The organism is Sinobaca sp. H24 (genome assembly GCF_023845525.1).
The window spans coordinates 228,591-284,081 of the sequence record NZ_JALBWT010000001.1 but is presented as its reverse complement, the minus strand read 5'-3'; the positions used below and the strand labels follow the sequence as shown (position 1 = coordinate 284,081).

Genomic DNA, 55,491 nt, shown 5'->3' with positions numbered 1-55,491 from the left:
GATCTGCGGCTGATAGGCAAGAAAAAACTCATTGTTTGAAATGCCGTGCTTCAGCTCCTGCTCCCGTTCAAGCATGGTTTCCGTTTTTAAAGAAGGCTGGCATGGTAATACGCATAGTTGCTTTTACTTCTCGATTTGGCTGCGTACATAGCAATATCTGCATGCTTCATTAATTCATCTGATGTTTGTCCATCTTCGGGTGCTGCGGCAATTCCTATGCTTAGAGAGGTATACAGGCTGTGGCCGAGAACCTGGATCGGCTGCTCGAATGCTTTTATGATGCACTCCGCCACTTCAGTCGGATAATTATCATGCTCTATCATGGGCAGAAGGATCGTGAATTCATCACCACCAAGCCGGGCTAGAACAGCTGTGTCATCAATACAGTCCTGAAGTCTCGCTGATGCTCCTTTCAGCAGCAGATCTCCTACAGAATGACCGAGCGAATCATTGATCATCTTGAACCGGTTGAGATCAAGAAAGAATAAAACGGTTTTCTCGTTAGATGCAGCCAGCGTCTGTTCAATCTTGTTGACGAAAAAGCGCCGATTCGGCAGGCCGGTCAGCTGATCGGTATAAGCAATAGCGTGAATTTCCTCTTCGGCCTCCACCTGGGCAGAGATATCCCTTACTATTCCGTGAATGCCTTCTAGTTCACTGCCCAGATACATAGGAATTAAGGTTGTGTTCAAATGAACGGGTTGATCGTTGGATTGAATAATAGAATCAAAGCTGGCAGGTTTTTCTTCTGAAACTACTTTTCGAAACTGATAGGAGACATGATCTATTTCTTCTCCGGAAAACACGGAGGACAGGTTAACATATTTCCACTTATGTTCAGGAATGCCTATCAACCGGGAGCCGATTTATTCATTTTCGTAAATCTGCCTTGAAGGTCAGTCGTGAAGATAGCGTCGATACTATGATCGAGCAGCGACTGATAACGGTGCTCGTTATCAGAGAGCATGGCAGTCTTGTAAGCAAGGCGCTTGTCAGTAAAAGCACCAACGACAAAAAACACTGAATCATCACAATAAAGATACTTACGATAATAGCAGTGGTCATTAAATCAATGCCGCCGGTATGAACGTGGTTCATTTCGCCTGTAAAGGAGGCAGCGTTCATTCCAATATAGTGCATGCCGCTTATCGCAATACCCATTACCAACGCACTTAATAATTTATATAAAAATAAGGTGAATGAAGTATCTTTCATAGCGAGTTCATAGAACATTTTCATAGCAGTCATAGAAGCAAGAACAGCTACGAGAATAGATAAAGCGAAAAGGAAATGATCATATGAGATCGTAACGCCTTCCATTGCGGCCATTCCAATGTAATGCATGGCGGAAATGGAAGCTCCCATAAATAAACCAGCAACAAAAGGCGTCGGATATTCAATCTGGATTTCAGGTTAATAGTAAAAAGGCGATAAATGACCCGACATAGGCTGCAGCAAAAGACAAAAGCATCATCCATGGATTGTACATCATAGGCATGTCCATTTCGAACGCCACATGCCGACAAAATGCATAGACCAAATGCCAAGACTCATGACAAAAGAGCCCACGTACAGCCAAATTCTTCGCTTCCATCCGCTTGAATGAATGACCCGTGAAGTTAAATCCAAAGCGGAATAAGCCGCAAAAGAAGCAATAAATATAGATAAAAGGACAATCCAATAGTTGTATGAGCCAGTGAATGCTTCCATAATCCCCCGTACATAATGAAGAATAGCTGTTTTTTATTATATCGACATTTTTTGGAAATTTTCAATTTTTTTAGGTAAAAAGTATTGATACTAAAGTTTTAACTTTTTTAATAATACTGCTGCCAAACATGAACTGCAAGTCATTTGCTTTCAGTAAAAGCAGGATGCTGTCTAAAAGCTGTTTTTCTTTTTATACTTAACAGAATAATAAAGAAATGAGTGACTGCCTCTATGGAACCAAAACTGTTAAAAATGAAATGGAAAAAAGCATTTTTTGCCCACTGGGACTGGGACCCGTCGGATGTCGAAGCACGTCTGCCCAAAGGACTTCAGCTGGATACATTTAACGGAAGGGCATATTTGGGAGTAGTGCCTTTTCTTATGGAGGATATTCGATTAGCCGTAATGCCCTCTGGAACGGGGCTTGCTTTTCCTGAGCTCAACCTGCGCACGTATGTCACGTTAAATGGAGAGAAAGGTGTTTATTTCTTTAATTTGGATGCTTCATCGGCCCTGGGCGTCTACCTTGCGAGAAAATTATTTGCGATTCCTTATTATCAGGCGGACTTTTCTGTGTCCACTGCGCAGGAATCGATCCAGTTTGCCCACAAACGAAAAATACGTCTACAAGATTTGATGCTGTCTACAAAGGAGATAAACAGATTTTTTATGCGGAAAAGGAAGCCTGGAACATTGGCTGACAGAACGATATATTTTCTATACGAGCCGGGGCAGAAACGGCTTATTTGAAGGCCGGATTGCCCATAAGCCCTGGCCGTTGCAGAGAGGAAGCTGGAAAGCCGTGCAAAATGATTTGTTTCGGGCCAACCGTTTCGCAGAGCCCTCGTCTGTTCCTCATCTTCTGTACAGTGGAGGCATCGACGTCACGGCTTCACGGTTAATAAAATTAAACAAAAAATGAGTGTCCAATAATGGGCACTTATTTTTTTGTCATATTATCTGCCATAAGAATAAGAACGAAAAGACGATACTTTCGCCTTTCCAGCCTATGGGAAACGAATATTCTTTTTTCACTGGATTTAATAACTAATAAAACATAATTTTTTTGGATAATATAAACAATGATTGTCTGAAAAATTCGACTTATACTTACGTCAACTAATGAAAGACGGGAGTGAAGTCGATGCTTGCAACATGTCAGGTAGATGAAAAACAGCTCTGGGATGAATTAATGGCCTTCCGGCAGATAGGACGGGCAAAGGCGGAATTACAAGACTGGCGCTGTCAAACGAAGATATGGAAGCGAGAGGCCGCCTGATTGAATATATGAAAAGCGGGGCTGCAGGTCCGGGTTGATGAAGTAGGCAATATTATCGGAAGACTTGAAGGAAAGGTCCCGGTGCTCCGGCAGTTATTGCCGGTTCTCATATTGATACAGTTATAAATGGCGGGCCCTTTGATGGGAGCCTTGGAGTCATAGGTGCTGTGGAAGCGGTAAGAGCTTTAATAAAAGCGGGAATTTCAATGAGTCATCCAATAGAGGTAATTTCTTTTCAAGATGAAGAAGGCGTTCGTTTTGGGGCCGGATACACTGGCAGCAGAGGAATGTTTGGAAAGATCAGCGAGGATACATTGAATCTTAAAGATGACCTGGGAAGACATATAAAGAAGCATATGAGCAGGCAGGTTTTAATCCTGCTGAATTTCATAAAGCTGTCCGGGCTCCGGAAGAGGTCAAGGCGTATATAGAAATGCACATCGAACAAAGCCGGCAGCTGGAAGAAAAAAACCTTTCAGTAGGCGTTGTAAAAGATATTCAAGGGCCATTATGGCTTTCAGGTAAAAGTAAAAGGAATGGCTGATCATGCAGAGCTACGCCAATGGATATCCGCTCAGATGCAGCTCTTGCTATGGCTGAAGTGATGATGGAGGTGGAACAGGCTGCTGTAGATGAAGGCGGTGTCGGTACAGTAGGGAAACTGAAAGTATATCCGGACGGGATTAATATTATTCCGGCGAAGCAGCTTTTTCCATTGATTTCCGTCATACAGATACAGCTAAAGAGAGCGTATGCTCTCGCGTGTAAAGCAGTGCTTTCAAGCACAAGAGAAAAAGCGGAGCGTACATATAGAACACCACATAACGAAACAGGTGGAGCCTGCTTCCTGCACCGGAGAGATAGAAGAGCGATTGCAGAAAGCTGCGTGTCTGCTGGCCTTCCGGTATATGAAATGAACGGTGCCGGCCATGATGCATTAATACTTGGAGAGCACGTACCTTTTGGAATGATTTTTGTCCGGTCCAGGCAGGGGATCAGCCACCATCCCGATGAATGGAGCGACGAGGCAGACTGTATTGACGGCGCAAATGTGCTTCTGGAAACGATGCGCAGGCTCGCAGAATAAGAGGAGGAATGAAGATGATGCAAGGATTACACATACCACAGCGCACAATCATGACACCAGGACCTGTTGAGGTTCATCCCCGGGTAAGACAGGCGATGTCCAACCGCATGCTCGGCAGTTTGATCCGGCGTTCACTTCCATTATGGACGAGACAATGGGAAGGCTGCGGAGGCTTTCCAACGAAAAATAAATGGGCTTTTCCAGTAGACGGGACATCAAGAGCAGGGAAGCGGTTATGTGCAGCTTAATTGAGCCGGACGATAAAGTATTGATTCCCATCTTTGGACGGTTTGGCTATTTGATGGCAGAAATCGCAGAGCGCTGCGGAGCTGAAGTGTTCCGCATGTATGCGAATGGGGCACAATCTTTGACCCTGACGATGTCATTGCGAAATAAAAAAGGTTCAGCCTAAAGTAGTCGGTATGATTCACGGCGATACATCCACTGACGGGTACAGCCTTTGGAAGAAATCGGTAAAGCCTGCCGCGCCGAGGATGTGCTGCTTGTAGTAGATGCTGTAGCAACTGTAACAGGAATGGACGTAAAAACAGATGACTGGTGCATTGACGCAGTTATCGGCGGCACACAAAATGTCTCTCTGTGCCATCCGGGCTTGCTCCATTAACGTATAACGATCGAGTGGAAAAAGTAATAGCAGAACGAAAAAACATTGAGCAGGGTCTGGTACAAAAAAGAAGAACGCCGAATCCGAGAAGAATTCACAGCAATTATTTTGACCTGACCCAGCTTCAGGATTATTGGAGTGAAAGCAGGCTGAATCACCATACCGAAGCAACACATATGATTTACGGTCTTCATGAAGGACTGCAGGTAGTACTGGAGGAAGGCCTCGAAGAAAGGTTCAACAGACACCGTTATCACGAACAGGCGTGACAGCCGGACTGAAAAGCGATGGGACTCACGTTATTTGGAGACCCGGCAGCGAAATTGACAAACTGTAACGTGCATTAATATTCCTGAAGAATAGATGGAGATAGTGTAAGGGATTTTCTGCTGCAGCAGTTTGGTATTGAAATTGCTTCTTCTTTTGGCCCGCTGCAGGGAAAAATATGGCGGATCGGCACGATGGGCTACAGCTGTCGTCAGGAAATGTGCTTCAAGTGCTGATGGGACTGGAGGCTTCTCTTATTTATGCAGGAGCGTCTGTTAACAAAGGTGAAGCAGCAAAGGCAGCGCTGGATATTTATACAAAACAAAAACAGCCGTCATTGGCTTAAACCAAGGAGGATTTATTTATATGCAGTCAGCTAAAAAGCCAGGACCCTCTTCTGAAAAAGATATAGAAACGTCCGGTTCTCCGAAAAAAGGAAGCCGGTTCTCCTTCCCGCATATATACGTTATCCTTATTTTGTTTATCGCATTATGAGTTTAGCTTCTACATTGTTCCCGCGGGGGAGTATGAAACGATAGAAGGTCCAGGCGGTCGCGGAAATGATAAATGCAGAGGAATTTTCCTATATTGATGCGCCGCTATCGGCATCATGGATTTTCTGACTGCCATCCCGCAGGGGCTGATTGATGCAGCACCAGTCGTCTTTTTTCACCTTTATGATTGGTGGAGCGTTCTATGTTTTTAAAGAGACCGGCCTGATCCAATTTGGCGTGCAGTATTTAACTACTACATTCGAGCACAGAAGAAAATTAATTATTCCTATTCTAATGGTAGTCTTCTCCATGATAGCGGCGTTTGTAGGGACGCCCGACTAAGTTTGGTATACATACCGATTCTTATTCCGCTGATGATTAAACGGGGCTACGATAAAATGATGGCAGCCGGTGTAGCGCTGATTGCTACATCTGGAGGATTCCTGGGCGCTATTACCACCCGGGAACAGTTGGACTCTCCATCAGATTGCGGATCTGCCTATGTATTCGGGGGCGGCATACCGCTTCCTCGTGCTTTCCTTCATTATTCTGGCCGGTGTTTTATTTCTGCTCCGCTATGCAAAGAAATTGGAGAAAAATCCAGAAATAGCGGCGGCAGAAGCAGAAGAGTTTCGGAAGCACAATGATATGCAGGAAGAAAAAATAACCATGAACACTTAGACAAAAAATTGCCGGTATACAGCCCTGGTGATGTTTGCTGGGATGGTCTTTGCAGTGCTGCAGTCAGTGGGATTTCGTGGCGCTTGCCGGATACTTTCTGGCCATGGGAATTCTGGTTGGAATCATTGCCGGAATGTCCGGTAATGAATCAGCGACAGTTTTAACAACGGGTTCCGGAAGTGGTTGATGGGGGCGATGATTATTGGTATTGCCGCGGTGTAGCGGTAGTAATGGAAGAAAGCCAGATCATAGATACGATTATTTTTGCGCTGGCTTCCGAGTCAGTACTATGCCTTCATCTGTAACTGTGGCTCGGGATGCTTGGTACACAGGGATTATTCAATTTCTTTGTACCATCCGGAAGCGGACAGGCACTGATTACGATGGCCTATTATGATCCCGCTTGCTGATATTGTTGGCACTACCCGGCAGACAGCCATTCTTGCTTTCCAGCTTGGGGATGGAATTTTCCAATATTATTTTTTCCTACTTCAGGGTATTTCATGGCGGTGCTTGCTACCGCAGGCATTTCCTGGTGGAAATGGGCAAAGTTTATCATGCCGCTCATTATCGCCTGGTTTTTAATAGGTGCGGTGTTCCTTCTGATCGCTCATGGTATTGAATGGGGTCCTTTTTAAAAGTAAAAAAAAGCGCCTTTCTCCAACAAAAGGGAGAAAAGCGCTTTTTGTCTGTTTATTTGCTGAAAAGGAAAGAAGTTCCTGGTGAATTTTTCTTTCTCTTCGAAAAAAGAGACCATGGCCGCTGTTTTCAAAAGGAACTAAAGTGAAGTCGCTGATGCTCTTTTCGAGCTCCAGTGAAAAATCAAATGGACATATCTCGTCCTTGCGGCCATGCAGGCTTAAGGTTGGAACGTTAATGGATGAAAGGTCGCCGCGTACGTCTTCATCGCGGAGCGCCTTGGCAGAATGAATGGTGGCGTATGAGGAAGCCTCCATGCCAAGGCTGTGGAAATGATGGGCGTAGGCATCGGATACTTCACTTGCAAAGAACATTTTGCGACGAAGTCTTCGAGCATAGCCGGACGATCGGACTGCAGATTGCTGATAATGTCATCTACTCCTGTTTTTCCAGTCCGTGCGGGTAATCGTCGCGCTGGGTAAATACAGGGGCTGCCGGAGCCATGAGGACAAGCTTAGATACTTTTATGGCTGTTGGTCTTGCCATATAACGAATGGCGATCGGACCGCCCATGCTGAAGCCGCCCAAAATAACGTTATCAAGTCCGAGCGCGTCAATGACCTTTTTTACATCATCGGCTTTTGTGTTGTAATCGTACGGGCCAAACGGCTTGTCGGATTTTCCATAACCGCGCAGGTCAATTCCGATAAAGCGGTATCCTTTTTTAGGAAGCTCATTCATTTGGTATTCAAACATCTTGTGATTCACAGGCCACCCGTGAATAAAAACAACCGGCTGTCCTTCTCCGAGGTCTTCAACAAACAGCTGCACATTTTTTTCTACATCTACATAATGTCCCATTTTAAAAACTCCTTCATTTAAATGATTATCATCTCGTATAATATTGCTTACTTACTCATAGTACCCGGCTTACCTATGCATAAAACACTTTTTTATAACCTGGTTGTTGAAATACAGCTGAAGCTCCCTTTAGATAGTATACCGGCGCAGTAAGGCCGGATGCTAAGGAGGATATTACATGAAACATGTTCATTTGATCCCATTCAGACACGAACAGCATGTTCAAGTATCATCGACCATTCCAACCGGTATCGAGCTCGTAGAGGCACCGGTATTGTGGAGCGAAGCAGATCAGGGAAAGCGGCAATGTGATTGCTGTCATCGATACAGGATGCCAGGCACATCCGGATTTGAAGAAGCCGTATTATCGGAGGTCGGAATTTCACGGATGATTTTAGAGGAGATCCGGGAAATTATAACGATAATAACGGACACGGAACACATGTGGCCGGGACCATCGCAGCATCGGAAAATGGCAGAGGAGTTGTCGGCGCGGCCCCGAAAGCTGATCTTCTTGTACTAAAAGCCCTCAAAGGAAATGGCAGCGGCCAGATGGACTGGATTATATGGGCAGTTGACTATGCAAGGACATGGAGAGGAAGCCAGGGCGAAAAAGTGAGAATTATATCCATGTCCCTTGGCGGTCCGGAAGACATTCCTGATCTGTACCGAGCCGTAGTAGATGCAGTGAATGCCGGTATTTCTGTTGTATGTGCTGCCGGAAATGAAGGAGACGGAAAATATTGATACAGATGAGTTTGCCTACCCGGGAGCCTATAATGAAGTCATTCAGGTAGGAGCTGTTACCTTTCAAAAGAAGCTTTCGGATTTTACAAATACGAATGATGAAATTGATTTAGTGGCGCCTGGTGTTGATATTTTATCCACTTATCTAAATGGAGGCTATGCACGGCCTGTCCGGCACGTCGATGGCTGCTCCCCATGTAGCCGGGGACTCGCGTTATTGATAATATTGCCGAAAAAGGATTCGAACGTACGATTACAGAGCCGGAGCTTTATGCCCAGCTGATCCGCCGCACGCTTCCAATTGGTTACCCGATGACTGCAGAGGGAAACGGCCTGATGTCTCTTGGTCTTGTAAAAGACCTGGGCTAGAAAAACGCCAGTAATACAAAAACAGCCGCAGAGCATATGCTCTGCGGCTGTTTGTTAATTATTATCCAATTTTTTCAAAGGAGTGACTGCGGGTCCTTCCAATATGCTTCCATCATAAGAAAAGCGTGAACCGTGACACGGACAGTCCCAAGACCGTTCCGCATTGTTCCATTCTACGTCACAGCCCATATGCGTACAGGTCGTTGACACCATGTGGGTCCGCCCGTCCTCGTCTTTATAGGCGCCGATTTTTTCCCTTTGGGTAACTAGTGCCCCTTCATCATTTTCCAGTTCCTCAAGCTTTCGATCTTTACGGTGAAGCTGCCGGCTACGAGTTTTCCTACGTCCATATTTTCTTTGAAAAAGGGATAGCGCATCTGCTTTTTTATCTTCGTGCGCCTTGGATCAAACAGATCCGCAAAACCGGTTGTCTTTCCTGCACGAGATCACTCAGCAGTAAAGCGGCGGCAACGCCGTTGCTCATCCATTTGGCATAGCCTGTTGCGACAAAAAACATTCGGCTTTCCGGTAACCGCCGGACCGATATAAGGTACCTTATCCAGCGTGATAAGATCCTGCCGACCAGCGGTATGGAATAGACGTAATACCGAAATGCTTTCCCCGTATTCCCGCAGACGCTCATAGTTGTTAAACGTATTTTCTTTGTTTTTCCCCGCCGTATGGCCTTCCCCGCCAAGAATCATCAGATCGCTTCCATCAGCTGATTTGGCATAGCGAAGCGATTTACCCGGGGAGTCCACACTAAGATACATTCCTTTAGGAGGCTTTTTCTCGGTAGTTACGGCGAGTGTATAAGACCGTTCGGCATGAAGCCTGGAAAAATAAAGCCCCTCTTCGTCATTAAAGGGAAAATGAGAGCTTACGATAACATGCCGGCTGTTGATCGTATGCCCATCCGTTGTTTCAATGGAAGGATTTTTAGATCCCTTCACTTTGGCTGCTCTCGTCTGTTCAAAGATGCGGCCCCCATTTTCTTCGATACTTGGAATCAGGCCGGCAAAAAACTTAACGGGATGAAACTGGGCCTGGTTTCGTATCACTAAAGCGGCTTCTACTGAATAAGGCAGCTCTATTTCATTAAGCGCTTCGCCTCCGTTAATGCCGATATCCTGATATGCTTTTAATTCTTTTTCGAACGTGGAAACATTTTTATTCTCTGTGGTGTATGCATAAGCGTCCTCTGTCGTCAGGTCGCAGTCAATGTCCAGGTCCTCCGCTGTTTTTCGTATGAATGCTAAAGCTTCTTCATTCGCCTCGTAATAAAGACGTGCTTTTTCCAGGCCGAAATTAGTAATCAGGTCATCGTATATAGCACCGTGCTGGGAAGAAATTTTAGCTGTCGTGTACCCGGTCGTGCCATCAAGAATTCGGCCCGCTTCGATTAAGGCTACCTTGACCCCCTGCTTAGACAATAAGTAAGCAGCGGTTAAACCGGTTGTACCGGCTCCGACAATTGTAACGTCGGCTTCGAAATCTTCTGTGAGGACAGGAAATTCAGGAAGCCCCTGAATATCGCGCCAAAGTGATTTAGGGTAACGGGGAACGTGATGTAATGAATCTGCCAAATAAATCCCTCCTGCGTTTTGTATTAGAAAACTGTACCCGATATAGAGAAGTATCACTCCTCTTTCCTTAAAAAGAGTCATGAAAATGGAAGGATTTTGAAAGCGGTTATGCTATAATCGAGGCACATTTACTTAGAAAATGAGGGTCCTATATGAAAAAAACTAGCGGGAATTATTGGTCTCGGCCTGCTGCTTTCGGCCTGCAGCAATAACTCAACAGCAGAAGACGCCATGCAGACATATACAGAGCATTGGAACGAGCAGGGAGTATGCGGAGATGTATACGATGCTGTCTTCAGAAGCGCAGGAAGCCGTAACGGAAGAAGAGTTTACGGCTCAGCATAGAGAGGTGTACGAGACGGCGGGCGTATCGGAACCGGGTATCACCATGCCGGAGTATTCCGAAGAACAGCAGGAGCAATTTGAAGAACAGGCGGAACCGTCTCTTCCGTTTGAAGCAGCGGTAGAAACAAATACCGGCACGGTAGAGTTCGAAGAAGAAGCGTCCTGGCAGCAGGAAGAAATAGAAGGAAACGAAGAGTGGAAAGTAAACTGGGAACCATCTTTTATTCTGCCGGAACTTGAGGCTGGTGAAAGAGTAAGAGAGGAAATAATAGAACCGGTAAGAGGAGATATTCTGGACAGAAATGATAACAGCCTTGCGGTAAACACGACTATTGATCAGGTTGGTATCGTTCCAGGAGAAACGGAAAACGAAGAAGCCGCTGCAGAAGAGCTTGCTGCTCTTCTTGATATGGAGGAATCTGATATTACAGAAGCTTTGGCGGAAGAGTGGGTATCGGAGGAAGCGTTTGTGCCCATTAAAAAACTAACCCCGGAAGAGTCCGAATCGCTTGGTGAAATTCAAGAAGTAGAAGGAGTGCAGTCGCGCGAGACGACAAGCCGCTACTATCCACTCGAGGAGCAGGCAGCCCATTTAACAGGGTATATTGGCAGAATCAGTGAAGAAGAACTTGAAGAACGCGGAGAAGGCTACACCGAAGGAACAACCCTTGGTAAAGCAGGAGCAGAATATATTTATGAAGAGCGTCTGCGCGGTACACCGGGCCGGGCTCTCGTCACAACGGAAAGCGGCGAAGTGATCGCTGAACAGCAGGCGGAAGATGGAGAAACCGTTCATTTATCTATTGATACAAACGTACAGGAAAATCTGTTCGGAGAACTGGACGGTGACTCCGGTACAGCGGCAGCCCTCGATCCTAAAACGGGGGAAACCCTTGGTCTGGTGAGCACGCCGGCCTACAACCCTAACAATTATCTATTTGGATGGCCGGAAGGGGAATACGCGGAACTAAGTGAAGACGAAGGACGTCCTTTTTCAGCTAAATTTAACAGCCTTTATGCGCCGGGATCTACGATTAAGCCAATAACGGCAGCGGTTGGCATGAATCAGGGAAGTTTAGATCCGCAGGAAGAAAAAACAATTACCGGTGAGCAATGGCAGCCGGACAGCAGCTGGGGAGGCTATTCGGTTACACGGGTTTCAGACAGACTGGAACAAGTAAACTTGGAAAATGCCTTAATCACGTCGGATAATATCTTTTTTGCGCAAACCGCGCTGGATACAGGCGAAGAAGCTTTTGCAGAGGGTCTTAGGAACTTTGGATTTGATGAGGAGCTTCCCTATGACTTTCCTGTGCAGCCATCTGCGATTTCCAATGGAGGTCTGGATTCAGATATTCTGCTTGCTGATACTGGTTACGGCCAGGGCCAGATGCTGATGTCCCCACTGCACTTAGCTGCAGCCTATACCCCTTTTGTAAATGAAGGAGATATGCTGACACCACAGCTGGAGCGGCAGGAAGAAGGTTCTGAAGTCTGGAAAGAAAGCATTCTTCCTGAGGAAGGAGCCGATGTGATTACAGAAGGACTCCGCGGCATTGTCGAGAATGAAAATGGCTCTGCCTATGAACCGGTTCGGGAAGATCTTACTATCGCAGGGAAAACCGGTACGGCTGAACTAAAAACAGAGCAGGGAGAAGATGGAACAGAAAACGGCTGGTTTGTTGCGTACGATTACGAACAGGAAGATCTGCTGATCACTATGATGATTGAAAACGTAGAAGATGAAGGCGGAAGCGGATACGTAGTGGAAAAAGTGAAAAATGTATTTGAGGAAAGAGAAGAATAATCTTTTTGTCCATAAAAGAAGGGACTGTCCCAAAAAATATTTTTATTATTTCAAAAGAAAATAAATGAAGAACCTCGCATCCTTGTTACAAGGGACGTGAGGTTCTCTTCACATAGTGGAAATGTGTTTTTTTTAGCTGATTCTTATAAATCATCATGAAAATAACCAGGAGCCGACTCAGGCAGACCAGCCATAGGTGAAGATAAAGAAAGGGTTTCTCTTTAGCTGAGGCATGGCCTGCCGAAAGCGCGCGCCTGGTTGAATTGGCTGCATTTTGTTGGTCACAGGTATTCTTTTGGGACAGTCCCTTTTAAAATCTTTATTGAATAATGTTCTTAACCCGTCCGACGCTTCCGTCTTCAAGACGCACTTTAATGCCATGAGGATGCTGAGGGGACTTTGTTAAAATATCTTTTACAATGCCGTTTGTTGTTTTACCAGTCCGCTGATCCTGCTTCAAAACGATATCCACTTCGATACCAGGAGTAATGTCTTTTCTGGATTGTCCATTTGCCATTCGTATTCCTGCTTTCTATAGTATGCTTCTTCTTATTGTACGGCAGTCAGGCTCTTTTGATAAGGGGAAACAAAAAAGACTCTAATGGGCAGACTGCACGCGAAGCTGGTTTCGATAAAGAAGCATATAGATGCCAAGCGTCGCAAGCACAAGCGTGCCGCATATAATATATACGTAGGAATACGTTACCAGCGAAGCAATTGTTCCAAGTACAAATGAACCGACGGCAATTCCTGAATCAAACAGCATGAAAAAAGTAGCGGTGGCATGGCTTGTACGCTCGGGAGGCGAAGCCTGGATCGCCATTGTCTGAAGGCTTGGCAGAATCGATCCATAGCCCAGGCCGATCAACCCGCCGGCGATAAGCAGCACAGCTGTTGTTGTCACGGTGCTGAGCAGAAACAATCCTGCAGAAAATACGAGAAGGGATGGAACAATAACGTAAGCCGGCCCCGCCCGGTCAAATAATCTTCCTGTAAAAGGACGGGATAAAAGCATAACGGCTGCAAAACAAACGAAGAACAGGTTAACTGCATGAAATAGGTTAATGGCCTCGGCATAGACTGAAATAAAGGAAATAACACTGGCATAGGAAAAGGCTGCTAAAAATCCAATACTGGAAGGAAGAACCGCTCGTTTTTCGATCAGGTCATTTACAGCCAGCTGTTTAAAAACAGGCTGCCGTGAAGGCGTTTCTGCTGGTAGACGAATAAGAAACGTTAATAGAAATCCAAGAATAGAAACGGCTGCCAGACCGCCGAATAAAACAGCATAGGGCACAAAACGGACGGCGGTCAGGGCAATAAACGGACCGGCAACGACCGCTAAATTCATAGACATAATAAAATAGCCCAGGCCTTCTCCTTTTCTGGCAGCAGGAACAAGATCCGCAGCTGCAGCTAATAATACAGTTGTAGCAATGCTGAACCAGATGCCATGAAAGAAACGAAGGGCAAGCAGAAACATCAGATCGTGAGCAAGCAGATACAAAAGCATGGAAAAGGCAAATAACAGAACGCTTACCATCAGCATTTTTTTCTTTCCAAAGCTCTCAATAATTCTACCGGCAAAGGCCCGCGTAATAATGGCAGAAACTAAAAATATAGTCGTAGCAAGACCCGCCTGTCCTTCTGTTCCGCCCAGTTCCTGAAGCACAAAAATAGGCAGAATCGTCAGCAGGGCATAAAAGGCGAGAAATACAAAAAAGTTATTAATCAGGGCAATCCAGAAAGGCTTTGTCCAGATTTTTTCGGACGCGGTGGAGGACACAGGAGCTACCTTCTTTCTTCTACGTATTCGATTTTTTCCAGAAGTGCGGCAAGCTGCTGCTTTTCGTTGACGGACAGCCGGCAGAGCATGTTTCTTTCGTGACGTCTGACGCTTTCGTCCACAGATGGAAAACATGTCAGCGCTTTTTCTGTCAGACTGACGACACGTTCGCGCTTATCAATGCCGGACTGACGCTTTATATGACCGCTTTCTTCGAGCTTCAGAAGCGTGCGGGTGATAGTTGGGGACTCTACGTGCAGGTATTCTGCCATTTCTTTCTGCGTCATGCTTCCATTTTTCTTCAGGCAGTAAAGAAGGCTCCACTGGGAGCTGAACAGGGAGTGTTCCTGAAGCTCAAAATTAATGGATTTCATGGAGAGGCGAACTTTTTGATGCATCAGGGTAAAAATATCGCGGTCGAGCGTAATAATAATCCCATCCTTCCATATAGTTACTTAAGTAACTAATCATTTATCGAGTATAGCTTAAAGAATGGAGGAAAGCAAAAATAGATTCCCACGATAAAAATTGCCCGCGACTGCATTATTCGTAAAAGGTTTATGATAAAATACAAGAGTGAAAACAGCCAAAATACATACAAGGGAGAGATAGAATGAGTAAATTGCTAGTATTCGGCCACAAGAGCCCTGATACAGATACAATATGTTCAGCGATCGCACACGCTGCTTTAAAAAACAAAACAGGAGACGAGGCAGAAGCGGTTAGACTGGGTGAAATAAATGGAGAACACAATACGCACTGGATTATTTCAAAATCGAGGCCCGCGTCTTGTAGAATCGGTTTCCAGTGAAACAGACCGCGTCAGTCTGGTAGACCATAATGAAGCGCAGCAAAGCGTGGATGACCTGGCGGAAGTAAGTATTAAAGAAGTCATTGACCACCACCGCATTGCTAATTTCCAGACATCGGAACCGCTTTACTATCGCGCAGAGCCGGTAGGCTGCACAGCTACTATTTTAAATAAAATGTATAAAGAGTATGGTGTGGAAATCGATAAAAGCACAGCCGGTTTGATGCTGTCTGCTATTATTTCTGATTCCCTGCTTTTTAAATCACCGACATGCACACACGAAGATGTTGCTGCGGCTGAAGAACTTGCTGCTATTGCAGGTGTTGATACGGACAGCTATGGTTTGGAAATGCTTAAGGCCGGCGCCGATATCAGCGGCAAGACCGAGGAAGAATTAATCTCTTTAGACGCTAAAGAATTTTCCATGGGAAATGCAAAAGTGCAAATCGCCCAGGTGAATGCCATCGATCCAAACGAAGTGCTCGAGCGCCAGGCGGAAATTGAGAAAGTGATGAACGAGGCTGTTCAAAGTAACGGACTGGATCTGTTTGTCTTTGTCGTTACCGACATTTTAAACAGCGACTCTACTGCCGTAGCGGTAGGCAGCAAGACCGACGCTGTAGAAAAAGCATTTAACGTTACGCTGTCCAACAACAAAGCGGTATTAGAGGGAGTAGTCTCGCGTAAAAAGCAGATTGTTCCTGTTCTGACGGATGCGCTGAAATAAAATCAAAGCTGTCCGGATCTTATTCCGGGCAGGCTTTTTTTTAAGCGGAAAAAGGATTGGAATGAAGTATCAAGAGGAGGAGAGTGGTTGTGGAATCAAGTATTATATCGTTAAATGTTGGCAGAGCAGAGGTCATTTCCCAGAAAAAGGATAGGGAAATTCTTTCCGGCATTAACAAACAAAGTGTAGGCGGAAAATCTGTCTTTCTTTCCTTTAACGGCCTTTCAGGAGATACACAGGCTGATTTGAAAAATCACGGCGGTCCTGATAAAGCGGTATGCGTTTATCCGGCAGAGCACTATGAACACTGGAAAAGCCACCACGGCATGAATATGAAAGAAGGGGCTTTCGGCGAAAATCTGCTTATCCTCGGGATGCCTGAAACAACAGTCTGCATTGGAGATATTTATGAATGGGGCGAAGCTGTTGTGCAGGTCAGCCAGCCAAGACAGCCTTGCTATAAGCTCGCCGAAAAGCATGGTCTTCCGAGCCTTCCCTTATTTGTTAGAGAAAATGGCTTCTCCGGCTATTATTTTAGAGTTTTGAAAGAAGGTATGGTATCTATGGACAGTGTATTAAAGAAACAGGAAAGCGGTCCAGGCTTTTCAATTGCTGAAATTAATACATTGACATACCAGCCGATCAACGATCATGAACCTATTCTTGCTCTTCTAAGAAGTCCGTTTCTTGCCGAAAGCTGGAAGAAAACACTGCGGAAAAAGTATGGAATTACAGAAACGGCAGGAGGAGAGAAATGAAAAGAAAGTGGAGCTTTGCCGCTATGGCAGGAAGTGCGATTCTGCTCGTCTGCCTTCTTTTCATATTTTTTCTATGGGATAATGATCCTTATGACTATCACAGCGGGGTGAACAGCGACCTGGATTTATCCAAAGATGATGAAGTGTTTGCCTTCTCTTATTTTCAGCAAGGAGAACGCTCTATATATACACTTCCGGTGAGCGGCGGTACGCCGGAACCAATTCCCAATGAATCAGGGGAGGATCAGCATCAGCCCGCCTTTAACGAAAACGGAACCGAGCTTCTCTATTTATCAGACAGCGCCGAAGGAATAAGCTATTTAAATAAAATCAATCTGCTTACCCGGGAAACGGCTGAGTTAACATCAGAAGACTTACATATAAGAGATGCGGTTTTCTCATCGGATGATGAAAAAGTGTATTTTGCTGGAATTGAAACAGAGGACTGGTTCTCTGAAGATATGGAAACTGCCGGCGGATTTGATGTGTATGAAATGCCCAGCAGCGGAGGAGATCCGGTAAAGCTGACGGAAGAAGACAGCTATGTCATAAGCTCCCTTTCTATCTCTGATGATGGTTCAGCCCTGTTTTACAGCGGACGGGGATGAAGGAGAAATGGTGAAACTTATTCACTGGACAACTCGAATTCACACGAGGCGCTGATCAACAGGCTGCCTTCAGGGGTATATTCCCCAACGCTTTCTCCAGACGAGGAGAGTTTGCTTATACAACAGCCTCCGGTCGGGGAGAAGGAGAGATATACCAGTATGAACTTTTGTTCTTAATATTGAAAGCGGTGAAGTGAACGCCTTACGGAAGGGTCTATGAATGTCGATTCTCCGGTGTTTTTCCATCACTCTGATTATATTGCCTACATGGAACAGCAGAACTGGCCGGAAGACCCTCCCGTCTTCCAATTAAAAAGTATGGATCTGGAGTCGTCGGAAGCTCACGAAATTCCTATGAACACATCAAATATCGAAGGAACAGCATTTCATCCTGCCACAGCTGCTGGATGCTGTGCTCGATCCGAACGTGTTTGGAACGCTTTATACGATTCTGCTCGCAAGCGCCGTAGTGTTTACCGGCCTGGGCGGGGGAAATGTTTACCTCCCTCCGCCTTATAGGGACAGTTATTTCCGGAATAAGTGCGGCAGCAGCTTTCTATATTGTGGATGCGAGGCCCTGGCTTATGATAGCACCTGTACCATTTAGTATTGGTATATTGATCTGCACTGCTGCAGGGTTTGCGGCTGCATTTATTTGGAAAAAGAATACATCAAAAAGAGAAGCCGGTTAGGGCTCTCTTTTGTGTATATTTCTATCATTCAGCGGCCTGGAAATCACCGCTTTTGCCCCCGGTTTTCCGCAGCAGCTTCGTTTCTTTAATAATCATGCCTTTATCGACAGCTTTGCACATGTCGTAAAAAGTAAGCGCGGCAGTAGTCGCGGCGGTGAGTGCTTCCATTTCTACGCCTGTATTGCCTTTACATTTCACTGTAGCCAGGATATGCAGCTCCCACCCTTCTTCCACCTGATGATAAGCAAACGTAAGGTCTGTCCCCTGCAGGGCAATGGGTGGCACATTGGAATAAGTTCAGCTGTTTTTTTGGCTCCCATAATGCCGGCCAGCTGAGCAGTGTGAAGAGGATCTCCTTTTTTCAGCTGCTGTTTTTCAATCGCTTCATACAATTCATTGCTTAAGTGAACGATACTTTGGGCAACGGCAGTCCGGCTGGTTTCATTTTTTTCGGAAATATCGACCATGCGGGCGCGTCCTGATTCATTATAATGCGTAAATTCATCCATTGTTATGATGGCTCCTTTTATTTAGCCTGTCTTTTCTTAAGGGCGTTTCCAGTCTTCGGGCCGGTTAATATTAACAAAATCTTTCTGACCCTCGGATAGTCTACGTAAAGAACGCTGACCTCGTCAAGAAGAGCTTTCATGCTGCTTTTCCTGTCCGGCCCTGTCAGCGGCAGGCAGGCAGGAAGAATGATAAAGACCGTGCAGCGGCTGGAGCCGGCCTCCGGAAACAGGAATAACCGCCTGTTTATCCATAGCGGCCTCTGCTTTTTCAAGCAGGAAGCGACAAATTCCGGGGTCACAAACGGAATGTCGGCAGCTAAAAGAAACAGCCAGCTATCCGGTTCCACCTGGCGTAAGGCTTCTTTCAGCCCGAACAGCGGCCCGGAAAAAGGGGCCGGTTCTATAACAATCGAAGCCAGGCGGCTGTCAAACCGATCCGCCAGCTGGTTATTTGTAATAATATATCTCTCTTGAATACCTGCCTCTTTAAAAGCGTCAAGGCTGTACTGATAAAGAGGTTTTCCGTGGTAAAGCTCAAACATTTTCGGCAGGCCGTACCGGGAAGATCGTCCTCCAGCAAGTACAGCACCGGCTGTGTTAATGGTCATTTGGTTAATTCTCCGATTAAATGGGGAAGAGAAGGAATAATAAGCTTTTCCATCCCAAGCTGAACGGCATTGCTTGAGCCCGGCAGCGCAAACACAGCTGTACTGCCAATACTTCCGCCAATCGCTCGGCTGAACAATGCTTTAGCTCCAATTTCTTCGTAGCTGAGCATGCGGAACAGCTCTCCGTATCCATGGAGCTCTTTATCAAGTAAAGAGGCAACAGCTTCGTATGTTACATCTTTCGGAGAGACGCCGGTGCCGCCATTCATAATGACCGCCTGAATCATTGGGTTCTCTGCCCATTTGTTAAGCTGCTGTTCAATAAGTCGGCGGTCATCTTTAATAATGCTGTATGCTTCAACGCTAAATCCAGCTTCTTCAAGAAAAGAATGAATCAGCTTTCCACTTTTATCTTCTGCTTTTCCTCTTGTATCGGACATCGTTAGAACGGCTGCCCTCAAAGTGCGTACATCGTTTTCGTGGTGCATTCTTTTAATTCTCCTCTCCATATGTGTTAGAATAAGTCTCTAAAGAAGGTGCAGACCGTTTGCTGTTTTTATTCTATCAGCTTTTTTCCAAATAAGGATACTAAAAACAAATGAAGGTACTGCTGCTTCTCGTCGACCGAATCTAATACAGGCAGCTTTATATCCTCACAGATCATGACACAATGCAGATAACGAACGGAAGTATACAGGATTGGAAACCTTTCCAATTCTGGATGTTCTCCTATATATACACTCCATCAGGCGTTGAAGCCGTGGAGGAATCACACGCCGGCCTTTCTCTAATAAACCAGCGGCGGGCCGGATTTTTTTATCTATTCGCAGGGGGGATTAAGATGTTGAAGCAAAGCCCGACGCTCGATCAATATAAAAGGCCTCTGCAGGACCTGCGCATTTCAATTATGGACCGCTGTAATTTTAGATGCTCTTACTGCATGCCAAAAGAAATCTTCGGGGATGATTATGTTTTTATGCCGGAAGAAGAACTGCTGTCTTTTTCAGAAATTACGATGCTGGCAGAAGAATTTGCCGCACTCGGTGTAAAAAAACTAAGGCTTACAGGCGGCGAGCCGCTGCTTAGAAAAAATGTGCCTGAACTGATAGAAAAGCTCGTGAAAATAGAGGGAATCGAAGATATTGCTCTTACAACAAACGGTGTTCATTTAGTAAAGCAGGCAAAAGCATTGAAAGAAGCCGGCCTGATGCGGATTAATCTCAGCCTGGATGCAATCGATCCGCAGGTTTTTCAGGAAATGAACGGCCGCAAAGTAAAGCCGGATATTGTATTGAAAGGAATGCAGGCTGCGGTAGATGCCGGCCTGCATGTGAAAGTAAACATGGTCGTTCGAAAAGGAGTCAATGATCAGGAAGTGATTCCTATGGCGAAATACTGTAAAGACATAGGGGTAACGCTCCGGTTTATTGAATTTATGGATGTTGGCCAGACGAACGGCTGGGACTACTCTCAGGTCGTAACCAAAAAAGAGCTGCTGGACATGGTATCCACGATTGCTCCATTGCAGCCGCTGGAGCGCGATTATCTAGGAGAAGTCGCTAACCGCTATGGATATGCAGACTCCAATGTAGAGGTAGGTTTTATCTCTTCTGTATCGGATGCATTCTGCGGAACGTGTACGAGAGCAAGAATATCTGCAGACGGTAAACTCTTTACCTGTTTGTTCGCCGAAAGCGGTACGGATCTGAAGACGCTTGTTCGAAGCGGGGCTTCGCCGGATGAAGTCAGACATTTCATTGAAAATGTATGGAACGGCCGGACAGATCGTTATTCAGAAGAGCGGACCGAAGAAACGGTGAAAAACCGCAAAAAAATTGAGATGTCCTATATCGGGGGATAGAACAGCATGAATGATAGATACTCAAGGCAGATACTTTTTCCCGGCATAGGGACAGACGGACAGGCCAATCTGCAGAAAAAGCATGCGCTTATATTAGGTGCAGGAGCGCTTGGCAGTGCAGCGGCCGAAACGCTTGTAAGAGCCGGAGTTGGAGAACTAACCATTATCGACAGGGATTATGTGGAATGGAGCAACCTCCCAAGGCAGCAGCTGTATGGAGAAAAAGAAGCAGAAGCTAAAATGCCGAAAGCCATCGCAGCCAAAGAGCGCCTGCTGGCGATTCGCAGCGACGCGGTAATCCACAGTTTAGTTATGGATGCGACGGCTGAAAAGCTGGAGGACATTGCTCCCGGACTGGATATTATTATTGACGGCTCGGATAATTTCGATATTCGTTTTATTTTAAATGATCTTTCCCAGAAATACGAAATTCCCTGGGTGTTCGGTGCCTGTGCAGGCAGCTACGGTATGAGTTTTACTATTTTACCAGGGCAGACTCCCTGCCTGCAGTGTATTCTGCCGGCGATTCCGGCATTCAGCGTAACGTGTGAAACTGATGGGGTTATTGCCCCGGCGGTGCAGATGACGTCCGCGTATCAAACAGCTGAAGCTTTGAAAATACTTTCCGGGCGAACAGAGGCGGTACAGACAAAGCTGACGCTGTTTGATATTTGGAAAAATCAGCATCATGCGATTCAAGTAGGAAAAACGAAAAAAGATACGTGTCCTTCCTGCGGTACAACGCCGGCATACGCTCATTTAGCCGGCGCAGATGATACGAAAATGGCGGTGCTCTGCGGAAGGGATACGGTACAGATTCGTCCCGAAACCTCCCGTTCATATGATTTTACGTATTTGGAAACCAAGCTTGGCCGGCACGGCAGGGTACAGAAAAATCCTTATCTGCTTTCCTGCGTTCTTCCGGACTATCGTCTCGTCGTATTCCGGGACGGGCGGGTGCTTGTTCACGGCACGAAGAGAGTAGAGCAGGCCAAAGCAATTTATGAAAAATACTTTTTATCGTAAGGAAGATGCTGAATGGTAGAAAAAAGAAAACCGATGCCCGTAGAAGAAGCGGTACGGTCTGTCATGAAACAGACGCTGGCCTCCGAAACGGAAATGCTTCCGCTCGCAGAAGCCCATGGACGAATTCTAGCGGAAGACTTAACGGCTGATCATGATGTGCCGCCTTTTAACAAATCTCCATACGATGGATTTGCCGTTCGATCAGAAGATACGGCAGGAGCCGGAAGAGAACATCCGGTGACATTATCCGTAGCTGGTGAAATCGGAGCAGGGTCTGTATTTTCACGTCATGTGAAAAAAGGGGAAGTAGTGCGGATCATGACCGGTGCCCAAATTCCTGATGGCTGTGATGCCGTCGTCATGCTCGAACTAGTCAATGAACTAGGGTCTGACGCTATAGAACTGAAGCGCGAAATTAAACCGAACGATAATATTTCGTTTCAGGGAGAAGACGCCAAAAAAGGCACGACGCTTGTAGAAAAAGGAACCTTTATCAATCCTGGTATTTCTGCTCTATTGGCAACATTTGGTTTTGCGCAGGTTTCTGTTGCGAAAAAACCACGGATCGGTATTATAGCAACAGGCAGTGAACTGCTTGAAGCAGGAGAGCCGCTTGAGCCGGGGAAAATCCGGAACAGCAATGCATATATGGCTATCGCACAGGTAGAAAGAGCCGGCGGCGAAGCTGTTTATTTCGGAAAATTTAACGATGATTTTGATGATTGCCTGCAGGCGACAACGGAAGCTCTTCAGGTCGTGGACGCTTTAATTACAACAGGCGGCGTGTCCGTAGGAGACTACGATTATATGCCGGCTATTTTTGAAAGACTTGGGGCGGAAGTGCTGTTTAATAAAGTAGCGATGAGACCAGGAAGTGTGACAACAGTTGCTGCTGCAGGCAGCAAGGTATTGTTTGGCCTTTCCGGCAATCCTTCTGCCTGCTACGTTGGATTCGAACTGTTTGTCCGTCCGTTAATGAGAACGGCTATGCAGAGCAGCCGGCCGCATTTGAAAAAACAGTCTGCCTTCCTTGCGATGGATTTTCCAAAAGCAAATCCTTTTACTCGTTTTGTACGTGCGTCTTCGTATGTAGAAGACGGAAAGGTATACGTGAAGCCGGCAGGACTTGATAAATCAGGATCGGTCACATCGATTGCCGGAGCAGATGTATTTATTGTTCTGCCCGGCGGCACGAGAGGCTATGAAAAAGGAATGAAAGTAGATACCCTTCTGCTTGAAGATACAGAGGGAAGTGAATGGCCGTGGAGCAGTATCGTCCCGTCTTACAGATAACCGGGTTTCAAAACAGCGGCAAGACCACTCTTACAGAAAAGCTGATTCATGCTTTTTCAGATAGGGGCTGGAGTACGGGAACGATTAAACATCACGGACACGGCGGTACGCCGGACAGTCCCGAAGACAAAGACAGCGGAAGGCACCTGGCAGCAGGTGCTTCTGCTGCATTTGTAGAGGGGGCGGCATGCTTCACATCCAATCACCGAGTGCCGGGTGGTCCCTCGAGCGCTTAATTGAAGCGCAGGATTTATTCGCTCCGGATATTGTGCTGGTCGAAGTCTACAAGAAAGCATCCTATCCAAAAGTCGTGATGATCCGTACAAAAACAGATATGGATCTGTTAAAAGAAAGTGAACAGGTGCTTTGTTTCATTTCCTGGGATGAAACCCTGGCCGACAAAGAGATTCCTGTGTTTTCTATAGAGGAAAGCCCGCAGTATATAGAATTTATTATAAATCGAATGAGGGACGCTTTATGACAGATGACACGTTATTTTCCATTTCCAGCCGTCCGCTTGATCCGGCAGAGCTTATAAAAAAAGTAGAGCACCGTAACTGCGGAGCTATTACAACTTTTATAGGAACTGTCCGGGAAATGACGCACGGAAAAAAAACACTGCGGCTGGAATACCAGGCGTACGAAAAAATGGCCGTAAAAAAGCTCGAAGAGATCGGCAGTGAAATTGAAGAAAGGTGGCCGGGGGCCATTACAGCCATTACCCACCGCACCGGAATGCTTGATATCTCGGATATTGCTGTAGTAATTGCGGTATCTTCGCCTCATCGGAAAGCCGCTTACGAAGCAAATGAATATGCAATCGAGAGAATTAAAGAAATCGTGCCGATCTGGAAGAAAGAATATTGGGAAGATGGGACGAAATGGATAGGAGACCAATTGGAGAATACGTCCTATGAAAAAGGTTTCCCGGAAAAAGGAGAGAAATCAAATGATTAAAGTGTTGTTTTTTGCCCGTCTTCAGGACGAAGCAGGGACAGAAGCGCTGGAGACACAGAAGGCAGGCATGACGGTTCAGGAAATAAAAACATGGCTGAAAGAAGAGTACCAGCTTTCTTCTTTGGATCAGGCGATGGCCGCGGTAAATGAAGAATTTGCCGAAAATGAAGACACGCTTTCTGATGGCGATACAATTGCTTTTATTCCGCCGGTAAGCGGCGGATAAGTCAAAAAATACGGAAAAGAAGGGCGGGGAAGCTATATGATATCGTTTCATAAACCGAAAGCCGAACAGTTTTTCCAGACGACAATCATTCAGCAGTTTGCTGTTAACGCAGAAGAAACCCAGCTTATGTTCAGCTCTAATATGAACGGGGCATTTAACATCTGGGGAATGGACCTGCCTCATACCTTTCCCTATCCGCTGACGTTTATTAATCAGAACTGCCACGGTATTCATTATACAGACAACGCCGATTTCGCCGTTGTCAGCTTTGATGAAGACGGGGATGAAAACAGCCAGCTGTATGCTATGCCTCCGGAGGGGGGACAGCTTGTTCCGCTTCGTACCGGAGAAGGAGAGAGACATTTCTTCGGATCTCTTTCTGACGATGGAAAGCGCCTGTATTATACAACAACAAGGGACAATGCGACATTTTTAAACACGTATTGTTATGATATGGAAAAGGATACCGAAAAGCGGATAATCGAAGGAAGCGGTGGTGCAACTTATTTTGCAGCGCGGAGTCCGGAGGAGCAGACCATTGCGTTTATTCGTCATTTTGCCAATACATATGTTTTGGGTTACCTGCTCAAAGGAGAAAAAGAAGTGCAGCTCACGCCGGAAAGCGAAGAGCAGCATACGGTATCGGATATTGTGTTTACAAGCGAACAGGATGTGTACCTGCTCACTAACTACGGAGAGGATTTCACCTATCTGGCTCACTTTGATGTGGAGAAAGAACAGTTTACAAAGCTGATGGATGCACCCGAAGGCGAATTTTCGAGCCTTCACTTTGATAAAGATAGAGAAAAGCTGTATCTGTCGGCCTCTCTTGGCGTAGAAGACCGGCTGTACGTGTACGCACTGAAGGAAGAAACGCTGGATAAGATAAAGATACCGGTGGATGTAATAGAGCAGATTACTGTAGGGAAAAGCGGAGCGGTCTATCTGATGGGACGCCGTGCCGTTGAACCGTTTAATATTTTTAAGCTGGCCCGTGAAGCGGAGGACTGGGATCGCCTGACTTCTTTTAAAGTACCCGGCATTGCAGAGGAAAGTCTCGTAGACCCGGATATCATCCGCTATCCTTCCTACGACGGTCTGGAAATAGAAGCGCTCTATTTTAAAGCAAAGCCGGACGTGGATAATGGATATTTAATCCACTGGCCGCACGGAGGTCCTCAGGCATCAGAGCGGAAGATGTTCCGGGCGCTGTTCCAGCTTCTTTTGAACCGGGGTTACAGCATTGTTGCTCCGAACTTCCGGGGATCGACAGGCTACGGTCTTTCTTTCATGAAAATGGTGGAAGGCGACTGGGGATACGGCCCGAGGCTTGATAACGTCAAAGCCATCGATTATATGATTGAACAGGGCTATGCAGACAAAGACAAGATTCTGCTGATGGGCGGCAGCTACGGCGGCTACATGGCACTGCTGCTGCACGGAAGGCATGCGGACTACTACCAGGCCGTCGTGGATATCTTCGGAGTATCCAACCTGTTCAGTTTTGTCGAGTCGGTACCGGAGCATTGGAAGCCGGTCATGAAACAATGGGTAGGCGATCCGGAAGCGGATAAAGCGAAGTTTACGGAAGATACGCCGATAACGTATTTGGATTCAATGACCAAGCCGATGCTCGTTATCCAGGGAGCGAATGATCCAAGGGTTGTGAAAGCAGAATCGGACCAGATCGTAGAAGCATTGAAAGAAAAAGGATCCGCTGTAGAATATATCGTGCTCGAAGATGAAGGCCACGGCTTTTCAAAGAAAGAAAATGAGATTAATGTGTATAAAAGTGTGCTTGCCTTCTTTGAAAAATATACGAAAAAGTAAATGGACATCGTCCGCTTCAAACCAAAAGCAGCCGCCCGAAAAGGGACGGCTGCTTTTTATTCGGGCTGCAGAAAACCGTAGGAATCAAATACTTCCTCTGCTTCCGGACCGGTGAGGTAATCAAGCGCCTCGCGGGCATTTTCATTTTCTGCACCATCTGTGGTAAGTGCAATAGGATATTCAATCGGAGAGTGGAGGCTGCTGTCTACCGTCTCCACGACGTCCACCTGGTCAGTGGAGGGGGCATCTGTTGCATATACAAAGCCGGTCTCCGTTTCGCCGCTTGCGACAAAGAGCAAAGCCTCTTTCACGTTGCGCGACTGAACAATTTTGTGGACGACTTCATCATAAACACCAAGAGATTCCATCATTTCCTGGGTATAGATTCCTGCGGCAGTATCCGTTGGCGTGCCGGCGGCCAGTTTATCAACCGCATCTGTTGTTAAGTCATCGAGCCCTTCCAGTTTTTCCGGCTCCCCGGCATTTTCAATCATGACCAGCTCATTTGAAAGTACAACTTCTCTGGAATCCTGAGCAATCAGCTGCTCGTCTTCAAGTGCATCCATCGAAACATTTGATGCGCTGAAAAAAATGTCTGCTTCCGCGCCGTCCGCGATCTCTCCTTGAAGAATGCCGGATCCTTCAAAAGTGAAGGTAACATCGGCCCCAAGAGCTGATTCGATTTCTTCTTCCATAGATTCAAGGGAGTCCTGAAGACTGGTGGCCGCATAAATATTTATCGTATCTTCTTCTTCAGCTGCAGGAGTGCAGGCAGCAAAAAGAGGAAGCAGGGGAAGAAATACAAAAAATGTACGTTTCATAAAAAAGCAACCTTTCTTCTTCAAGATCAATTTACGTTCTTCTTTCTAGTGTAATCGAAATAACGACCGGCGGGAAAAGAAAAACCTTCCATTTTGTGAATGGAAGGCGAACATTATACAGCCAGGTTGATAATCGCTTTGTTCCGCTCCGATTGTTCTTCCGGAGCCGCAAGGTCATATTTTTTTAATAGGTGAAACAGTTCATTGAGCCGTTCCTGTGAAAGTTCTTCGGTAAGCAGAGAATCTGCTTTTTGGGAAACGTCCTCCGGCATAAAACCGCGCTGGCTCTCCAGCTTTTCTTTTACCTGTTCCGGGGTATGATCGATACTGCAGGAACTCATGGAAAAACCTCCTTGTTTATGGATGGATCCGTTCTGGATGTGAATAAATATTAAAAGACTGTCCTCTAATAAAGCCTACAGCTGTAATGTTCAAGTCTTCCGCCAGTTCGATTGCAAGGTTGGTCGGAGCTGATTTGGAAAGCACCACACCGACACCAATTTTAGCGGCTTTGGTCAGCACTTCTGAAGATAAACGTCCACTGAATACAAGTACTTTATCACGTACGGGAATTTGGTTCTGCAGGCAGTAGCCGTATAATTTATCAAGAGCATTATGGCGGCCGATATCCGTCCGGCTCACGATAAGCTCCTCCGGCGTACCGATAGCAGCATTGTGCACCCCGCCGGTTCCTTTAAACAACGTGCTCTCTTCCTGCATCGTTTTCATCAGCCGGATACACTGCGAAGCGGACATAGTAACAGCGGATACCGCTGTTTTTGTTGTTTTTACATCGCTTTGAAAATAAAACTGACGGCTTTTACCGCAGCAGGACCCAATCACCCGTTTCGAGTACTGCGCAGGCTGCATCGTTTTACCGTTTGCGAGCTGCACGTAGGCAAATCCTTTGCTCTCATCAATGTCGAGCGAAGCAATCTCTTTATAAAACAAGATCACTCCTTCGGAAGCGAGAAAGCCGATAACCATTTCCTCAAAATGGGTGGGAGTGCAGACCATTGTTGCAAATTCTTCGCCATTCACGTATATGGTGAGCGGAAACTCAGTGACAATGCTGTCTTCTATTTCAGAGAAAGCTTCCTGATTATAGCGGACAATAGACCGCGTCAGGCTCATTTTATCTGTTGATTGGTCGATAGCCATGGGCATACCTCTTTTCATAAGAGCTGTACCTTAATGAAAACACATTCATGAAAAGGAAACAACTATTCCGCCGGCCATAAATTTTTCTTGTGCTTTCGGTGGAAACAGGATATGATTTATACGAAGTTCATACACGTGAAGCGATAAAATCCCGAGGCAGCGATCCTGTTATCGGTTTTATTTGCAGCACATTTGTAAGCGATTACCTTTGGTGGAGAAGTAGCGTATACCTGCTTAATACTAAACGTCGTCCGACTTTTTAAGGGATACTTGTATCCTTTTGGAGAGCTGGCGGCGTTTTTTCTGTTTTAAAAGCAGGTTTCCATCAGAGAGAAGCACCGCACGGCCTGTTTTATATGATGAAATAGAAGAAAGAGGAGAAAAGAAATGGGAAAAACAAAAAACCGCTGGCTCATCGCTCTTGCTGCTGTAGGCATACATATTTCAATAGGATCGGTTTATGCCTGGAGTGTATTCACAAATCCTTTAATGGAACAGTATGGGTGGGATTTAAGTGCAGTATCGATCACATTTAGTATAGCTATTTTGTTCCTTGGGCTATCTGCCGCATTCATGGGACACTTCGTAGAAAAGCACGGTCCTCGTAGATCCGGTCTGGTGGCTGCATCGTTTTTTGGAGCAGGCATGATTGGCTCCGGTATTGCTGTATCGATTGAATCACTGGCTCTTCTTTATGTTACATATGGCGTTCTTGGAGGAATTGGACTTGGCGTTGGATACATTACGCCGGTTTCCACACTTGTGAAATGGTTCCCGGATCGACGTGGTCTGGCGACTGGACTCGCTATTATGGGCTTTGGATTTGCAGCGATGATTGCAAGCCCGATTATGGCAAATTTAATTGAAAATGTCAGCATCGCCGGCACCTTCTATATTCTCGGCAGCGTGTATTTTATTGTCATGATTTTATCTGCTCTTTATTTAGAGCGTCCGCCCGCGGATTATATGCCGGAATACCAGCAGGGTGGTTCCGGTCAGGTTACGACTGATTTATCCCAGCTCACGGCGAATGAAGCAGTGAAAACAAGACGATTCTGGTTTCTGTGGATTATGCTGTTTATCAACGTAACCTGTGGTATTGCTATCCTGGCAGTAGCTTCTCCGATGGCACAGGAAATTGCCGGACTGTCGGCAGCGGCAGCAGCAACGATGGTCGGAATCATGGGATTTTTCAATGGAGCAGGGCGGATTGCCTGGGCAACCATTTCTGATTATATGGGACGTCCGAATGTATATACCGCGTTCTTTGCCATTCAAATTGTTACCTTTTTCGCTCTGCCAAGTATTACGGCAGCAATTCTATTTCAGGCCGTATTGTTTTTAATTATTACTTGTTACGGGGGAGGATTTGCTTCTATCCCTGCCTATATCGGTGATTTATTTGGAACCAAGCAGCTCGGTGCGATTCACGGCTATATTTTAACAGCATGGGCCGCAGCTGGTCTTGTCGGTCCAAACCTGGCAGCCTGGGTCAGAGAAACAACATCAAGCTATGCCGCGACTTTATATATTTTCGGAGGAATGTTTGTCATAGCACTGATCGTTTCCCTTGTGATCCGCATCGATATTAACAAGCTCAAAAAAGAGAATGCCGTCAAAGCAAAAGCTGCCAGTTGACATTTGGATTAAATCCTTATAGGATTCTACGTAGCTGAACAAAAAAGGATTGGCATAGCAATGCATAAATATGAAGCAGAATTTAGTAATCTCGTCCGTTCGTTCCGCAAGAAACATATGGGCAAAGGACCAAGCATGATCAAGACTACGTTTTGTAAAAACTGGGCGATATGCGAGATGGAAGGCAATCTTCTCCTATTGAGAAGTTCATTTCAAGCTCAGACGAAGGCAAGCATATGCTCCGGGAAGCCAGAACCGAAATGGTAAAGGACATATACCGGAAAACGCCTCCGTTGAAATGGAAGAATTTCTGCAGTGTAAATTTGTAGAGCTTTTCGTCGATATTGATATTGAAAGAGACTTCGGTATGTCAATTTTCGTATTTAATGAGAATATCGAAGAGAAGTTTTTAAAAGCATAATCTAACTCAGGTTAGGCACTTGGCAGCGTTCCTGTTAAAGACTCAACCACCGTATATCTCTTCCTTAGGGAGAGGTACGGTGGTTTTTTGTTTTAATGGAAGAGCAGCGTATATGATAAAAGGAAAGCGCTCTCCCGGCATGCATTTATTACATATAAAGAGGTGGAAGAAATGGGAAAAACGAAACATACAGGACCAGTAAAGCTGGATAAGAAAGTTACGCCAAGTCTTTGGGCGGGATTAACGCCAATGGGACTCGGCAAGGTAAAGCCACACCATATCCGCGACACGATGAAAGTAGCCTGGGATAATAAAGATAATGCTGCATATGCCTACCGCATTCTGACGAAGGGGGTCTGTGATGGCTGCGCACTTGGTGTATCGGGTCTTTATGATCAAACGCTTTCCGGACCTCATCTTTGTACGACAAGATTGAACGTGCTCCGTCTGAATACAGCTCCGGCCATGAAAACAGATATTCTTGAAGATGTAGATCAAATGCGGGAACTCGACAGCACCCAGCTTCGAAAGCTGGGCCGGATCCCCTTTCCGCTTTCCCGTAAAAAGGGAGAGAAAAAATTTACACGGATCAGCTGGGATACAGCGCTGGACCGCATTGCAGACAAAGCAAAGGAAATAGACCCCAAGCAGATGGCTTTTTACTTAACGGCCCGCGGTATAACCAATGAAGTATATTATACGGCCGCAAAAATGGCCCGATTTATCGGTACAAATAATATAGATAACGCATCGCGCATCTGCCATTCCCCAAGTAAAACGGCGCTGAAGCGATCGCTTGGTATTGGCGCATCCAGCTGTAACTACAAAGACTGGATCGGTTCAGACGTTCTCGTTTCTGGGGAAGCGTAGCCGCAAACAATCAGCCGGTTTCGACGAAATATATGTACGCTGCCAAAAAAGCAGGCACGAAAATTATTATGATCAACCCCTACAGAGAGCCGGCGATGGAAAAGTACTGGATTCCGTCTATTCCAGAAAGTGCTGTATTTGGCACACAGATTGTAGATGATGTGTACCAGGTGAATATCGGAGGGGATATTGCCTTTATGAACGGAGTGATGAAGCACTGGTTTGCAATGGAAGACAAGCAGCCCGGTTCCGCTATTGATCATGACTACGTGAATGAGCATGCGAAAGGATTTGCTGAACTAAAGTCTCATATGCAGACGCAGAGCTGGGAAGAGCTGGAGGTTTCTTCTGGGCTCTCCCAGGAACGAATTGCTGAATTCGCAGAACTTCTTGCTCATTCCAAATCGGGTATTTTTATATGGAGCATGGGTCTGACCCAGCACCGCTTTGCAACAGATAATATTTCCCAGGTAGCCAATCTCGCTATGCTGCGGGGCTTTATTGGACGAGAAAACTGTGGAGTGATGCCGATCCCGCGGTCACAGCGAGTGCAGGGTTCCGGTGAAATGGGGGCAGATCCATTTGTACTTCCAGGAGGGGACTTCACAGAAAGCAACGCAGCCAGATTGGAAGAACTGTGGGGATTCGATATTCCGAAATGGCAGGGAGATACGATCGGCCAGTCGCTTGAGAATGCGATGCTGCCGGATGATCATGAGCGAAAGCTGAAGCTGTTTTTTACGAGCGGTGGAAACTTTCTGGAAACCATGCCGGATCCGGATGCAATTGAAAATATTCTGAGCAGCGTAGAGCTGCGGGTGCATCAGGACATTATTTTTAATACGCTACTTTAGTTGACGCACAGGAGGAAGTAATCGTTCTGCCTGCCATGACGAGGTATGAGCAGCCAGGTGGAGGCACGTCCACAAGCACGGAGAGAATGGTGTACTTCAGTCCGGAAATTGAAGGGCCGCGTATTGAAGAGGCTCGTTCAGAATGGGAAATATATGTAGACCTTGCCGCACGGATCCGTCCGGACGCTGTCGAAAAGATGAACTTTCAGGAAGCACATGAAATACGTGCCGAGATTGCGAAAGCCAATCCAAACTATGACGGCATCCAGCATTTGAAAGAGCAGGGAGATGTATTTCAGTGGGGCGGAGCATGGCTCTGCGAAGGCGGTGTGTGCCCGACGCCGGATGGAAAAGGAACGCTGTTTGCGATCGATATACCGGAAAATCGTCGGACAGAAGGCAATTTCTATGTTACATCAAGACGGGAAAGCAGTTTAATTCAATGATTTACAGCAGCAAGGATGCGTTTAATGGGGCGGACCGGTACGCGATTATCATGAACGAGGAAGATGCCGCTGTGTTGAATATTAAAGAAGGCGAAGCCGTCGTCACCTACAATAAATTCGGTACTTATCAGGGTACGGCGAAGTTTGAAGACATCGCCAAAAGCAATATTGCTGTGTACTGGCCGGAAGGTAACGTACTGCTTGATAAACGGGCATACGAACAATATGCGCAGATTCCGGAATACAACATCGGTGCGGTTGTGGAAAAAGCGGAAACATTCCATGCTCAAAAAGACCAGCGTTATGTAGAAAAGCGGGTAGAAGAATTGGAAATGACTACAGAATAAAAAGAAGATAGACACATGATATTTAAAAGCCTCCGGAGTTTCCGGAGGCTTTTAGTTTATCGAAAAAGCGGTTGTTTCTTATATCTATAAAAGGACTCGAATTTTTTATAATGTTGGTAAAAAGAAAAATAAACAGGGCGACTCCTACAGAACAGCCATAGTTGAAGATGAAGAGAGTATTTTCCTCTTCAGCCGAGGCATGGCCTTCGGAAAGCGTCCCCTGTAAAGGTTTTTTGTATAAAAAGCTCTGATTGTATTTTTTAAAACCTGAGCCTGCCTAGGATTTTTATGCTGTTTAAAAAAGAAGTTCAGAAAGATAGACAACGATCGTTACCGTTACGCTGCTCAGCATCGTTGAAACAAGGACTCCCTGCGCTGCATAATCCGGATAGTTATCGTACTCGAGCGCAAACAACGCGCTGTTACGTGACATAGGAAAGGAGCTTGCAATAAATAGTGCCTGGGCAACCGTTCCTTCCATACCAAGAACGGTAATAATACAAAAAGCGACAATAGGAGCAAAAATAAGACGTCCAAAAATAGCAGTGAAAAATAGAAAAGAGAAATGCTTCAGCGCCGGATAGGCAACCTGAGCCCCCAATGTAATTAAAGCAACGGCAAGAAATCCATCTGCGAGATTTTGGAGAGGAATCCACAAAAAATCGGGAATTGGAATGGAAAAGCCATAAAAAATAAATCCGAGAAACAAAGCATAGATAATCGGGGTCTTGAAGAGCTCTTTAATCATTCCTGAGCCCGGGCCATTGGTCGAAGCGGAATTCATCATACCATATGTATAGGTAAGAATATTTTGAAACATCATCACAATAATCTGGATAGACGAACCAATAGGATTAGCCTGAAAGACGAGCTGGCTTACCGGAATACCAAAATTTCCGGAGTTATTAAGTACCACGCTGTTTTTGAACGTTGCGGCAAGTTTCGGGTCCATCCCTGTACTTTTTGCAAATAATGCAGTCAAAACAGCAAGAACGAGAAACTGCAAAAATAAAAAGCCGCCTATCTCTAAAAGCAGCCCGCCTTCCATCTCATTTTCATAAATGTTTGTAAAAATGATGGTCGGCAGAAATAAATAAGTGAGCAGCTTGGAAAGTGTACTCAGCTGAAATTGAAAAATGCGATGAAGCATTGCTCCTGCAAACAATAAAATGAATACAGGCAGAATAATCTGCAATAATATAGAAAAAAGAAGTCCCATTTCATCCCACTCCAGCCAGGCTTTTCCTCTAGTGTAACGAAATAAAAAAAGAAATGCACGGTTTATTAGAAAGGAAAAAGTTGCATAGAAGTTCAATATATGATAAATTATCTTTAATTCAAGATAATTGAATTAGAGATATAAACAAAAGGATATGATCCTTATGACAGAAAAACAGACAGATACTTCTGCTGCGCTGAAGTCTTTAATTGTTTTGGCCAGAGCACAGCATGCAGTGGAAGAAGAAGTAAGAAAAGACATTCAGTCCCACGGATTAACACCGACAGAATTTGGTGTGCTTGAACTTCTTTTCCATAAAGGAAAACAGCCCATCCAGCATATTGGAAAGCGTATTCTGCTCACAAGCGGAAGCATGACCTACGTTATTGATAAGCTGGAGAAAAAAGAACTGCTTCAAAGAGTGCGATGCCCGAAAGACCGACGGATTGTGTACGCCGAAATAACGGATAAAGGCTACCAGCAGATAGAAAGAATTTTTCCGGCCCACGAAGAAAAAATCACAGAAATATTCAGCGTATTGAACCCGGAAGAAAAAGAACAGTTTATCACCCTCTTAAAAAGAGTGGGACTGTCCCTTCATAAATAGAAACAATTCATTCTTATAGGAGGTGAGTTTTTCTTCAATAAAAACTGCATTATCTGCTGATCACAGCTATAGTGTAAATTCAGGTAAGGTGGAGAATAAAACATGGGTCTATTTGATATTTTTAAATCGAAAGGAAGCGATGATACAATGGCAGACACAAAAATTGCAGTAATTTATTATAGTTCAACTGGTACTAACCATAAAATGGCTAAATGGGCAGTTGAAGGAGCAGAAGCAGCAGGAGCCGAAGTAAAGCTTCTAAGAGTAGAAGAAACAGCACCGGCAGCAGCACTTGATTCCAACCCGGCCTGGAGAGAGCATTACGAAGCAACAAAAGATATTCAGACAGCTTCTACAGAAGATCTGGAGTGGGCAGACGGCATTATCTTCAGCATGCCAACCCGTTTTGGTAACCTTCCGGCCCAGCTGAAACAGTATATTGATACGACCGGCGGCCTTTGGGCTCAGGGTAAACTTGTTAATAAAGTAGTAAGCGGTATGAGCTCAGCGAGCAACCCGCACGGCGGACAGGAAGCCACCATTCTTGCTCTTTATACTTCCATGATGCACTGGGGTGCAATCATTGCATCGCCGGGTTATTCTGATCCAATTACGTTTACAACCGGCGGCAACCCTTACGGAACGAGTGCAACGGTAGGACAGGATGGAAATATTGTAGAAAATATTGAAGAAGCTGTAAAACATCAGGCAAAGCGTACCGTACAAATTGCTTCAGGTGTAAAACAGATTCAGCCGGACGCATAAAATAAACCAAAAAAAGCAGCAGCCTGATACAGGCACTGCTTTTTTTTGCGTGGAGAACCTCTATAGAGCTGTTTTGACACTCGAAAAAAAGAAGAAAAAGGTGTAATATAACGAGCGGAAGAACTATTGATGAAGCGGGTGAAGAGGAGAGACGACAAGATGATAGAAATACTGCTTATTATGGCTATTTTGTTTGCAGGAAGCGTGATACAGGGAATCAGCGGGTTTGGATTCGGTCTGTTCGCCATGGCGCTGCTGCCTTTTATATTCACTGTAAAAGAAAGTTCCCTTCTGGTGATTGCACTGGCTCTTGTCACCTCGGTGACCATTATGCTGAAATTTAGAAAGCATATTGATTACAAGAGCCTGATTTACATACTTAGCGCGGCGGTAGCAGGCAGAATCGGAGCTTTTTTTATTTTGGATACATTTGGCGAAGAAGAAATAATGAAGCGGATTCTCGGTGCTGTCCTGATTTTGATGGTTATCTATATTTTTATGAAAAAGGAAACGAAGGACCCTGCACTGGCAGAGAAGAAATGGCTTCCTCTTACTCTCGGTTTTTTCGGAGGGATTGTAGGGGTGTATTTGCAGTTGGAGGACCTTTTTTCGTGTTTTATTTCCTGCTCCTGTTAAAAGATAAATATGCCTACACGGCTACGCTTCAGGCAACGTTTGTTATAACGAGTCTGCTGACGGTCACGATTCATTTATTCAACGGTGATTTAGGCGGCACCTTTATATGGTACTTCCTCGCAGGTGCTGTAAGTGTTATTGCCGGCTCCAATTTAGGAATGCACTATTTCAGCCATCTTTCCTCGGAAAAAATTAAGCTGGGGGCGGGCATTTTAATTGCCCTCGCCGGGATTAACCTTATCTTGTTTAATTAAGAAAAGCCTGCTCCTAATTGAATGGGGAGGCAGGCTTTTTATCTATTATGGGAGATTTATTTTCTATCGGAAGAGAGCTTCCATGCCGACGTAATAAGCGGCCATTGCAGAAGCACCCGAAGCCATAAAAGAAGCGGTTTCGGCTTTCCATCCTTTTTCAGGGCATATTTACTGCGGCCATATACAGGTTAGCGGGAAATACGAGAACCATTAATATGGATACTGCTTTACCGGTCCAGGCGGTGCCTTTATTAATGAATAACATTATACCCAGAAACGCCTCGGCGACGCCGGAAAGGTAGACGGCCGCCATTCGTGCCGCGGCCGAGAAAAGGAATCATTTTCGAAAAGAAGCCGGGACGTTTGAAATGAGCTGCACCAGCTGCAGTAAGAATAAAACCAAATAATAGCCGGACCATAAGAAAGTTCTCCTTTCTTTGTGTTACTCTTTCGGGAAAATTTTCTCGCGGACCGTTCCATTGATGACACGTCCGATAACAATTTCCTTGCCATGGAAGGTTTTGAACAAACCGCTCTCGAAATCGGTGTGCATATCTTTAAAGAATATGCCTTCGATGCAGCCTTCCGGGCAGTTTCCTAAATGAAGAGTATACGTTTCATTATCCTTTGTAAGGTAGGCGCGTACGCCTTTCTGATAGTCGCCGAAAGAAGGCGGAAGCTCACGCTGTACAGACACAATATGAACATCAACAAAATCAATGCGCTTCAGGATTTCTGTAGCAATAGCTCCTTTTGTAAGCTCCTGCCATTTGCTGCGGGCGCTTTTACCGATAACAATCTGGGTGATTTCCCGTTCTTTGGCTACGTCTACAATGACTTCTGCTACTTTTCTGCCATTCGCCGGTTCAATAGTGAAATCAGCATTGTACTCATCAGACAATCGCTGCCATTCTTCATGATTCTGCTGGTTTTCCAGGTAGTCTTCATCTTCTCTGGAATTTTCTACAGTAATAACATGAAGAGGAGCATTAAAGGATTTGGCAATTGTTGATCCTCTGCGTATTAGGCGTTCAGCATCCGGTGGAAAAAAAAACACAGACAAGAATGCTTTCATCTCCCGGTCTATATGCTTCGTTGATGTTTTTCATTAGTCGTCTCTCCTTATGGGACATTTGTCCACTTTATATTTATAGTAACGTAATTTCTCCAAAAAGCATAAAAAATCTGCTTTCTTCTGCTCATTCCATAAATAAGTAGATTAAATATATAAATGAAGGGTATATTATAGTATCAACATATAAAGGAGGGTATAATATGTTAAGTAAAATCGTACTCATTATAGGTTATGTTTTAGCAATAGCAGGTGTAATCAATCTTATTACTTCTCTTTTCGGAGCAGGAACAGGCATTTTGGGAGTAGGTATCGGTGGTTTAATCGTTGGCCTTATTCTAATCTTTTTGGCGAAACGAATATGACCCTGCACTAATACTATTATCTTAAAGCTCTTTGTACCGTTTGGTACAAAGAGCTTTTTTATTTTGTTTTTTAATATACTAAGATACTGAAAAGTTATATTTGTATAGAATGTATAATTTTTCAAGTTACAAAGGGCCTTAATTAAAATAACAAACATCCTTTCAAAAGTCTATTCTTCTTGAAACATTGCCAATACTTATTTTATATGGGTAAAAATAAAAAAGCCCTGAACAAAAGGTCGCTAAAAAAAGGAAAATCCATTACAATAGTGATAGCGCTTTATTTTTGACTCGTGTAAATAGTCTGAATTTTTAATATATTAAAAAAGAATGATTACGTTTTACTGAATATTGAGAGGGGTGATGCTTCCAGAACATTTTCAGCTTCATCTTCATTTTTCTATATATCCCGTCATCAACGTCGTGGTTTTAAACCTACTACATGTGAAAAGAAACTCCTGGAAAGCATAAAGCAAAAAGAAGGGACGGATTCATATGAACAAAGCAGTTGTCTATCGTGGAAAAGGAAAAGTAGAAATTGAGGATATTGGCTACCCTGAACTTATTTTAAAAGAGGGTCCCGGCGTTCCTAAATCTAACGTAGGGAGAAAGTGTGAGCATGGAGTTATCCTGAAAGTTGTAACAACCAATATATGCGGAAGCGATCAGCATATGGTAAGAGGACGTACTACGGCACCGGAAGGGCTCGCGCTCGGCCATGAAATAACGGGCGAAGTTATTGAAGTAGGCAGAGACGTGGAGTTTATTAAAAAAGGCGATCTCTGCTCTGTGCCTTTCAATATTGCATGCGGAAGGTGCCAGATGTGTAAAGAACAGAATACGCACGTCTGCCTGAATGTAAATCCGGAACGACCGGGCGGTGCCTATGGATACGTAGATATGGGCGGCTGGGTCGGCGGCCAATCGGAATATGTTATGGTTCCTTATGCTGATTTTCAGCTGCTGAAGTTTCCGGATAAAGATCTGGCAATGGAGAAAATAATGGACCTTACGATGCTGTCGGATATTTTCCCAACCGGCTATCATGGCGTATATTCAGCCGGAGTACGAACCGGGTCCACTGTATATATTGCAGGCGCAGGACCGGTAGGACTTGCAGCTGCCCACTCTGCACAGCTTCTGGGAGCCTCTACCGTTATTGTCGGCGATCTGAACGAAGATCGGCTTAAGCAGGCAAGAAGCTTTGGATGCGAAACAGTGAACTTGAGACAGCATGATAATCTGGGAGAGCAGATTGATCAGCTTCTTGGAGAGCCTGTAGTCGACTGCGCGGTCGATGCCGTAGGATTTGAAGCATCCGGACATGGAGAAGGCGGAGGAGAGCAGCCGGCCATTGTGTTGAATACTATCATGGATGTAACACGTGTTGGAGGGAAGCTTGGAATTCCCGGTTTATACGTAACGGAAGATCCAGGTGCTTCAGATGAGGATTCAAAAGTAGGTTCTCTTAAAGTAAGGTTTGGTCTTGGCTGGGCCAAAGCCCATACGTTTGTAACTGGTCAGACACCGGCTATGCAGTATAACCGTGATTTAATGAAGGCGATTATGTCCGGTAAGGCGGAAATTGCAAAAGCTGTTAATGCAACGCTGATTAATCTGGATGAGGCCCCTCACGGCTATCAGGATTTCGACAGTGGTGTAGCGAAAAAATTTGTTATTGACCCTCATGGATCCGTCAAACAATAATACGAATATTACAAAAGCAGCAGGTCCTTCCTGCTGCTTTTGTTCTGCTCAATACTAAGTAATTATATCGGGATACTTAACACTAAATATGGACGAAAAAAATTATTTTATTCAATATATGCTATATTTACGCCTTTTTACATAAATATGAAGCAGACATGCCTTGACACGCTGCTTCAAAAAAGATATAGTTTGTCTACAACAAAACCATATTAGTGGAAATAGGTGCTCTGATTTTCAATATCAGACTGAAAAGGGAAGAACGGTGCAAAGCCGTCGCGGTCCCGCCACTGTAACAGAGGAGTCATAGTTATTATGTGCCACTGGGAGCTGATGCCCCGGGAAGGCCTGCTGTGATGATGACGCTGGAGCCAGGAGACCTGCCTATTTTACCAACACCGATTTTTACCTACGGGAGATAGGACGGGTGTTCCTGAGCGTGTCATATACGACCCGGGGGTATTTCTTTATGCACTCTCCCTTAGTGCAGAGCAGAAATACTCCTTTTTTATGACATGGGCGTATTAGAAACGCTTTAGGACTAGTAAAAAAGGGAGGATATTGTACAAATGAGCACATGGACAACAAGCAGCCTCGGCTATCCGAGGCTTGGAGAGAACAGAGAATGGAAAAAAGCACTGGAATCATTTTGGAAAAAGAACATAACGCACGAAGAATGGAAAGCGGAAATGAAAAAGCTCCGCCTGGAGTCTCTTGCTAAACAGCAGCAGCGTGGAATTGATTGGATTCCCGTAAATGACTTTACTTATTATGACCAGATGCTTGATATGTCGGTTATGTTTAATATCGTGCCGGAACGATTTGGATCGTTCAGCAACGAAATACCTGATAGTGCCTATTTTGCTATGGCAAGAGGGTCAGAACATGCTCAGGCTTCTGAAATGACCAAATGGTTTAACACGAATTACCACTATATTGTGCCGGAAATGGAACATGCGGTGCCCCGTCTGACAAAAAATATACCGCTTGAAGCGTATCGCCAGGCAAAGCAGGAGCTTGGAATAGAAGGAAAGCCGGTTATTATCGGCCCTATTACCTTTTTAAAGCTAGCGAAAGGATATGATGAGGCAGATTTCGGAAAGCTGCTTGATCAGCTTCTTCCTTTATATGTACAGGTTCTTCAGGAACTGAAGCAGGAAGGCGTGCAATGGGTTCAAATGGATGAGCCTTCGCTGGTAGCTTCCTTTCCGGAGCAAGATATTCTCCACCTGGAGAAGGCCTATCGTCTTTTTTGCAGACGAAGTACCGGGAATTTCTATTATGCTGCAGACATATTTCGAAGGTGTGGACCATTACGAGAAGATCACTGCCCTCCCTGTCGCCGGTATAGGACTTGATTTTGTGCATGGTAAGGAAAAGAATACGGAGTCTCTCCGTACTCATGGATTTGAAGATAAAATAATTGGAGCCGGCATTATTGATGGAAGAAACATTTGGAAAAGCGACGGTATAAAAAAAGAGCGTAGATATCCAAACCATACAAAAAGCCGTGTCATCAGACCGGATTTGGATTCAGCCGTCCTGCAGCCTGCAGCACGTTCCAGTTACCGTTCAGAATGAAACGAAGCTTAACCCTGTATTACAGGAAGCTCTTTCTTTTGCGAACGAAAAGCTGGACGAAATTAAAGATTTACGCACGGCATTAAGTGAGGGGAACACGGAAGTTCTTCAGAAAAGCAATCGTGCCGTTAAAGCTTTGGCAGAATCGGAGTGGAGAACAAAAGCGCCTGAATCTGTTACAGAGAGCATTCCTTCCTCAAGGCCGGCAGCTTTCAGCGAGCGCCGCGCCGTCCAGCAGGAAAAATGGCAGCTTCCGCTGTTTCCTACTACTACAATAGGCAGCTTTCCGCAGACGAAAGAAGTTCGTGTAGCCAGAGAGCGTGAAAAAAGGAACGATCTCAAAAGAAGAATACGATACATTTATTAACGATAAGATTAAAGAATGGGTGCACATTCAAGAAGACATTGGCCTGGATGTTTACGTGCACGGAGAGTTTGAGCGCAATGATATGGTTGAATTCTTCGGGGAGAAACTGGAAGGCTTTGCCTTTACCGCCTATGGCTGGGTACAGTCCTATGGATCCCGCTGCGTAAAGCCTCCTGTTATTTATGGAGATGTAGAATGGACAGAGCCGATGACAGTGAAAGAATCCGAGTACGCGCAGTCTCTGACGGACAAACCGATGAAAGGCATGCTTACCGGACCGGTCACTATCCTGCAATGGTCTTTTGTCCGAGATGATATGGAAGAACGCGACGTGACAAATCAGATCGCCGCAGCGCTGAGCAAAGAAGTAGAGGCTCTTGAGAAAGCCGGCATTGAAATGATTCAAGTAGATGAGCCTGCTATCCGTGAAGGCCTGCCGCTGAAACACAGCGAGCACGAAGACTATCTTGACTGGGCCGTTCGTGCCTTCCGTCTGGCTACATCCAACGTTAAAAACACAACACAGATTCATACGCACATGTGCTACAGCGAATTCCAGGATATGATTGAATCGATACGCGCTATGGATGCAGATGTTATTTCCATCGAAACATCAAGAAGCCACGGCGAACTTATTGAGGCATTTGAGACGGCGGTTTATGACAAAGGTATCGGCCTCGGGGTTTATGATATCCACAGCCCCAAGAGTACCGGACACCAAGGAGATGCTGCAGATGATTGACCGCGCCCTGCAGGTACTGCCGCCATCCCTTTTCTGGATTAATCCAGACTGCGGACTAAAACAAGAGACATTCCGGAAACAGTAGATGCATTAAAGAATATGACAGAAGCCGCCCGCCTCGTCCGGGAAGATGGACGCAGGAAGTGAACTAAGGAGAGTGTAGAATGACAGTAATATTTAAAGATAACGGCAGCCGCACCCTGGCTTTTGAAAAGCAAAGACTGGAAGCCTATATAGACGAAGTGACAGATGGATTTCCAGATTTGGATAAAGAAGAGAAGCCGTTGTTTCCAACGTGTCTTATAAAGACAGCTATTCAGCTGATCAGATTACCCAGCTTCTTACACTGCAGGCTTCCGAGAGAATCGACAGAAACGGTCCGCAGTGGACTTATGTAGCTGCACGAATTTATCTAAAGAAGCTGTATAAAGAAGCTGCCAAAAACAGGGCGTATGACGCAGAAGATAAATACGGTTCGCTTTACGGCCTGTTAAAGACACTTGGAAGCAAAGGAGTATACGATAGTACGCTTTTACGCGATTATTCCAAAGAAGAAATCATCGAACTCGAGCAGGCGATTAAGCCGGAACGAGATGAACTGTTCACATATGTCGGTGTGCTGACTCTTGCCCATAAGTACCTGGCAAGCGACAAAAGTAAAAACGTTTATGAGCTGCCTCAGGAGCGCTTCATGGTAATTGCAATGAAGCTGATGATTGAAGAGCCAAAGGATAATCGTCTTCATATGGTAAAAGAAGCTTACTGGGCGCTGTCTAATCTTTATATGACTGTTGCTACACCAACGCTTGCTAATGCAGGGAAAAATGTCGGTCAGCTGAGCTCCTGCTTTATTGATACAGTAGACGACAGCCTGCGCAGTATTTTTGACTCCAATACAGATGTGGCCAACCTTTCTAAAAATGGTGGAGGCGTAGGAATCTATTTCGGGAAGCTGCGCAGCCGCGGTTCTGATATTAAAGGATATAAAGGTGTCGCCGGCGGGATTATGGGCTGGATGAAACAGTTGAATAATACAGCTGTTTCCGTAGACCAGCTCGGCCAGCGCCAGGGCGCATTTGCTGTTTACCTGGACGTATGGCATAAAGATATTCTTGAATTCCTTGATGTGAAGCTCAGGAGACGAGCGGATGCGTACTCACGATATATTCACAGGAGTCTGCCTTCCTGATCTGTTCATGGAAAAGGTAGAAAGCCGCGAAGACTGGTATCTGTTTGATCCTCATGAAGTGGAAAAAGTAATGGGCTGGTCTCTTGAAGACTTTTATGATGAAAAAGAAGGCAAAGGGTCGTTCCGCGAAAAGTATCAGCAGTGTATGGACCACCCTGATATTTCAAGAGAGCGTATTCCGGCTATTGAAATTATGAAACGCGTGATGAAATCACAGCTTCAGACAGGAACACCTTACATGTTCTACCGTGATACGGTGAACCGTGAGAATCCTAACAAGCATGAAGGCATGATATACAGCTCAAACCTTTGTACAGAAATCATGCAGAACATGAGCGCGACGGTTATTAAAGAAGAAAAGCTCACGCCGGAAGGCACGATCATTACCGAAAAAACACCAGGAGATATGGTAGTATGCAACCTTTCTTCTATTTCTCTTGCAAGAGCAGTGACAGAAGATGTGCTGGAACGATTGATCCCTATCCAGGTACGCATGCTCGATAACGTCATTGACTTAAACAATATTGAAGTGCTGCAGGCCCAGCTGACGAATAAGCGTTATAGAGGCATTGGACTCGGAACATTCGGCTGGCATCATCTGCTTGCCTTGAAAGGCATCCGCTGGGAATCAGAAACAGCTGTAGCTTTCGCAGATGAATTATACGAGAAAATCAGCTATTTGACGCTTGAAGCCAGCTGTCGTATTGCCGAAGAAAAAGGGGCATACCCATTATTTGAAGGAAGCGAATGGGAAAGCGGCGCGTATCTGGAAAGAAAATATGATTCGAAAGAATGGAATGAGCTCCGTACACGTATTCAGAAAAACGGAATCCGTAACGGCTACCTGATGGCTGTCGCACCGAATGCCACGACATCACTCATTGCAGGGTCTACTGCAAGTATTGACCCTATTTACCGCCAGGAATACGTGGAGGAGAAAAAAAGGCTACCGGTCCCCGGCTACGGCTCCTGACATCAGCTCTAAAACGATCTGGTATTATAAGTCGGCGTTTAATATTGACCAGTCCTGGAGTATCCGCCAAAATGCAGCACGCCAGAAGCATATTGATCAGGCTGTCAGTTTTAACCTGTATATTCCACGGGATATTAAAGCAAAAGAATTTCTGGATATGCACCTTCAAGCTTGGTCAGCAGGACTTAAAACAACGTATTATACTCGTTCCACTTCAACGGTAATAGAGGACTGCGAAAGCTGCTCGAGCTAAGAGGAAAGAAAAGAGGAGGCATATAAAATGGCTACTTTACAAAAACGTAAGCTGTATGACACATCGGCTCCAAATAAATCCACCGGTATTATCAACGGTGAAAGCTCGAATATACTAAACTGGGATCAGACCGCACGCAAATGGGCCTACCCTATGTATAAGAATATGCTTCGCAATTTCTGGATTCCAGATGAAGTAAGCTTAATCAATGACCGCAACCAGTACAAAACAGCTTAGTGATGATGAAAGAGAAGCATTTAATAAAATTATCGGGCTGCTTGCTTTCCTGGACAGTGTGCAGACAGATTTCTCTTCAAAAAGTGTCCGAATACCTGACTGATTCCAGCCTGTCAGCGCTTATGTCCGTCCTGGCCTTTCAGGAAGTAGTGCACAATGAGTCATATACGTACGTTCTTTCGAGCGTGACGGACGGCGACACACAGGAAAAAGTGTTTGAGTACTGGAAACCGACGAAGTATTATTGGAGCGTAACAAGTTTATTGCAGATGGATATACCGATTTTACGGAAAATCCAACCCAGGAAAACTTTGTCCGTGCGATTGTATATGACGTTATTCTGGAAGGGTTATTTTTTACTCCTCCGGTTTGCCTTTTTCTACAATTTGGCAAGAAATGAGAAAATGCTCGGAACCTCGAAAATGATTAACTTCATTAACCGGGATGAGCAGATTCACGTCAACTTGTTTGTCCATATTTTGAAAGAAACGCTGCAGGAAAAATCCTGAGCTGAATACAGAAGGGTTCGCTGATTTTGTAAAAGAAACATTTATTGAAGCAGCAGAGCTTGAAATCAAATGGGGCAACTATGTGATCGGCAATAAGATAGACGGTATTAATGCCAATGAATTGGAGAGCTATATTAAATTTATGGCAAACAAGCGAATTAAAGAGCTTGGTTTTGATCCGGTATTTGAAGGCTATAACAAAAATCCGATGCGCTGGGTTTCTGTTTATAATGACAATACGACCGGAAAAGCCGATTTTTCGAAACAACAGTAACGGACTACAATTTAGTAGATTCGGATAATGACTTCGATTCTCTTTAATGAAGCAAAAAGCCCTTTCCCATTTTTAGGGAGAGGGCTTTTTGATGTTACCTCATATGTGACGCGTGCTCATGCTATGATAGAAAAAAGGAGGAGAGGCAACGGTGAAAATAGCAACGATTGGAACAAACTGGATTACAGAAGCATTTATTGAAGCAGGCAAGAAGTGGAAGGCTTTGAGCTGGAAGCCGTTTTTTCCAGAGATATAACCAAGGCAGAGGCGTTTGCTTCCAAAAATGGTGCAGCCCGGGCCTATGACAGCCTGGAAGCGATGCTCAACGATTCGGAAGTAGAGGCTGTATACATTGCGAGCCCCAACCGGTATCACGCCGAACAGGCGCTGGCAGCGATGGACAAAGGAAAACACGTTATCTGCGAAAAGCCGTTATGCTCCAACGAAAAAGAAGCAGAAACTCTTATTCAGAAAGCAGAACACATGCAGGTGGTATTAATGGAAGGTATTAAAAACATGTATACACCGGCCTTTCAAGAAATTACGAGCCACCTCGAAAAAGCCGGTCCTATTCGACGTGTATACCTGCAGTACTGCCAGTATTCAAGCCGGTATGATGCCTATAAGGAAGGAACTGTCCTGAATGCCTTTAAGCCGGAGCTCTCCAACGGCTCAAGTATGGATCTGGGTGTGTATCTTTTTCATCCGGCTGTTGCCTGGTTCGGACGTCCTTCGCGCATCATGGCGATGGGGCATAAGCTAGAAACGGGAGTAGACGGCCAGGCATGCGTTCTCATGCAGTACGACGGATTTGAAGTAATTATTTCGTATTCCAAAATTATGGGGTCGTCGCTCGCCAGCGAAATCCAGGGAGAAGAGGGTGTGCTGCGGATAGATAATGTAAATACTCCGGAAGAGGTCGCTTTTTCTGCCCCGTAATGGAGAAGAAGAGAAGCTCTCCATGCCTTCCGGCCGACAGGCCATGAGCTATGAGATAGAAGAATTTATAAAGCTGATTAGATTTGACGGTGATCGGCAGGTGACGCTTCAGCAGTCCCGGGATGTGTTAGCTGTTATAGATGAAGTAAGAAAGCAGCTTGGAGTTGTTTACGAAACCGATTGAAATACCTTTTTTATTCCTTTATAATGGGATTATATGTAATTTATTTCCATAAAGTGAAAATACCTCTGTTACCTGGGGGTATTTTTTTATTGTTGACACCTTCAATGTACCGGTGTACTATTTAACTAGAACACTAATGCAAAGGAGAGAAATGATGAAAAGCTGGATAGGGTTATGGAAAAAAGAGCTGCGCTTAATGAAGCCTATATTTATATCGGGCCTTTTACTGATTGCACTGGTATTGAGCCTTGCAATTATTGTGCCTCTAGTGCGTGGTACAGATCCACTTCAAGCTTCTGCTCTTTTATTAGGAGCCGGAGTTTTGTCACAGTTTGCATATATTCCTGTTTTTTTTATTATCAGTTTTTACAGGGAAAACAGGCACCTGGAATTATGGCTTCATACACCGCAGAGTATCATGAAGCTTTTATCGGCCAAGATAGCGAGCGCGGTACTATACGGAGCTGTCACATTACTGGTTAATGGAATATTATTTTTAACGTTTTTCCTGTTTGCAGCCGAAAGACAGGTTATATTTCCTTCTGTAGGTGAGCTGCTTACAGCCTGCCTGCTGGGCGTTCTGACTATACTATTTTTCTCCTTAATGATTGGTATGTTTGTTGTGTTATTTTACAGTCTGTATTTACTTATCAAGCCCTACGTGGGGAATTGGCCGGCAGTCTTGATTGTTTTTGTACTGGTTGGTGCCGGAAGCTGGATTTATACAGAATTTTCGAACTCAGCTGTGTATGAAACATTAACAGCATGGGGAGAGGTTTCTGTTCAGTTTCAGACAGGAGTGCTGGCACAAATCACTGCCCAGGCTCCCTACAGCTTTTATGCTGGTACATTTGTGTATGGACTCTTTGAAGCATTGCTTGTGCTGGTTATTGCTTCATTTCTGCTTGAAAAAAGAGTGGAGGTGTAGAGCATGCCGGCATCCTTTGATGCATCAAAGCCCATTTACAGACAGCTGGCCACACAGATTTACTGGAGAATATTAAGAGAAGAATGGAAGCCGGGGGAAAAGCTTCCATCTGTAAGAGACACGGCCGTTCAATTTGGCGTGAACCCCAATACCGTATCCAGAACATACAATGAAATGGAGAGAGACGGTGTCGTGGAAACGAAAAGAGGACAGGGTACGTTTGTAACGGAAAACAAAGAAGTGCTTCTTGAGCTCCGTGAAAATCTAAAACAGGAGCAGATCAGCCAGTTTACAAAGGAAATGAAAGAGATGGGCTTTTCCACCGAAGACATTCTTTCCGGAGTGGAGCGCTATTTAAAGGAGGAAGAAAATGATTGAAGTGCATGGTGTGTGTAAAAGCTACCGCCGGAAAAAAGCGGCTGATCATATTGACTTTACTCTGCCGGAAGGATCGGGCATTGTTGGTATCATTGGAGCAAACGGCAGCGGTAAATCAACACTTCTGAAATTGCTTGCCGGCCTGGCACGGCCTGATAAGGGAAGCATTCGGGTCAATGGAGCAAACGTATCACGGCGAAGTGCTTCCGATATCGCTTATTTATCAGAAACGGAGAGTTATTATTCCTTTTATACCGTTAAAGAAATGATTGATTTTTACGCTTCGCAGTTTCCGGATTTTAATCGAAAAAAAGCGGATGACATGATGGCATTTATGAATATTGACAAGTCGAGCCGGATTAAATCGCTCTCGAAGGGAAGCAGGGGAAGGGTTAAAATAATGCTCGCTCTATCCAGAGAAGCTTCTGTCATTTTAATGGATGAGCCTCTTTCCGGCCTTGACCCTATGGTGAAAGAATCTATTGTTAAAGGGCTGATTTCCTATATTGATGTAGAAAGGCAGACTGTGCTGCTAACGACGCATGAGCTTGGGGAAATAGAGCCGCTTCTTGATCAGGTGATGCTGATGAAAGACGGACAAATGCTGGCATGGGAGTATACGGAAGACATACGATTGAAACATGGGCTCAGTACAGTCGAATGGATGAAATCATATTACGAGAACAGGGAGGCCGCTTATGAGTGACAAACCAATCGTGAAAATAGAAGGACTGACAAAAACGCTGGGACGTCAGAATGTAGTGGATGATATTACCGTAGATATTTACGGAGGAGAGGTGTTTGGTTTTCTGGGACCGAATGGTGCCGGTAAAACAACGACAATCCGGATGATGCTTGGCTTAATGAAAGCATCTAAAGGCGATGTTCAGATTAACGGCTTCAGCGTAGGAAAACAGTTTGTTCAGGCAATGGAGCATGTCGGAGGTATTGTCGAAAACCCGGAAATGTACGGCTATATGAGCGGATATCAAAATCTTGTTCATTATGCCCGGATGAACGGCATTACTTCCAAAGGAAGAATCGATCAGGTTCTGGATATTGTCGGTATGCGTGAATCCAGCGGCCAGAAAGTAAGGCGTTATTCTCTAGGTATGAGACAGCGTCTGGGACTCGCTCAGGCCCTGCTTCATAAGCCGAAGCTGCTGATACTGGATGAGCCGACAAATGGACTGGATCCAGCAGGGATACGTGAAATGAGACGCCATCTGCGCTACCTGGCGGAAAAGGAAGGCATGGCAGTATTTGTATCAAGCCACCTGCTTTCAGAAATGGAGCTGATGTGTGACCGTATCGGCATTATACAAAAAGGGAAGCTCATTGATGTGCAGAACGTTCATGACTTTGTTGGAGGAATCGAGGAGAAGACGCTGCATCTCACGGTGGATCCGGTACGGGAAGCCCAGAAAATTCTCAAGGCTCATTTCCCTAAACAAACGATGATTACGAAAGGAAAGACCATTCAGCTTCAGACCGCACCGGATAAAGTGCCTGAACTGATTACAGAGCTTGCCGGAGCAGGCATTAATATTTACGAAGCTTCGTTAAACGGCGGAACGCTTGAGGATAAATTCTTAAAGGTGACTGGAGGGGAAGGCATTGTCTAAGTTTGCTGCTTTAGTAAAAAATGAACTGATGAAGCTTTTCAGCAGAACAGGAACCTGGGTAATGGCAGGTATTTTAGCTGCTGTTGTTATAGGCGGCGCCCTTATCACGTTTTTAAACGTAGACCCGCCGGCAGATAATTGGAGAGCAGACCTGGAACAGCAGGTGGAAGAAGACCAGGAATTTCTGGCTGATAACCCTGAAGCATCTTTTGTACAGGAAGAGTTAACATTAAACACATACCGCCTTGATAATGATATTCCTCCTATTAACGATGCAACGCAGTGGGGGTTTGTTGATTTTGTTTCCATTTTAACGATGTTTGTTACGTTGTTTACCGTCATTGCAGCAGCATCGAGCGTAGCTGGTGAATTTTCCAATGGTACTATTAAACTGCTGCTGATCCGACCGGTTAAACGATGGATGATTCTTTTGTCAAAGCTTGTCGTCAGCTTATTGTATGCAGCCGGACTTCTGGCTCTGCTGTTTGTTACGGCTTACCTTTCCGGTGGAATCTTCTTTGGTTTCCAATCCCTGCAGTTAACGACGCTGTATCTGGATGGTGGAAACGTAGTTGAACAAAGCATGGCAGCAAGTGTTTGGGCTGGGTACGGGCTGGCAATGGTGAATCTGGTAATGATGACTATTTTTGCATTTATGATTGCAGCTGTGTTCCGCAACAGCTCTATTGCAATAGGACTGACTATTTTCCTTATGTTTGCAGGAACCAACGTGGTGACATTTCTAAGCCAGTACAACTGGGCTAAATATATACTATTTGCGAATACAGATCTGCGGATGTATTTTGGAACGGGGAGCCCTCTCGTTGATGGAATGACGCTGCCGTTTTCAATCGTTGTGCTGGTCGTATACTTTGCCATTTTCACCTTTATTACCTTTTTCGTTTTCTCGAAACGAGATGTGGCAGCATAAAACAAGTTTCCTAATTTAAAAAAATATAAAAGGCGGGGCTTTTCATGCTTCCTCAAGGGGTATAAACTAAGAGAAGCATGAGGAGGTGGGCAGACGTGGATTACAACAACAATACTCCAGTAGAAATGAATGTTCTGGAAATTAGAAGTCTATTAAAAGAAGGCAGCATAGAAAAATTCCGCGAGCCCTTTCTGGACCTTCACCCAAACGATCAGATGCAGGTATTGTTCGAACTGGAAAAAGAAGAACGAAAGCAGCTGTATGCATACCTGGCAGCAGAAGAGCTTGCCGCAGTATTTCAGCTGATGGAATATGAAGATCAGTTTTTTACTTCTATAGAGATGGATGATGAGCGCTTAGCGGCCGTATTGAACGAAATGTACGCCGATGATGTGGCGGATTTTATAGGGAAAATCCCCCAGGCGGAACGCAAAGAAGCTCTTTTGGAAATGATGGACCAGACCGAAGCCCTTGAGGTACGGGAGATTATGTCCTATCCGGAAAAAACAGCCGGTGCCGTAATGACGAAAGAGTTTCTGGAAATATTTGAAGATCAGCGTATTGACGGAGTTATGGCTTATCTACGAAAAGCCGGCAATGAAGCAGAGTCCGTTTATTATCTTTATGTAGTAGGAGTAAACGGGGAACTGGTCGGGGTTGTTTCTCTTCGAGATATTATTGTCAGTGACGCTGATCGAATCGTTAAAGACGTGATGAATACGCAGGTTATTTCGGTCGATGAGTATTTGGATCAGGAAGAAGCGGCCCAGATTATTAAAGACTATGATCTGCTGGCAGCACCTGTTGTAACAAAGGATAATAAACTTGTCGGCATTATTACATTTGATGATGCAATGGACGTTCTTGAAGAAGAAGTAACAGAGGATATTGAAGAAATATCTGCCTCCAAAGGGTCGACGGACCCGAGCTTGAATCCTTTTCAGGCAGCAGTTAAAAGAGCACCCTGGATTGTACTGCTGATGTTTCTTGGATTAATTACAGCGAATTTGATCAACCAATATGAAGAAACGCTGGAAGCCATTGTCGTCCTGTCCGTGTTTATTCCTTTAATCATGGGAGCGGCCGGGAATGCAGGGACGCAGTCGCTGGCCGTTGTCGTACGAAATCTGGCTACAGGGGCTCTGGAAAAAAAGGGACTGTTTCTGATGCTGAGAAGAGAGCTTGGAACCGGAATATTAATGGGTGCAGCCTGTTCGGTAGTCCTGCTTGCTCTAGTTACTCTGCTGTATGGAAATATTGTACTCGCTTTTATTGTAGCGATATCCCTGCTTCTGTCACTCAGCGCTGCAGCGCTTATTGGAGCAGTGTTTCCCATTATTATTGATAAGCTTAGGATTGACCCCGCTGTAGCCTCCGGACCTTTCATTACAACAATGAATGATATTGTCGGCCTGAGCATTTATTTTTCGATCGCTACTGCTTTACTTGAATATTTATAAAAATCTTCCGGGAATCGGAAGATTTTTTTATATTTGGAGCTTTTTCTATTGAGAAAAAATAGGATATAGGATAAGCTGTTCTATGCTTTGAAAAATTAGATAGCTAGGTAAATAGTATAAGAGGTGAAAGCATGGATGTGGCAGCAGGAACGACAAAATCTAAAGCAGTAGATACAAGCGGAATTAAACGAGCTCCTATAATGATTTCCTTAATCATAGGTGCCTTCATTGCTATTTTGAACGAAACGCTCTTAAATGTGGCGTATACGGACTTAATGGCTCAGCTTCAAGTTACAGCGGCTACAGTACAGTGGCTTTCGACAGGCTTTATGCTTGTAGTTGGTATTCTTGTGCCTGTATCCGCTCTGCTGATTCAATGGTTTACCACAAGGCAGATGTTTCTGGGGGCTATGGCGTTATTTACAATCGGCACGCTGTTAAGCGGATTGGCTCCGAACTTCCCGATCCTGCTGGTTGGAAGAATTATTCAGGCAGGCGGGACAGGCCTGCTACTACCCGTATTAATGAATACTATTCTTGTGCTGTATCCGCCTGAAAAACGCGGAGGGGCCATGGGAATGATGGGACTTGTTATTATGTTTGCTCCGGCAATTGGACCAACGTTATCCGGGGTCATTGTAGAGTCGCTTAACTGGCGCTGGCTGTTCTTTTTAATCATTCCTTTTGCTTTATTTTCCATTATCTTCGGAATGATTTATTTAAGAAATGTATCAGACATTACAAAGCCGAAAGTAGACGTGATCTCTATCGTGTTATCGACTATTGGTTTTGGCGGATTGGTATTTGGATTTAGTAATGCAGGCGAAGGAGAAGGGGGATGGGCCGATCCGGGAGTGTATTTGACGATCATTGCTGGATTTACCTCCCTTGGTTTATTCGTCTGGCGGCAGCTTCGTCTAAAAGAACCAATGCTTGATATGAGAGCATTTAAATCACCGATGTTTTCATTAACAACGGTTCTGCTTATTATTATGATGATGACCATGTTTTCGACGATGATCATTCTGCCGCTCTTTCTTCAGGGAGGTCTTGCTTTAACGGCTTTTGCCGCCGGTCTGGCCCTGTTGCCTGGAGGTCTTCTGAACGGAGCCATGTCGCCGATTGCCGGCAGACTATTCGACAGATACGGTCCCAGAGCCTTGGTTATTCCAGGCACAGCACTGCTGGTTGTGACGATGTGGCTTTTCACCAACGTCACAACAGAGACCGCTACCTGGCAGTTTGTGGTGTTCCATTCAATGCTGATGCTGGGTATTTCATTAGTAATGATGCCGGGCCAGACAAATGGATTAAATCAGCTGCCGCGTAAATACTACCCGCACGGAACGGCTATTCTTAATACGCTTCAGCAGGTAGCAGGAGCGATTGGAGTAGCGCTGTTTATCGGAATTATGACTGCAGCTGAAACCGGCTATCTTCAAAGTGCGGTTGATCCGGAATCAGCTGCCGCCCAGCAGGAAGCTCTTACCTCTGGGGTACAGGGAGCCTTTACAGTCGGTCTGATCTTCGCGATTGTAGCGTTTGTCTTATCTTTATTTATGAAACGGACCACAGCTCCAATTGAAATTGATGAAAAATAAGAAAAGCAGCTCTCTTCGAGGAGAGCTGCTCTTTTTTATACCCATAACAGATGAACCATTGTTACGGTAACAACCATGTACATAATAGTGAGAGGAAGGCCGACTTTTATATAATCGGTAAATTTATAGCCGCCGGGTCCATATACAATTAAATTGGTCTGATAGCCGATAGGGGTGATAAAGCTTGCAGATGCCGCAATAGCAATCGTAACAAATAGCCCCATTGGGTCGATGCCGACCTGGCCGGCTGATGCAAAAGCAATTGGAAACATAAGCACAGCAGCTGCATTATTCGTAATAACTTCCGTAAATATGTTTGTAAGAATATAGACAGCTGCAATTGTACCGATAATACCTACGCCAGCTGTCCATGAAACGAGGTAGGTGGCGATAAATTCGGCAGCCCCGGTCTGCTGAAGGGCGGCACCTATACCGATAGAACAGGCAATGAGAATCAACACGTTAAAGTGCACGTAATTCTTTGCGCCTTCCAGCGTGATGGTTCTTGTTAATATCAGTACAATAACCGCAAGCATGGCAGACATAAACATTGACAGCACGTTTGTAGAAGCGAGAAGAATCATACCGATAAGCGTGAACAAGGCAATAAGTGATTTTTTTTGAGGAACAAGTTCCTGCTGAGCGGTTGTATTCATGAAATAAAACAGTTTGGATTCTTTATGCTTTTCCGCAAATTCACGGTCGCTCAGCAGAAGCAGCGTGTCTCCAGGTTTTAATACGATGTCGCCTACTTTATTCTGAATGCGCGCCTGGGCCCGGTGAACAGCGACTACGCCGGCCTGAAAACGAGAGCGGAATTGATTTTCCTTCAACGTAGAGTAAGCAAGCGGAGACTGGGATGGAATAACGACTTCATTCAGTACCGCCCGGCCATTGCTCAATTCATCAAGCTCTATATCCGTACCGGTTTCTACACGAAGGCCTTTTACCTGATGAAGCTCCACAATCGTTGATAAAAGCCCGGTAAAAATCAAACGGTCTCTTTCTTTTAGTTGATAATAGGAGGGCACCGGGGCAACCCGCTCGGTCCCGCTGATGACTTCAATTAAATATAATCCTTTTAAGTTACGGAGGCCTGCTTCTTCAATCGTTTTGCCAATTAAAGGCGACGATTCGGTAATACGGCTCTGGGCCAGATATTCTTTAGCGTGTTCCGTAAAAGACTCTTCTGAGCTCTTCCGTACAGGCAGAAGTTTATATCCTACCGTGCTTAAGTAAATAATCCCGATAATACAGGCAGGAAGACTGACAGCGGTCAGCTGAAACATAGAAAACCCTGCCATATCCTGGTCAAGCATCAGACCATGGATAATTAAGTTCGTAGAGGTGCCGATTAATGTAAGGGTGCCGCCAAAAATAGCAGCATACGATAAAGGAATAAGAAATTTCGATGGAGCGACATTGTGCTTTTTGCACCAATCCTTGATGACAGGAGTGAACATGACGACGATAGGGGTGTTATTAAGAAAAGCAGATAGGCCGGAAACCGGAAGCATCATACGCGGGATCATAGCACTGGATCCTTCTTTTTTTCCTAATGCCCGATAAACAAGCTGGTTCAAAACACCACTCTGCTGAACCGCGCCTGCCACTATAAATAAAAGCCCGACAGTGAGCATCCCTTCGTTAGAAAACCCGATGAGTGCATCCGCAGGAGCTAAGATACCTGTGAACATGAGAAAAGCAAGGGCGCAGAAAACAATAAAGTCAGGCCGGGCCACTTCTTTCATTAAACAAATAAGCATAATAATAATAGTGCAGATTACAATGACAGCGTCCAGACTCATGGTGCAATCCTCTTTTCGAATAATGTAATGCCTAGTAAATGAATAGGTTTTATTGGATTATATAAGATTTTACAGATGCTGTCTATTCTTATTTTGAAAGAAGGGCGTTTAGTTTACATGAGCAGGAATTCGGAAATAGA

61 protein-coding genes, 10 pseudogenes and 1 riboswitch (1 of these 72 cut by a window edge) are annotated in these 55,491 nt (G+C 45.1%); of the genes and pseudogenes, 50 read left to right on the top strand and 21 right to left on the bottom strand.

Annotated elements, in window-relative coordinates; translation table 11 throughout:
* The 5 genes and pseudogenes from MMY81_RS01620 to MMY81_RS34840 all read right to left on the bottom strand — a co-directional run.
* Positions 1-75, bottom strand: the 5' end (the start) of a protein-coding gene (locus tag MMY81_RS01620; RefSeq protein WP_252311366.1) for an EAL domain-containing protein. Its footprint begins 477 nt before the window's first position; only the first 75 of its 552 coding nucleotides appear in the window; its start codon is at positions 73-75; its stop codon lies beyond the left edge, outside the window.
* Between the two features lie 11 nt (positions 76-86).
* Entirely contained in the window at positions 87-854 is a 768-nt protein-coding gene (locus MMY81_RS01615; protein ID WP_252311365.1) for a GGDEF domain-containing protein, read from the bottom strand.
* A complete protein-coding gene (locus MMY81_RS34845) occupies positions 851-967 on the bottom strand; it encodes a PAS domain S-box protein (protein ID WP_374561027.1) in 117 nt (38 codons plus the stop codon). The genes MMY81_RS01615 and MMY81_RS34845 overlap by 4 nt, the downstream gene beginning before the upstream one ends.
* A gap of 29 nt (positions 968-996) precedes the next feature.
* Positions 997-1,365, bottom strand: a pseudogene (locus MMY81_RS01610) (MHYT domain-containing protein); the annotation flags it as partial.
* Between the two features lie 43 nt (positions 1,366-1,408).
* Positions 1,409-1,504 (bottom strand): MHYT domain-containing protein, encoded by a 96-nt coding sequence (locus MMY81_RS34840; RefSeq protein WP_374561025.1) that lies wholly within the window; start codon positions 1,502-1,504, stop codon positions 1,409-1,411.
* A 437-nt stretch (positions 1,505-1,941) separates the two neighbouring features.
* Here MMY81_RS34840 and MMY81_RS01605 point away from each other — a divergent pair, with 437 nt between their 5' ends.
* The 13 genes and pseudogenes from MMY81_RS01605 (at position 1,942) to MMY81_RS34815 (ending at position 6,781) form a co-directional block, all read left to right on the top strand.
* Positions 1,942-2,460, top strand: coding sequence for a YqjF family protein (locus tag MMY81_RS01605; RefSeq protein WP_252311363.1), 519 nt, complete (start codon positions 1,942-1,944; stop codon positions 2,458-2,460).
* Positions 2,396-2,632 carry a DUF2071 domain-containing protein gene (locus tag MMY81_RS34835; RefSeq protein ID WP_374561182.1) on the top strand — a complete coding sequence of 79 codons (237 nt, stop codon included), beginning with the start codon at positions 2,396-2,398 and terminating at the stop codon, positions 2,630-2,632. Before MMY81_RS01605 ends, MMY81_RS34835 begins: the two co-directional genes overlap by 65 nt.
* A 222-nt stretch (positions 2,633-2,854) precedes the next feature.
* Positions 2,855-2,989, top strand: a complete 135-nt coding sequence (locus MMY81_RS33240; protein WP_256497838.1) for a hypothetical protein — start codon at positions 2,855-2,857, stop codon at positions 2,987-2,989.
* A 95-nt stretch (positions 2,990-3,084) separates the two neighbouring features.
* Positions 3,085-3,420 carry a M20/M25/M40 family metallo-hydrolase gene (locus MMY81_RS34830; protein WP_374561179.1) on the top strand — a complete coding sequence of 112 codons (336 nt, stop codon included), beginning with the start codon at positions 3,085-3,087 and terminating at the stop codon, positions 3,418-3,420.
* 131 nt (positions 3,421-3,551) lie between these two features.
* Positions 3,552-4,076, top strand: a complete 525-nt coding sequence (locus MMY81_RS01600; protein ID WP_252311362.1) for a M20/M25/M40 family metallo-hydrolase — start codon at positions 3,552-3,554, stop codon at positions 4,074-4,076.
* Between the two features lie 8 nt (positions 4,077-4,084).
* Positions 4,085-5,314: pseudogene (locus MMY81_RS01595) on the top strand (pyridoxal-phosphate-dependent aminotransferase family protein).
* Between the two features lie 20 nt (positions 5,315-5,334).
* Positions 5,335-5,463 carry a hypothetical protein gene (locus tag MMY81_RS33235; protein ID WP_256497837.1) on the top strand — a complete coding sequence of 43 codons (129 nt, stop codon included), beginning with the start codon at positions 5,335-5,337 and terminating at the stop codon, positions 5,461-5,463.
* A gap of 152 nt (positions 5,464-5,615) precedes the next feature.
* Positions 5,616-5,804 (top strand): hypothetical protein, encoded by a 189-nt coding sequence (locus tag MMY81_RS01590; RefSeq protein ID WP_252311361.1) that lies wholly within the window; start codon positions 5,616-5,618, stop codon positions 5,802-5,804.
* A gap of 159 nt (positions 5,805-5,963) precedes the next feature.
* On the top strand, positions 5,964-6,143 hold the full coding sequence (locus tag MMY81_RS34825) for a hypothetical protein (RefSeq protein WP_374561022.1): 180 nt from the start codon (positions 5,964-5,966) through the stop codon (positions 6,141-6,143).
* Between the two features lie 49 nt (positions 6,144-6,192).
* Entirely contained in the window at positions 6,193-6,330 is a 138-nt protein-coding gene (locus tag MMY81_RS01580; protein ID WP_252311359.1) for a hypothetical protein, read from the top strand.
* Positions 6,323-6,448 (top strand): hypothetical protein, encoded by a 126-nt coding sequence (locus tag MMY81_RS33230; RefSeq protein WP_256497836.1) that lies wholly within the window; start codon positions 6,323-6,325, stop codon positions 6,446-6,448. Before MMY81_RS01580 ends, MMY81_RS33230 begins: the two co-directional genes overlap by 8 nt.
* A 12-nt stretch (positions 6,449-6,460) precedes the next feature.
* The gene (locus tag MMY81_RS34820) at positions 6,461-6,553 is read left to right on the top strand and encodes a hypothetical protein (protein WP_374561019.1); all 93 of its coding nucleotides are present in this window, start codon (positions 6,461-6,463) and stop codon (positions 6,551-6,553) included.
* A 93-nt stretch (positions 6,554-6,646) separates the two neighbouring features.
* Positions 6,647-6,781, top strand: coding sequence for a hypothetical protein (locus tag MMY81_RS34815; protein ID WP_374561016.1), 135 nt, complete (start codon positions 6,647-6,649; stop codon positions 6,779-6,781).
* A gap of 63 nt (positions 6,782-6,844) precedes the next feature.
* Here MMY81_RS34815 and MMY81_RS01575 read toward each other — a convergent pair.
* Positions 6,845-7,643: pseudogene (locus MMY81_RS01575) on the bottom strand (alpha/beta fold hydrolase); the annotation flags it as partial.
* A gap of 178 nt (positions 7,644-7,821) precedes the next feature.
* Between MMY81_RS01575 and MMY81_RS01570 the strand changes: the two are divergent.
* Positions 7,822-8,759 (top strand): annotated as a pseudogene (locus MMY81_RS01570) (S8 family peptidase).
* Positions 8,760-8,813: 54 nt separating this feature from the next.
* Here the strand turns inward: MMY81_RS01570 and MMY81_RS01565 are convergent.
* Both MMY81_RS01565 and MMY81_RS01560 read right to left on the bottom strand, forming a co-directional pair.
* On the bottom strand, positions 8,814-8,972 hold the full coding sequence (locus tag MMY81_RS01565; RefSeq protein ID WP_483882481.1) for a Rieske 2Fe-2S domain-containing protein: 159 nt from the start codon (positions 8,970-8,972) through the stop codon (positions 8,814-8,816).
* A 233-nt stretch (positions 8,973-9,205) separates the two neighbouring features.
* Positions 9,206-10,345 (bottom strand): NAD(P)/FAD-dependent oxidoreductase, encoded by a 1,140-nt coding sequence (locus MMY81_RS01560; protein WP_252311358.1) that lies wholly within the window; start codon positions 10,343-10,345, stop codon positions 9,206-9,208.
* A gap of 277 nt (positions 10,346-10,622) precedes the next feature.
* Here MMY81_RS01560 and MMY81_RS01555 point away from each other — a divergent pair, with 277 nt between their 5' ends.
* Positions 10,623-12,497: a penicillin-binding transpeptidase domain-containing protein gene (locus MMY81_RS01555; protein WP_252311357.1), complete on the top strand. Its 1,875-nt coding sequence runs from the start codon at positions 10,623-10,625 to the stop codon at positions 12,495-12,497.
* A 319-nt stretch (positions 12,498-12,816) separates the two neighbouring features.
* On the opposite strand, the gene MMY81_RS01550 is transcribed toward MMY81_RS01555, so the two are convergent.
* From MMY81_RS01550 to MMY81_RS01540, 3 genes are all read right to left on the bottom strand, one after another.
* Positions 12,817-13,014, bottom strand: coding sequence for a YwbE family protein (locus tag MMY81_RS01550; RefSeq protein WP_252311356.1), 198 nt, complete (start codon positions 13,012-13,014; stop codon positions 12,817-12,819).
* An 81-nt stretch (positions 13,015-13,095) separates the two neighbouring features.
* A complete protein-coding gene (locus tag MMY81_RS01545) occupies positions 13,096-14,283 on the bottom strand; it encodes an MFS transporter (RefSeq protein WP_252311355.1) in 1,188 nt (395 codons plus the stop codon).
* 5 nt (positions 14,284-14,288) lie between these two features.
* On the bottom strand, positions 14,289-14,657 hold the full coding sequence (locus tag MMY81_RS01540; protein WP_252311354.1) for a MarR family winged helix-turn-helix transcriptional regulator: 369 nt from the start codon (positions 14,655-14,657) through the stop codon (positions 14,289-14,291).
* A gap of 239 nt (positions 14,658-14,896) precedes the next feature.
* Here MMY81_RS01540 and MMY81_RS01535 point away from each other — a divergent pair.
* From MMY81_RS01535 to MMY81_RS01520, 4 genes and pseudogenes are all read left to right on the top strand, one after another.
* Positions 14,897-15,821 (top strand): annotated as a pseudogene (locus MMY81_RS01535) (manganese-dependent inorganic pyrophosphatase).
* A gap of 89 nt (positions 15,822-15,910) precedes the next feature.
* On the top strand, positions 15,911-16,579 hold the full coding sequence (locus MMY81_RS01530) for an MOSC domain-containing protein (RefSeq protein WP_252311353.1): 669 nt from the start codon (positions 15,911-15,913) through the stop codon (positions 16,577-16,579).
* A complete protein-coding gene (locus tag MMY81_RS01525; protein ID WP_252311352.1) occupies positions 16,576-17,187 on the top strand; it encodes a TolB family protein in 612 nt (203 codons plus the stop codon). The genes MMY81_RS01530 and MMY81_RS01525 overlap by 4 nt, the downstream gene beginning before the upstream one ends.
* A gap of 494 nt (positions 17,188-17,681) precedes the next feature.
* Complete coding sequence (locus MMY81_RS01520; RefSeq protein WP_252311351.1) at positions 17,682-17,879, top strand: hypothetical protein; 198 nt, start codon at positions 17,682-17,684, stop codon at positions 17,877-17,879.
* Positions 17,880-17,903: 24 nt separating this feature from the next.
* Here the strand turns inward: MMY81_RS01520 and moaC are convergent.
* The 3 genes and pseudogenes from moaC to MMY81_RS01505 all read right to left on the bottom strand — a co-directional run bounded on the left by moaC (position 17,904) and on the right by MMY81_RS01505 (position 19,484).
* Positions 17,904-18,388 (bottom strand): annotated as a pseudogene (gene moaC, locus MMY81_RS01515) (cyclic pyranopterin monophosphate synthase MoaC).
* Positions 18,389-18,405: 17 nt separating this feature from the next.
* Entirely contained in the window at positions 18,406-18,996 is a 591-nt protein-coding gene (gene mobA / locus MMY81_RS01510) for a molybdenum cofactor guanylyltransferase (protein ID WP_252311350.1), read from the bottom strand.
* Complete coding sequence (locus MMY81_RS01505) at positions 18,993-19,484, bottom strand: MogA/MoaB family molybdenum cofactor biosynthesis protein (RefSeq protein WP_252311349.1); 492 nt, start codon at positions 19,482-19,484, stop codon at positions 18,993-18,995. Before MMY81_RS01505 ends, mobA begins: the two co-directional genes overlap by 4 nt.
* A gap of 353 nt (positions 19,485-19,837) precedes the next feature.
* Here MMY81_RS01505 and moaA point away from each other — a divergent pair, with 353 nt between their 5' ends.
* From moaA to MMY81_RS01465, 8 genes are read left to right on the top strand one after another with little or no spacing between them, the layout of a single operon-like run.
* Positions 19,838-20,857, top strand: a complete 1,020-nt coding sequence (moaA, locus tag MMY81_RS01500; RefSeq protein ID WP_252311348.1) for a GTP 3',8-cyclase MoaA — start codon at positions 19,838-19,840, stop codon at positions 20,855-20,857.
* Positions 20,858-20,863: 6 nt separating this feature from the next.
* On the top strand, positions 20,864-21,883 hold the full coding sequence (locus tag MMY81_RS01495; protein ID WP_252311347.1) for a ThiF family adenylyltransferase: 1,020 nt from the start codon (positions 20,864-20,866) through the stop codon (positions 21,881-21,883).
* Between the two features lie 12 nt (positions 21,884-21,895).
* Positions 21,896-23,176 carry a molybdopterin molybdotransferase MoeA gene (locus MMY81_RS01490; RefSeq protein ID WP_252311346.1) on the top strand — a complete coding sequence of 427 codons (1,281 nt, stop codon included), beginning with the start codon at positions 21,896-21,898 and terminating at the stop codon, positions 23,174-23,176.
* Complete coding sequence (locus MMY81_RS01485) at positions 23,140-23,412, top strand: molybdopterin-guanine dinucleotide biosynthesis protein B (RefSeq protein WP_252311345.1); 273 nt, start codon at positions 23,140-23,142, stop codon at positions 23,410-23,412. Before MMY81_RS01490 ends, MMY81_RS01485 begins: the two co-directional genes overlap by 37 nt.
* Positions 23,364-23,657: a molybdopterin-guanine dinucleotide biosynthesis protein B gene (locus tag MMY81_RS01480; protein ID WP_252311344.1), complete on the top strand. Its 294-nt coding sequence runs from the start codon at positions 23,364-23,366 to the stop codon at positions 23,655-23,657. The genes MMY81_RS01485 and MMY81_RS01480 overlap by 49 nt, the downstream gene beginning before the upstream one ends.
* The gene (locus tag MMY81_RS01475; protein ID WP_252311343.1) at positions 23,654-24,133 is read left to right on the top strand and encodes a molybdenum cofactor biosynthesis protein MoaE; all 480 of its coding nucleotides are present in this window, start codon (positions 23,654-23,656) and stop codon (positions 24,131-24,133) included. Before MMY81_RS01480 ends, MMY81_RS01475 begins: the two co-directional genes overlap by 4 nt.
* Positions 24,126-24,359 (top strand): molybdopterin converting factor subunit 1, encoded by a 234-nt coding sequence (gene moaD, locus MMY81_RS01470; protein WP_252311342.1) that lies wholly within the window; start codon positions 24,126-24,128, stop codon positions 24,357-24,359. Before MMY81_RS01475 ends, moaD begins: the two co-directional genes overlap by 8 nt.
* A 36-nt stretch (positions 24,360-24,395) precedes the next feature.
* Entirely contained in the window at positions 24,396-26,189 is a 1,794-nt protein-coding gene (locus tag MMY81_RS01465; RefSeq protein ID WP_252311341.1) for a S9 family peptidase, read from the top strand.
* A 56-nt stretch (positions 26,190-26,245) separates the two neighbouring features.
* On the opposite strand, the gene modA is transcribed toward MMY81_RS01465, so the two are convergent.
* The 3 genes from modA to fdhD all read right to left on the bottom strand — a co-directional run bounded on the left by modA (position 26,246) and on the right by fdhD (position 28,171).
* Positions 26,246-27,010: a molybdate ABC transporter substrate-binding protein gene (modA, locus tag MMY81_RS01460; protein WP_252311340.1), complete on the bottom strand. Its 765-nt coding sequence runs from the start codon at positions 27,008-27,010 to the stop codon at positions 26,246-26,248.
* A gap of 113 nt (positions 27,011-27,123) precedes the next feature.
* Positions 27,124-27,351, bottom strand: a complete 228-nt coding sequence (locus MMY81_RS01455) for a group-specific protein (RefSeq protein ID WP_252311339.1) — start codon at positions 27,349-27,351, stop codon at positions 27,124-27,126.
* 16 nt (positions 27,352-27,367) lie between these two features.
* Positions 27,368-28,171, bottom strand: a complete 804-nt coding sequence (gene fdhD / locus MMY81_RS01450; protein WP_252311338.1) for a formate dehydrogenase accessory sulfurtransferase FdhD — start codon at positions 28,169-28,171, stop codon at positions 27,368-27,370.
* Positions 28,172-28,558: 387 nt separating this feature from the next.
* Here fdhD and MMY81_RS01445 point away from each other — a divergent pair, with 387 nt between their 5' ends.
* The 3 genes and pseudogenes from MMY81_RS01445 (at position 28,559) to MMY81_RS01435 (ending at position 32,747) form a co-directional block, all read left to right on the top strand.
* Positions 28,559-29,809: an L-lactate MFS transporter gene (locus MMY81_RS01445; protein ID WP_252311337.1), complete on the top strand. Its 1,251-nt coding sequence runs from the start codon at positions 28,559-28,561 to the stop codon at positions 29,807-29,809.
* Between the two features lie 60 nt (positions 29,810-29,869).
* Positions 29,870-30,230, top strand: a pseudogene (locus MMY81_RS01440) (Na-translocating system protein MpsC family protein).
* A 171-nt stretch (positions 30,231-30,401) separates the two neighbouring features.
* Positions 30,402-32,747, top strand: a pseudogene (locus tag MMY81_RS01435) (FdhF/YdeP family oxidoreductase).
* Between the two features lie 295 nt (positions 32,748-33,042).
* On the opposite strand, the gene MMY81_RS01430 reads toward MMY81_RS01435, so the two are convergent.
* Positions 33,043-33,966, bottom strand: coding sequence for an AEC family transporter (locus tag MMY81_RS01430; protein WP_252311336.1), 924 nt, complete (start codon positions 33,964-33,966; stop codon positions 33,043-33,045).
* A gap of 163 nt (positions 33,967-34,129) precedes the next feature.
* Between MMY81_RS01430 and MMY81_RS01425 the strand changes: the two genes are divergently transcribed.
* From MMY81_RS01425 to MMY81_RS01410, 4 genes are all read left to right on the top strand, one after another.
* Complete coding sequence (locus tag MMY81_RS01425) at positions 34,130-34,573, top strand: MarR family winged helix-turn-helix transcriptional regulator (protein WP_252311335.1); 444 nt, start codon at positions 34,130-34,132, stop codon at positions 34,571-34,573.
* Between the two features lie 102 nt (positions 34,574-34,675).
* Entirely contained in the window at positions 34,676-35,338 is a 663-nt protein-coding gene (gene wrbA, locus MMY81_RS01420; RefSeq protein ID WP_374561002.1) for an NAD(P)H:quinone oxidoreductase, read from the top strand.
* A 159-nt stretch (positions 35,339-35,497) separates the two neighbouring features.
* Positions 35,498-35,974: a sulfite exporter TauE/SafE family protein gene (locus MMY81_RS01415; RefSeq protein ID WP_252311334.1), complete on the top strand. Its 477-nt coding sequence runs from the start codon at positions 35,498-35,500 to the stop codon at positions 35,972-35,974.
* The gene (locus MMY81_RS01410) at positions 35,950-36,228 is read left to right on the top strand and encodes a hypothetical protein (protein ID WP_252311333.1); all 279 of its coding nucleotides are present in this window, start codon (positions 35,950-35,952) and stop codon (positions 36,226-36,228) included. Before MMY81_RS01415 ends, MMY81_RS01410 begins: the two co-directional genes overlap by 25 nt.
* A gap of 251 nt (positions 36,229-36,479) precedes the next feature.
* On the opposite strand, the gene MMY81_RS01405 is transcribed toward MMY81_RS01410, so the two are convergent.
* Complete coding sequence (locus MMY81_RS01405; protein WP_252311332.1) at positions 36,480-36,647, bottom strand: DoxX family protein; 168 nt, start codon at positions 36,645-36,647, stop codon at positions 36,480-36,482.
* 23 nt (positions 36,648-36,670) lie between these two features.
* On the bottom strand, positions 36,671-37,285 hold the full coding sequence (locus MMY81_RS01400; RefSeq protein WP_252311331.1) for a universal stress protein: 615 nt from the start codon (positions 37,283-37,285) through the stop codon (positions 36,671-36,673).
* A gap of 218 nt (positions 37,286-37,503) precedes the next feature.
* Between MMY81_RS01400 and MMY81_RS01395 the strand changes: the two genes are divergently transcribed.
* The 16 genes and pseudogenes from MMY81_RS01395 to MMY81_RS01320 all read left to right on the top strand — a co-directional run bounded on the left by MMY81_RS01395 (position 37,504) and on the right by MMY81_RS01320 (position 53,543).
* The gene (locus tag MMY81_RS01395) at positions 37,504-37,665 is read left to right on the top strand and encodes a hypothetical protein (protein WP_170146875.1); all 162 of its coding nucleotides are present in this window, start codon (positions 37,504-37,506) and stop codon (positions 37,663-37,665) included.
* Between the two features lie 495 nt (positions 37,666-38,160).
* A complete protein-coding gene (fdhA, locus tag MMY81_RS01390; RefSeq protein ID WP_252311330.1) occupies positions 38,161-39,372 on the top strand; it encodes a formaldehyde dehydrogenase, glutathione-independent in 1,212 nt (403 codons plus the stop codon).
* 206 nt (positions 39,373-39,578) lie between these two features.
* A riboswitch (cobalamin riboswitch) is annotated at positions 39,579-39,774 on the top strand.
* A 167-nt stretch (positions 39,775-39,941) separates the two neighbouring features.
* Positions 39,942-42,209: pseudogene (gene metE / locus MMY81_RS01385) on the top strand (5-methyltetrahydropteroyltriglutamate--homocysteine S-methyltransferase).
* A 17-nt stretch (positions 42,210-42,226) separates the two neighbouring features.
* Positions 42,227-44,477 (top strand): annotated as a pseudogene (locus MMY81_RS01380) (ribonucleoside-diphosphate reductase subunit alpha).
* Between the two features lie 27 nt (positions 44,478-44,504).
* A complete protein-coding gene (locus MMY81_RS01375; RefSeq protein WP_252311329.1) occupies positions 44,505-44,714 on the top strand; it encodes a hypothetical protein in 210 nt (69 codons plus the stop codon).
* A 2-nt stretch (positions 44,715-44,716) separates the two neighbouring features.
* On the top strand, positions 44,717-45,223 hold the full coding sequence (locus MMY81_RS01370; RefSeq protein ID WP_252311328.1) for a ribonucleotide-diphosphate reductase subunit beta: 507 nt from the start codon (positions 44,717-44,719) through the stop codon (positions 45,221-45,223).
* 1 nt (position 45,224) lies between these two features.
* Positions 45,225-45,497: a ribonucleotide-diphosphate reductase subunit beta gene (locus MMY81_RS01365; RefSeq protein WP_253075796.1), complete on the top strand. Its 273-nt coding sequence runs from the start codon at positions 45,225-45,227 to the stop codon at positions 45,495-45,497.
* 213 nt (positions 45,498-45,710) lie between these two features.
* Positions 45,711-46,436 carry a Gfo/Idh/MocA family protein gene (locus tag MMY81_RS01360; protein WP_252311327.1) on the top strand — a complete coding sequence of 242 codons (726 nt, stop codon included), beginning with the start codon at positions 45,711-45,713 and terminating at the stop codon, positions 46,434-46,436.
* A gap of 22 nt (positions 46,437-46,458) precedes the next feature.
* Positions 46,459-46,620 carry a hypothetical protein gene (locus MMY81_RS01355; protein WP_252311326.1) on the top strand — a complete coding sequence of 54 codons (162 nt, stop codon included), beginning with the start codon at positions 46,459-46,461 and terminating at the stop codon, positions 46,618-46,620.
* A gap of 154 nt (positions 46,621-46,774) precedes the next feature.
* Positions 46,775-47,548: a hypothetical protein gene (locus MMY81_RS01350; RefSeq protein WP_252311325.1), complete on the top strand. Its 774-nt coding sequence runs from the start codon at positions 46,775-46,777 to the stop codon at positions 47,546-47,548.
* Positions 47,549-47,551: 3 nt separating this feature from the next.
* Entirely contained in the window at positions 47,552-47,926 is a 375-nt protein-coding gene (locus tag MMY81_RS01345) for a GntR family transcriptional regulator (protein ID WP_252311324.1), read from the top strand.
* Positions 47,919-48,632, top strand: a complete 714-nt coding sequence (locus MMY81_RS01340) for an ABC transporter ATP-binding protein (RefSeq protein WP_252311323.1) — start codon at positions 47,919-47,921, stop codon at positions 48,630-48,632. The genes MMY81_RS01345 and MMY81_RS01340 overlap by 8 nt, the downstream gene beginning before the upstream one ends.
* Positions 48,625-49,551: an ABC transporter ATP-binding protein gene (locus tag MMY81_RS01335; RefSeq protein ID WP_252311322.1), complete on the top strand. Its 927-nt coding sequence runs from the start codon at positions 48,625-48,627 to the stop codon at positions 49,549-49,551. The genes MMY81_RS01340 and MMY81_RS01335 overlap by 8 nt, the downstream gene beginning before the upstream one ends.
* Positions 49,544-50,482: an ABC transporter permease gene (locus MMY81_RS01330; protein ID WP_252311321.1), complete on the top strand. Its 939-nt coding sequence runs from the start codon at positions 49,544-49,546 to the stop codon at positions 50,480-50,482. The genes MMY81_RS01335 and MMY81_RS01330 overlap by 8 nt, the downstream gene beginning before the upstream one ends.
* Before the next feature lie 95 nt (positions 50,483-50,577).
* Positions 50,578-51,942, top strand: a complete 1,365-nt coding sequence (gene mgtE, locus MMY81_RS01325) for a magnesium transporter (RefSeq protein ID WP_252311320.1) — start codon at positions 50,578-50,580, stop codon at positions 51,940-51,942.
* 131 nt (positions 51,943-52,073) lie between these two features.
* Positions 52,074-53,543 (top strand): MDR family MFS transporter, encoded by a 1,470-nt coding sequence (locus MMY81_RS01320; RefSeq protein WP_252311319.1) that lies wholly within the window; start codon positions 52,074-52,076, stop codon positions 53,541-53,543.
* A gap of 35 nt (positions 53,544-53,578) precedes the next feature.
* Here MMY81_RS01320 and MMY81_RS01315 read toward each other — a convergent pair whose 3' ends face one another.
* Positions 53,579-55,351, bottom strand: coding sequence for an SLC13 family permease (locus tag MMY81_RS01315; protein WP_252311318.1), 1,773 nt, complete (start codon positions 55,349-55,351; stop codon positions 53,579-53,581).
* Between the last annotated feature and the right edge of the window lie 140 nt (positions 55,352-55,491).

Excerpts from the sequence above, each read along its gene's own strand:
- MMY81_RS34845 (WP_374561027.1), bottom strand. The coding sequence starts at position 967 with ATGCTCTCTGATAACGAGCACCGTTATCAGTCGCTGCTCGATCATAGT.
- MMY81_RS34840 (WP_374561025.1), bottom strand. The coding sequence starts at position 1,504 with ATGGACATGCCTATGATGTACAATCCATGGATGATGCTTTTGTCTTTT.
- MMY81_RS01605 (WP_252311363.1), top strand. The coding sequence starts at position 1,942 with ATGGAACCAAAACTGTTAAAAATGAAATGGAAAAAAGCATTTTTTGCC.
- MMY81_RS33240 (WP_256497838.1), top strand. The coding sequence starts at position 2,855 with ATGCTTGCAACATGTCAGGTAGATGAAAAACAGCTCTGGGATGAATTA.
- MMY81_RS01600 (WP_252311362.1), top strand. The coding sequence starts at position 3,552 with ATGGATATCCGCTCAGATGCAGCTCTTGCTATGGCTGAAGTGATGATG.
- MMY81_RS33235 (WP_256497837.1), top strand. The coding sequence starts at position 5,335 with ATGCAGTCAGCTAAAAAGCCAGGACCCTCTTCTGAAAAAGATATAGAA.
- MMY81_RS01590 (WP_252311361.1), top strand. The coding sequence starts at position 5,616 with ATGCAGCACCAGTCGTCTTTTTTCACCTTTATGATTGGTGGAGCGTTC.
- MMY81_RS34825 (WP_374561022.1), top strand. The coding sequence starts at position 5,964 with ATGTATTCGGGGGCGGCATACCGCTTCCTCGTGCTTTCCTTCATTATT.
- MMY81_RS34820 (WP_374561019.1), top strand. The coding sequence starts at position 6,461 with ATGCTTGGTACACAGGGATTATTCAATTTCTTTGTACCATCCGGAAGC.
- MMY81_RS34815 (WP_374561016.1), top strand. The coding sequence starts at position 6,647 with ATGGCGGTGCTTGCTACCGCAGGCATTTCCTGGTGGAAATGGGCAAAG.
- MMY81_RS01565 (WP_483882481.1), bottom strand. The coding sequence starts at position 8,972 with ATGGTGTCAACGACCTGTACGCATATGGGCTGTGACGTAGAATGGAAC.
- MMY81_RS01555 (WP_252311357.1), top strand. The coding sequence starts at position 10,623 with ATGTATACGATGCTGTCTTCAGAAGCGCAGGAAGCCGTAACGGAAGAA.
- MMY81_RS01550 (WP_252311356.1), bottom strand. The coding sequence starts at position 13,014 with ATGGCAAATGGACAATCCAGAAAAGACATTACTCCTGGTATCGAAGTG.
- MMY81_RS01540 (WP_252311354.1), bottom strand. The coding sequence starts at position 14,657 with ATGAAATCCATTAATTTTGAGCTTCAGGAACACTCCCTGTTCAGCTCC.
- MMY81_RS01525 (WP_252311352.1), top strand. The coding sequence starts at position 16,576 with ATGAAAAGAAAGTGGAGCTTTGCCGCTATGGCAGGAAGTGCGATTCTG.
- MMY81_RS01520 (WP_252311351.1), top strand. The coding sequence starts at position 17,682 with ATGTTTACCTCCCTCCGCCTTATAGGGACAGTTATTTCCGGAATAAGT.
- mobA (WP_252311350.1), bottom strand. The coding sequence starts at position 18,996 with ATGACCATTAACACAGCCGGTGCTGTACTTGCTGGAGGACGATCTTCC.
- MMY81_RS01505 (WP_252311349.1), bottom strand. The coding sequence starts at position 19,484 with ATGCACCACGAAAACGATGTACGCACTTTGAGGGCAGCCGTTCTAACG.
- moaA (WP_252311348.1), top strand. The coding sequence starts at position 19,838 with ATGTTGAAGCAAAGCCCGACGCTCGATCAATATAAAAGGCCTCTGCAG.
- MMY81_RS01495 (WP_252311347.1), top strand. The coding sequence starts at position 20,864 with ATGAATGATAGATACTCAAGGCAGATACTTTTTCCCGGCATAGGGACA.
- MMY81_RS01490 (WP_252311346.1), top strand. The coding sequence starts at position 21,896 with ATGGTAGAAAAAAGAAAACCGATGCCCGTAGAAGAAGCGGTACGGTCT.
- MMY81_RS01485 (WP_252311345.1), top strand. The coding sequence starts at position 23,140 with ATGGCCGTGGAGCAGTATCGTCCCGTCTTACAGATAACCGGGTTTCAA.
- MMY81_RS01480 (WP_252311344.1), top strand. The coding sequence starts at position 23,364 with ATGCTTCACATCCAATCACCGAGTGCCGGGTGGTCCCTCGAGCGCTTA.
- MMY81_RS01475 (WP_252311343.1), top strand. The coding sequence starts at position 23,654 with ATGACAGATGACACGTTATTTTCCATTTCCAGCCGTCCGCTTGATCCG.
- moaD (WP_252311342.1), top strand. The coding sequence starts at position 24,126 with ATGATTAAAGTGTTGTTTTTTGCCCGTCTTCAGGACGAAGCAGGGACA.
- MMY81_RS01465 (WP_252311341.1), top strand. The coding sequence starts at position 24,396 with ATGATATCGTTTCATAAACCGAAAGCCGAACAGTTTTTCCAGACGACA.
- modA (WP_252311340.1), bottom strand. The coding sequence starts at position 27,010 with ATGAAACGTACATTTTTTGTATTTCTTCCCCTGCTTCCTCTTTTTGCT.
- MMY81_RS01455 (WP_252311339.1), bottom strand. The coding sequence starts at position 27,351 with ATGAGTTCCTGCAGTATCGATCATACCCCGGAACAGGTAAAAGAAAAG.
- fdhD (WP_252311338.1), bottom strand. The coding sequence starts at position 28,171 with ATGGCTATCGACCAATCAACAGATAAAATGAGCCTGACGCGGTCTATT.
- MMY81_RS01445 (WP_252311337.1), top strand. The coding sequence starts at position 28,559 with ATGGGAAAAACAAAAAACCGCTGGCTCATCGCTCTTGCTGCTGTAGGC.
- MMY81_RS01430 (WP_252311336.1), bottom strand. The coding sequence starts at position 33,966 with ATGGGACTTCTTTTTTCTATATTATTGCAGATTATTCTGCCTGTATTC.
- MMY81_RS01425 (WP_252311335.1), top strand. The coding sequence starts at position 34,130 with ATGACAGAAAAACAGACAGATACTTCTGCTGCGCTGAAGTCTTTAATT.
- wrbA (WP_374561002.1), top strand. The coding sequence starts at position 34,676 with ATGGGTCTATTTGATATTTTTAAATCGAAAGGAAGCGATGATACAATG.
- MMY81_RS01415 (WP_252311334.1), top strand. The coding sequence starts at position 35,498 with ATGATAGAAATACTGCTTATTATGGCTATTTTGTTTGCAGGAAGCGTG.
- MMY81_RS01405 (WP_252311332.1), bottom strand. The coding sequence starts at position 36,647 with ATGGTCCGGCTATTATTTGGTTTTATTCTTACTGCAGCTGGTGCAGCT.
- MMY81_RS01395 (WP_170146875.1), top strand. The coding sequence starts at position 37,504 with ATGTTAAGTAAAATCGTACTCATTATAGGTTATGTTTTAGCAATAGCA.
- fdhA (WP_252311330.1), top strand. The coding sequence starts at position 38,161 with ATGAACAAAGCAGTTGTCTATCGTGGAAAAGGAAAAGTAGAAATTGAG.
- MMY81_RS01375 (WP_252311329.1), top strand. The coding sequence starts at position 44,505 with ATGGCTACTTTACAAAAACGTAAGCTGTATGACACATCGGCTCCAAAT.
- MMY81_RS01370 (WP_252311328.1), top strand. The coding sequence starts at position 44,717 with ATGATGAAAGAGAAGCATTTAATAAAATTATCGGGCTGCTTGCTTTCC.
- MMY81_RS01355 (WP_252311326.1), top strand. The coding sequence starts at position 46,459 with ATGCCTTCCGGCCGACAGGCCATGAGCTATGAGATAGAAGAATTTATA.
- MMY81_RS01350 (WP_252311325.1), top strand. The coding sequence starts at position 46,775 with ATGAAAAGCTGGATAGGGTTATGGAAAAAAGAGCTGCGCTTAATGAAG.
- MMY81_RS01345 (WP_252311324.1), top strand. The coding sequence starts at position 47,552 with ATGCCGGCATCCTTTGATGCATCAAAGCCCATTTACAGACAGCTGGCC.
- MMY81_RS01340 (WP_252311323.1), top strand. The coding sequence starts at position 47,919 with ATGATTGAAGTGCATGGTGTGTGTAAAAGCTACCGCCGGAAAAAAGCG.
- MMY81_RS01335 (WP_252311322.1), top strand. The coding sequence starts at position 48,625 with ATGAGTGACAAACCAATCGTGAAAATAGAAGGACTGACAAAAACGCTG.
- MMY81_RS01320 (WP_252311319.1), top strand. The coding sequence starts at position 52,074 with ATGGATGTGGCAGCAGGAACGACAAAATCTAAAGCAGTAGATACAAGC.
- MMY81_RS01315 (WP_252311318.1), bottom strand. The coding sequence starts at position 55,351 with ATGAGTCTGGACGCTGTCATTGTAATCTGCACTATTATTATTATGCTT.